The organism is Pseudomonas sp. B6002, from assembly GCF_013385985.1.
GTDB lineage: Bacteria > Pseudomonadota > Gammaproteobacteria > Pseudomonadales > Pseudomonadaceae > Aquipseudomonas.
The window spans coordinates 166,188-222,572 of sequence record NZ_JACAOY010000027.1 but is presented as its reverse complement, the minus strand read 5'-3'; the positions used below and the strand labels follow the sequence as shown (position 1 = coordinate 222,572).

Below are 56,385 nucleotides of genomic sequence, written 5' to 3'. Positions count from 1 at the left end.
CGCAACGACCACGGGCCGAGCCCGCCCATCATGTTGGCAAAGCCGGTGATCAGCCAGTACGACGGCAGGGGTTTGTCGTAGTAGGGTGCGCCCTTGAGAAACGGGTCGAAGTAATCGCCGCTTTGCAGCATCTGCAGGGCGATGTTGGCCCAGCGGGTTTCCGGCCCCCACACGTCGCGGCTGCCCAAGCCCGCCAACAGCAGCAGCGCCGAGACGCCCAGCAGCAACAGCAGGGCGCCGCGTTCGGTTTTCCAGAAACTCATGGGGCTGTACTCGTGGCAGGCGTCGCGTTAAGGAAGTTTTGGGTAAATGATCAGTAGCAGGGCGCCCTTGCGATAACGCTTGCCGCCCGCCGGCAACTGGCCTTCCTCGCGGTGTTCGCTGGTGCTCTTGACCCGCATCAGCACGCCGACCGAACCCTGTTGGCGAGCCTCGGCCAACCACGGCTGGACACTGTCGAGACTGACTTTGCGGTGCACTGAACCCGCGTACTTGAGGCCATAGCGCAGTTCACCTTCGGTGTCGTAGAACGCCACTTCCGGCCGGCGCAGGCGCCAGGACAAGGCAGACGCCGAACCCAGTTCGTTGCTCAGCAAAGCATGGGTTTGTTGCAATTCATCCAGATGCTCCAGCACGAACTGGTCGGGCATTTCGTTATCGGTGATCTCTTCGGGCATGCCGGCCGGCAGCAACGCCACCAGCAGGCCGATGCCCAACGCCGGCATGGCCCACAGGGTCAGCGGGCGGAACGCCTGCAGCAGGTTGGCGAGGATCCAGCCCAGCAGCACGATAAAGGCCAGGGACAGGCTGAACATCTCGGCGTGGCTGTTGCTGTAGAGCGGGTCATCGATCTGCAGGTAGATCAGCGCGCCCATCGCCACGAGGCCAATGGCGAAGTTGAGCAGGCCGTTGAAGCGCAAGGCGCGGGTCTTGCCCTGGTTGAGCTGGTCGATCAGGGCGTGGCCCATCAGCAAGGCCAGGGGCAGCAGGCACGGCATGATGTAGGTCGGCAGCTTACCGTTGCTCAGGCTGAAAAAGCCCAGGGGCAGCAGCAGCCAGAGGGCCAGGAACACCATCTTCGGCTGGGCTTTTTCTTTCCAGGTTTTGAGTGCAGTGGTGGGCAACAGCGCTGACCACGGTAGGCACGACACCACCATGATCGGCAGGAAGAACCACCACGGGCGGGCGTGCTGGGCATTGTCGGCAGAGAAACGGCGGATGTGCTCGTGCCAGAAGAAGAAGCGCCAGTAGTCCGGCTCCTGCAGATGAATTGCCCACACCCACGGCAGGCACACCACCACCGCCACCAGAATGGCCAGCGAGCCATAGCGCACCAATTCGCCCAGGCGGCGTTGCCAAAGCATGTAAGGCACAGCGATCAGCACGGGTAACAGCCAGGCCAGGAAGCCCTTGGTCATGAATCCCATGGCACAGGCTACGCCCAGCAGCACCCAGGCACCGAGCCGACCGCGCGTGGTTTGGCTGTCGAGGGCAAACCACAGCGCGACGAAGCTTAGGTTGACCCAGAGGGTGAACTGCGGATCGAGGTTCGAATACCCGGCTTGCCCGGCCACCAGGCCAAAGCTCATATACAGCAGGGCGCAGGCGAAGCTCTTGCGCGGGTCGTTCCACAGGCGACGTGCGATGAGATACGCCAACAACACGCTCAGGCCGGTGGTGATGGCCGAGGCAATGCGCACGCCGAACAGGTTTTCACCAAACACCGCCTGGCCGAGGGCGATCAACCAGTAGCCGGCAGAGGGCTTTTCGAAGTAGCGCACGCCCATGAAGTGGGGTGAGACCCAGTTGCCGCTCAGGAGCATTTCCTGGCTGATCTGGGCGTAGCGTGTTTCATCCGGGATCCACAGGCCGTGCAGGCCCATGGGCAACAGGTAGAACACGGCGAAGGCCAGCAGCAACACGGGCAGGGGTTTCAAACGGGTCATAAAAACGTCGCTCCTTGACGTTCAGTGGCAGAAAAAGGGTGCAGGAAAGTAGTAGTGCAAAACATCAAAATGTTCACTAAGTCACTGAAAATAATCATGGCGTCCCTAACTAACAGGCACAACTAAACATGCCAGAAACGGGCTGTCGTTTTGCTGAACACGACAGCCGCTGGATATGTAAAAAAGTGTGTTTAAAGTTGTTTGAGCGCGGCGGGCCAATCCTGGCTGTTCATGATGCCCAGGGTCTTGAACTTGCCATTGGGCAGTACCTTGACGAACAGGGCGCTGCCGTATTCGGCGGTGATGGCGTGGGGGAAACCCAAGGCCTGTTCGAAGTCGTTGATGCAGGCACTGTGTGTGATCAGCACCAGGTTGTGATCGGGACGTTTGTTGCTGAGGATCTCTTCACCCATGGCGTCTCCACAGATGGCCAGCGGGCCAGCGGATAGCTCGGTCTTGCCGAACACGAACAGCGACGTCTGGGCGGTGCGGGTGGTGGGGCTGCTGAGCACGTCAGTGGCCTGCATGCCCAAGGCGTGGAAGGCTTTGCCCAATTCGGTGGCATGCTGCGTGCCGTTGATCGTGAGGCCATCGGCGGGGCCGAAGCAGGGGTTGGTCGAGCGGTCGCAGCGTTCTTCATGGCGTACCAGCACCACCACGTCACCGTTGCGCCAACTGGCCAGGAGCCCGGAGTTGATCAGGTGGTTGCGCACGCCCAGGTTCGTCGGCGACCTGGGCCAGAACACGAAACCGGACACCAGCAGACTGACGATGGCAATGCCCAGCCAGAGTCTTTTCAGGCGTCTGAAAAGGCTTCGGCGCACACGCGGTTTGGTCAGGGTAAGGTCAACCACACTATTCACCATGGGCACTGTTGGCAGTGTTGTTATCAAACAGGCGCAGCGCATTGACGGATGCCCGTAGTGGAGTAGGAGACTGTCACAGGGCTGCTGTCTTTTCGCTGAACATCCAGCTGTTAAAAGTTGTCGTCGCTGGCAACTAACAAGTTGCCGCTCTACGACGCTTGGTGGGCAATTTAGAGAGGCGTGGGTGGGCGGGCGGTGAAATCCATGTGAAAAATTCGCACGGGGCGCAAAGTCAGCCGTTATCCTCGTTTGCAGACCCCCGAACGAGCGTATTTATGTTGCAGGTGCAAGGTGTTCTCAAGAGCTATGCCACCGCGCAAGGGCCCCTGGCGGTGCTGGCGGGTGTCGACTTGCAGTTGGCGGCGCGCAGCAGTCTGGCGCTGATGGGCGAGTCGGGCAGTGGCAAGAGCACGCTGCTGCACCTGGTGGCCGGCCTGGACCGGGTGGACGGTGGCAGCATCCAGGTGGGCGAGCAGCGTCTTGACCAATTGAGTGAGGCGCAACTGGCCCACTGGCGGCGCACCGAGATCGGCCTGGTGTTCCAGCAGTTCAACCTGATCGGCAGTTTGCGCGTGGAGGACAACCTGGCGTTCCAGGCGCGCCTGGCCGGGCGATTTGACCCGCAGTGGCAGGCGCACCTGGTGGAACGCCTGGGTCTGGGCGACTTGCTCAAGCGCTACCCGGAGCAGCTCTCCGGTGGTCAGCAGCAACGGGTGGCGGTGGGGCGCGCATTGGCCTCGCGGCCGGGCTTGTTGCTGGCCGATGAACCCACCGGCAACCTCGACGAAGCCACCAGCGATGACGTGCTGCAATTGTTGCTGGACCTGCTGCGCGACAGCCCCACCAGCCTGCTGATGGTCACGCACAGCCCGCGCATTGCTGCACGGCTCGACCGCCAGGTGGTGTTGCAGCGTGGCCGTGTCGTACCTGCGGACGCCCGTTGAGGTGGCCGTTTTTTATTGGGCGTTGCGTGCGCTGCTGAGCCACTGGCGGCGCCATCCCGTGCAGTTCTTCAGCGTGTTGACCGGCCTGTGGCTGGCCACGGCGTTGTTGACCGGTGTGCAGGCGCTCAACAGCCAGGCGCGGGACAGCTACGCACGCGCCAGCCAATTGATCGGCGGTGAGCCTCAAGCCAGCCTCAGTGCGACCGGTGCATCGAGCTTCCCCCAGGCCCTGTTTGCCCAGTTGCGCCGTGCGGGGTGGCCGGTGTCACCGGTGGTGCAGGGGCGGGTGGTACTCAAGGGGCATGAGGAGGTGCGCCTGCAACTGATGGGCATCGATCCGGTGTCATTGCCGGGGAATGCCGCAGTGGCCGGGCAACGCCTGAGCCAGGCGCAGATGGCTGCATTCTTCGCGCCGCCTGGACGCACCTGGATTGCTCCGCAAACCTTGCAAGCCCTGGGCCTGCACGATGGCGAACAGCCGCAGACGGCAAACGGGCAAACCTTGCCGCCGTTGCAGGCCCAGGCAGACATGGCCCCCGGGTTGTTGCTCACCGACATCGGCTTTGCCCAACCCTTGCTGGAGATGCCCGGGCGTCTGTCGCGGCTGCTGCTGGACAACGCCTTTGCCGCCACCCATCCCACCCCGCCCGCCGAATTGCAACTGCACCTGGCCGAGGACAACAACCTCTCACGGCTGACCGAAAGCTTTCACCTGAACCTCGACGCCCTCGGCTTGCTGTCGTTTGTGGTGGGACTGTTTATCGTGCATGCCGCTATCGGCCTGGCGCTGGAACAACGGCGCGGGCTGCTGCGCACCTTGCGCGCTTGCGGGGTCAGTGCGCGGATGCTGATCCTCAGCCTGGGGGTGGAGCTGGGTGTGTTGTCGCTGCTCGGTGGCGTGCTCGGCGTGGCCAGCGGTTACCTGGTGGCCAGCCTGTTGCTGCCGGATGTGGCGGCCAGCTTGCGTGGCTTGTACGGCGCCGAGGTGCCCGGCCAGTTAAGCTTGAGCCCTGGCTGGTGGTTGACGGGGTTGGGCTTGAGCCTGCTCGGCGCACTGTTGGCGGGCGCGAGCAGCCTGTGGCGGGCGGCGCGCCTGCCGTTGCTGGCACTGGCCAATGCCCAGGCCTGGCACGAGGCCCATGGGCGCTGGTTGCGACGCCAGGGTTGGGTCGCGGCTGCGGCGTTGCTGGTCGCACTGCTGGCGTTGGGATTGGGTAACAGCCTGGCTGCCGGTTTTGTGCTGATGGCCGCCTTGCTACTGGGGGCTGCCCTGGGTTTGCCGGTGATCCTCAATGCGGTATTGAAGGCGGTGCTCGGGCGCAGCCACTCGGTGCTGGGGCAATGGTTTCTCGCCGACTGCCGCCAGCAACTGCCGGCGTTGAGCCTGGCGTTGATGGCGCTGCTGTTGGCGATGGCGGCGAACATCGGCGCGGGCTCCATGACCTCGGGCTTTCGCCAGACCTTCAATAATTGGCTGGAGCAACGCCTCACCGCCGAGCTGTATCTCAATCCGCAGAACCCGGCGCAGGCCGAACAGTTGAGCCACTGGTTGGCGCAGCAACCCACGGTGAACACCGTACTGCCGACCTGGCAAGTGTCGACGCAGTTGCAAGGTTGGCCGGCTGACCTGTTCGGGGTGATCGACGACCCCACTTATCGCCAGCACTGGCCGCTGCTGGAGGCCGCCAATCAACCGTGGGACCGATTGCAGCAGGGCGACACGCTGATGCTCAGCGAGCAACTGGCGCGGCGCTTGAACGTGCGGCTGGGCGATGAGGTGAGTATCCCAACGCCTCAGGGGCCCTGGTCACCCACGGTGGTGGGCATCTACGCCGACTATGGCAACCCCAAGGGCCACGTGCTGGTCAATTCCACCCACTTGTTGGCGCATTGGCCGACGCTGTCACCGGCCCGCTTTAACCTGCGCATGGCCCCCGAGGACGTCGCGCCGCTGGTGCAGGACGTGCAGCGCGCATTTGCGCTGGAGGACAGCCGCATTGTCGATCAGCAGCAACTCAAGGGCTATTCGAGCCAGGTGTTCGAACGCACCTTTGCCGCCACCGCCGCGCTGAACAGCCTCACCCTCGGGGTGGCCGGCGTGGCGCTGTTCATCAGCCTGCTGACCCAGAGCCAGAGTCGCCTCGGCCAGCTCGCGCCGCTGTGGGCGCTGGGGGTGACGCGCCGCCAACTGATGCTGCTCAATTTGGCGCAGACCTGGTTGCTCGCGCTGTTGACCCTGGTGTTGGCGTTGCCCCTGGGCCTGTTGCTGGCCTGGTGCCTGGACGCGGTGATCAATGTGCAGGCGTTTGGTTGGCGCCTGCCGTTGCAGGTGTTCCCGTGGCAACTGGCGCAACTGCTGGGGCTGGCGATGTTGGCCACCTCTCTGGCGTCGGCCTGGCCGCTATGGCAGTTGTACCGCAGTCGCCCGGCGGACTTGCTGAGGACCTTTGCCCATGAAGATTAAGGCGTTGCTGGGAGCGGTCTTGTTGCTGCTGAGCGGCTGCGATAAGGCGCCTGCACCCCAGGAAAGTTTCGCCGGCTTGGGCAGTGAGGCTGCGGACTTTGACCAGGTGGTGCCGGGCAAGGTGTTCAGCTTTCCCGAGGACCACGGGCCCCACGCCGGTTTCCGCATCGAATGGTGGTACGTTACCGCCAACCTCAAGGATGCCGAGGGCAATGTGTTCGGCGTGCAGTGGACCTTGTTTCGCAACGCCCTCAAGGCCGGGCCGGCGCAGGCGGGGTGGCAGGACCCGACGATCTGGCTGGGGCACGCGGCCGTCACTTCGGCCACCCGGCATTACGCCGCCGAGCGTTATGCGCGCGGCGGTGTTGGCCAGGCCGGCGCCCAGGCGGCGCCGTTCAATGCGTGGATCGACGACTGGAATTTCGCCACTCGCCCCGGCGCCACCAGCTCCCTGGCCGACATGCAACTCAAGGCCCATGGCCCGCAGTTCGCCTATGACTTGCACCTGACCTCCAGCCGCCCGTTGGTGCTGCAAGGCGATAACGGCTACAGCCGCAAATCCGATCAGGGCCAGGCGTCGTATTACTACAGCCAGCCTTTTTTCACCGCCAGCGGCAACGTGACGATCGACGGCAAGGCGTATCAGGTCAGTGGCAGCGCCTGGCTCGACCGCGAGTGGAGCAGCCAACCCCTGGCCGCCAGCCAGACCGGCTGGGACTGGTTCTCCCTGCACCTGGACCGTGGCGAGCAGTTGATGCTGTTTCGCGTGCGGCAAACCGACGGCGAGGGTTACCTGACGGGCACCTGGATCGATGCGCAGGGCCGCACCCAGACCCTGCACAACGCCGACATCCAGCTCACGCCACTCGCCCCCACCGACATCGACGGGCGCCGAATTCCCACGCGCTGGTCGCTGAAAATCCCCGGCAAACAGCTGGATATCACCGCACAGGCGGTCAACCCGAAGGCCTGGATGAACCTGAGCATTCCTTACTGGGAAGGGCCGGTGCAATTCGACGGTGGGGTGGGCTATCTGGAAATGACTGGCTATTAGGTGAAGAAAATTTCATAAAAATACTGGACATGCATACAGTATCTGGCTAGATTCCATCCCAGGTGACCGGATGTCACCTGAGCTTCAATTTTTAACTATGGATGGATAAAAAATGAAATCGAAAAAAGCCTTTATGTTGGGCGCGGCCATGGCGGCCTCCTGCTTTGTCTCGGCCTTTGCCCTGGCCGAACAGTACCCTTCGCAACCGCTGCCCAAGGTGAGCGCCCAGGCCGTCAAGGAGGCGGTGCACAAAGCCCTCAAGTCCGGTGGCAAGCTCGAGTCCAAGGCGGTTGCCTCCCAGCTTCAGCAGAAGCTCAAGGCGGCCATGACCGCGAAAGCGCCGGCCAAGGCCGTGGCGAGCAAGGCGGCGAAACTCTCCGCCGTCGCCACCGTCGACAGCGAACTGAAGAAGCCCGACCAGGACAAACTCAAGGTCGCTGCCGCCGAATTCGTTCCGCTGTTTCAGACACTGGACATCAACACCCTCTACACCTTGACCGAGGTGCAGACCGGCCAGGACTTCCCCTACCACTTCCACCTGCCACAGAACGGTCGTGCGCTGGTGCAACTGGTTGACCAGAGTGCGGGTGCCAACATGTCGCTGAGCCTGTTCCGCGACGATGGCCAGGGCAACCTGGAGCTTCTCGGTACGTCCGACAACCCGGGCAACGCCGATGAATACATCAGCGCCGTGCTGCCGGCAGGTGACTACTACTGGTACATGGTGGCCAATGAGGCCAACAACGCCCAGTTCAGTTTTGGTGTAGGTGTGGACTTCAACATCGATGCCTATGAACCCAACGACACCCCGCAGACCTCGTTCGTACTGCCCGACGCCCTGAACCGCGTGACGGGCAATATCGACAACCCCAACGATATCGACTACTTCGCCTTCCAGGCCACCCGTGGCCAGAACGTGGCGATGGCCCTGAGCGATGACCAGAAGGGCGTGCGTAACCAGTGGATCTTCGAGCGTCTGGAGGGCAACAACTGGGTGGTGGTGCCGGCCGGTAACAGCATGACCCTCTCAGGTGTCACGCCAGGCTATGTGGCCCAGGTTCGCGTGCGGGCCAACCCGGCCGTGGTCCAGGACCCTACCGCCCAATACAAGCTCACCCTGGGATCGGCGCCGCGCCTGAACAGCTTCGACGTGAAGGGCGACAACGTGGTGCGCGTGCCGAGCACGATCTTCTGGATGGCCACCCAGGCGGCACGGAACCTGACCTGGACCACCAACTGGTCCGACTCCACGGGCGCGCCGTTGTTGGGCGTTACACCGGTGCTGCGGGTTGACAAGCACTTCACCGGCACCGAGTTCAACTGGACCGACTTCAAGGCCACCACCGACAGCACGGGTGCGTCCCTCTCGGGTGCGGCACTGGGCAGTTGCTTCGGCGAGTACCGCGTGGAGTACCCGGACAGCAGCACCGGCGTGAAGTACAACTGGGCCACCACCTTCAACTTCGGCGGCTGGCGGATCGAGCTGGACGAGTTCCCGGGTGTGGGCGTGGGCGGCGACAACGTGCCTTACGTGACCTTCGGGCACATCTGCACCCAGGACATCATCCATTGATGCACTGAGTGAACGAGGAGGGGCAGCCTGCGAGGGCTGCCCCTTTTTTTCATTCCCGGGCCAGGGCCAGCTTCAGCGGCAGGCGCGCCATGCTCGTGCTTTTCAGTGAGCCAAGGTACAGCCAGTCGCCATATTCCCGGGCGGTGGTGATGGGCGAGTAATTGCCTGCGCTGCCGTCCTGCAGGTTGGCGATGACCTTGCCTTCGGTATCCAGCCCCAGTACGAAGGCTTTGCGCTCGATCGGCTTGGGCACCACCATCAGTGCCCGCACCATCACTTTGCGCAGCAATGGGTAGCCGGCGAAACCATCCAGCAGCGGATTACGGGGTGAGTACAGCGCCACCCAGAAGCGGTCGTGGCCGTTGAAACTGAGGTTGTCCGGCAAGCCAGGCAGGTTGTCGATAAACAGGTCGTGGCTGCCCGCTCGCTCGCCCTTGAGCCAGTAGCGGCTGATGCGATAGGCGCCGGTTTCATTGACCAGCACGTAGCTTTCATCCGGGCCCAGGGCGACGCCGTTGGCAAATTGCAGGTGATCGAGCAGTACCTCGGTGGTGCCGTTGCTGAAGTCATAGCGCAACAGTCGGCCGTCACCGCCGTGTTCGATCACGGCTTCACCGTCCTGCCCGTAACCCCAGCGGCTCGACGCATCGCTGAAGTAGGCATAGCGCCCGCTGGCGTCCACGGCCACGTCATCGGTAAAGCCGAAGGGCACGCCATTGGCACTGCTGCTCAGGGGCGCGAGCTGACGGTTCGCATCCAGTGCGAGCAAGCCCTTGATCCCGTCGGCAATGATCAGGCGCCCATCCGGGTGCAGTGCCATGCCGAGGGGCCGCCCACCGGTGTTCGCCAGCACTTCCAGGGTGTGGCTGTCGGGTGAGGTGCGGATGATGCGTCCGTCATGCAGCCCGCTGATCAGAAAACCCTGGGCATCCAGCAGCAGGGCCTCGGGCCCGGCGATGTCCTGGGCGCCGATCCGTTGCACATCCTTGAGGCGTAAGTTCTCGGCAAAGGGCCCCTCTTTCATCGAGGGCGCCTTGGGCGGGGACCAGTTCACCGGCTGCACCTTGGTAGGCATCAACAGCAAAAAGGCGAGCACGGCCAGCAGCAATACGAACAGCAGATGACGCAGTTTCTTGGGGCGGGTACTCATGACGGTTCCTGGTTGTCGTGGGCGTTCGGCTCCCAGTGCAGGGTGCCGAACAGGTAGTCCATTAGGGGAAACACAATATTGAAATTACGCCCCTGCATCAGCTCGCGGCGGTGGTGCAGGGCGTGCAAACGGTGCATCTGGCGGATCCACGGCAGGCGCGCCACCGGGTGTTCGACGGGCAGGTGTTCACAGGCGTGAAACACTTCGTAGAGCAGGTAGCCCAGCAGCATGCATCCGGCGAAAAGCCCGGCGACGTTGGGGCTCAGTTGCTTGAGCAACCACCAGGCGGGCAGGGTGATCGCCAGGCTGTGCAGCACGATCAACCAGGCGGGGAAGAGGATGACACGCCAGTCTCGGGGGCTGTCGTAGGTCATGTGGCCAGGGGTGAAAAAACTGTGGTGGTCGCCGGTATGACGGGCGTAGAACAGCCGGGCGAAGCTGTGCTTGTGGTGGCCGAGGTGGCGGTGCACGAGGTAGATGCACAGGTTGAAGAACACCAGGGTCAGGGGGACGGTCAGCCACTGGAGTGGAGTGATGGACTGGGTGGAGGACCAGGCCAGGGTGATGCAGATTGCGCCGTAGAGAAGCACGAAGACGGCGTGAAGCCAGGGGTTGTAGTGCCGGGACACGGCGGCGCGGTAGCGGGCGCGAAAAGCCTCGGTAGCGTCAGGCATAGTGGCGGGCTCATAGTGTTTTTTGTGGTGACTGAGCTTAGTCTCCCTTCGTGATTGTGCTAGTCGGGCGCCGTTCTCAAATCAACGGATCCCAACGCTGCGACCAGTCGGATTCCGCCTTGACCACTCCCCGCAGCAATTCCAGCGCCTGTTGCAGTACCGCCGAATCCCGCGCCCGCGAATACACCAGGTACGTGGGGAAACTGAACTCCGGCGCCTTGGGCACCCGCTGCATCACGCCGCTGTCGAGGTAGCTTTGCACGACACGGGTGCGGAAGTAGCCGGCGCCGCCGTTCTCCAGGATGTACTGCAACGCCAGCGGCCCCAGGTTGAAGCTCAGGGCGGCGCGGGCTTTGTCGGGCAGAGCGGTGTCGTGTTGCTGGCGAAACCCCGGGCCCCAGTCGATATACACGTAGGGATCGGGTTTGCTGACCAACTGCACCAGGATCAGTTTTTCTTCCAGCACCTGCTCCACCTGCAAACCGGGCCAGTATTGCGGCTGGAACACCAGCGCCGCGTCGAGTACCCCCAGTTCCAGTTGGCGCAACAGGTATTCGCCTTCACGCACCTCGGTGCGCAGGGCATGGCCGGGGATGTGTTCGCGCAGGGCCTGGGCCCAGCCCAGCATCAACGGGTTGCACAGGCTGACTTCGCCACCGATATGGAGCACGTTGCGATAGCCATCCGGCAACGGCAGGTCGCGTTTGGCCGCTTCCCAGGTTTGCAACAACTGGTTGGCGTACACCACAAAGGCCTCGCCATCCGGCGTCAGGCGCGCCCCGGCGCGGTTGCGCACGAACAAGGTGCTGCCCAACTGGCTTTCGAGGTTCTTGACCCTGGCGGTGATCGCAGTCTGGGTGACGTGCAGCTTCTCGGCCGCCGCGGCCAGGCTGCCGCAGCGAGTGATTTCGAGGAAAGTGCGTGCCAGTTCGATGTCCATAAGCGTCTCGCAGGATGGCTCAAGCCAGGCAGTGTAAGCCTTCAGGCAGGCGAAAAGATCAGTTCGACGTCGATGGTGTGTCCCTGGCGCACCACGTATTCCTGCAGGCCTTGACGATTGCGAATCAGATAACCCGGATCATAGACGAAGCAGATCAATTGCCGGCAACGTGGGTGCTCCGCGTAGCGGGCGATATCCACGATCAGCTGCTCGCCCAGGTGCTTGTCCTTCAACCCCGCACGGGTCATTTTCACTTCGATGCCGACCTGCGACTCGTGCAGCAGGAAATCCATACGCGACGAGGCGCCCGCACAACTGGGTACGGGTTCCTCGGGCCGCAGGTCGGGGATATGCACTGTCAGGAGCGCACGCAGCAGATCCTGCACATCATATTCGTTCTTCACCGACAGCCCCGCCTGGCCATCATGTCGATGGTTCAGGGCAATGCAGAAACGATGGAAGTGCCGCATCAAGTGCCTGACCGTGTCGAGTGGGGCCGGCGAGGCCACAGGTTGATCCGGCTCGTCGCCAAAAAAACGCGCCAGCTCACGGTCTTCAAAATCGCGCATGGCCACCGGGTCTTTCAAACTCAGGTAGACCAGCATCAGCAACCAGATGGTTTCGGCCAGAATAAACAGGAGCAGCCCCGGCAATGCCGGGCGCACCGTTATTTCTGGCTCGTAACGATAGTGCGGCAGTGTGCCGTCGGTTTTTTCAGCTTTCGGGAGCAATTGGAACTTCAGGCTGACGTACACCCACAAGTGTCCGCGGTCGGGCACGAAAAAGCTCGGCAGCGCATTCAGTCGCTCGTCGCTCGGCTCGCGGTTGTAGGCTTTTAGCCGCTCGAACAGCGGGTCGGTGTATTGGTGGAACTCATCGGAGGTCATGAGAGTGTAGACCGCAGGGTTGCTTTGGTCGGCAGGCTGGAACACCTCATTGATCGTCAGCAGGTAGGTGACGGCGGTGCTCACCAAGAGCAGCACCAGTGACAGGCGATTCCAACGCTTGTAACGCCGGGTGTTCAGGATCACCTGCGCCAGGGTCGGCGAGGGTTCACTGCGCCAAAGGGATTTGAACCAGCGGGTCATAAACGTCGTTCTCACTGAATACCAATCGACCAATGTTGGGTGGTCTGGTCTTCATGGAGCTGGTCGATATCCGTCTCGTATTGGCATTGCGGGCCCTTGCAGCTGTAGTCGACGGTCAGCGGTGCCAGGGTTTTCACGGGGAACAGGGTTTTGTTCTGGGCGGGGCGCTCGGCCGGCGCAGCCTCCACCGGCGGTGCTTCGTAGCTGAGGTCCAGGCTGGCAGCGTGGGCCAGGGGCGGCAGGAGGGCGAGCATTGCGCTCACCAGGACGGTCCTTGTGAATAGCATGTGAAACAATCCGGGCAACAGAAAAGAAGCGCGGATTATAGGCCATTAGCACCCCGGGATGCACAGGTCGATCCCGGGGCGTAAGGCTTGAGTTAGAGCGCTCGCGGTGCTTCCAGGTGCTCAGTCGGGAATGCCTGTGCATACACCTGGCACACCCTTAACACTTGCTCATCGGCAAACCGTGCGCCAACCACATGCAAGCCCACCGGCAGGCCATTCGCTGCCAAACCGCACGGCACCGAGGCGGCCGGTTGTTGGGTCAGGTTGAAGGGATAGGTAAACGGCGTCCACTCCATCCAGGCCTGCATGCCCGAACCGGGCGGTACATTGTGACCGGCCTCGAACGCGGTGATCGGCATCATCGGCGAGACCAGCACGTCGTAGTGCTCATGGAACGCGGCCATGCGCGCCACCAACGCGGCGCGGGCTTCAAGGGCTGCGTTGAAGTGATCCAGGCTCAAGCGTTCGCCCTGTTGCGCGATGCTCAGCAACCCGGGGTCGAGCAGCTGTTTCTGCGCCTCGTTCATGGGCCCGGTGAGGCGTGCGGCACCGGCCGCCCACAGGGTGCTGAACACCTCCAGCGGGTCGCTGAAACCCGGGTCGATTTCTTCCACGTGGGCGCCCAGTTGCACCAGGCCCTGCACGGCCCGGGCGACGACGCTGGCCACCTGCGGGTCGACGTCTACATAACCGAACGTGGGGCTGTAGGCCACGCGCAAGCCTTTGAGGTCCGTGCCCGGGGTGAGCCAGGGCGTGGTTCTGGGCGCGCCGATCAGGCCATCCCGCGCGTCGGGTTGCGCGACGGTCTGCAGCATCAGTACCGTGTCCTCCACGGTACGGGTCATCGGCCCCAGGTGCGACAGGATCGTCATGGAGCTGGCGGGCCATTGCGGCACGTAGCCGAAGGTTGGCTTGATGCCGAACGTGCCGGTAAACGCGCAGGGAATCCGGATCGAACCGCCCGCATCGCTGCCCTGGTGCAGCACGCCGAGGTTCAAGGCCGCCGCCGCGCCTGCGCCGCCCGAGGAGCCGCCGGCGGTGGTGCGGGTGTCCCACGGGTTGCGGGTGATGCCATACAGCGGGTTGTCGGTGACGCCCTTCCAGCCAAACTCCGGGGTGGTGGTCTTGCCCAGCAGCACCGCGCCGGCCTTGCGCATGAAGGCCGAGAAGGGTGCGTCCACGTCCCACGGCCCTTCGGCGGACGAGGTGCGTGAGCCTTTGCGGGTGGGCATGCCGACCGTCAGGGTCAGGTCCTTGATCGACGCGGGCACACCGTCAAGCGCGCCGCACGGCTGGCCCTTGAGCCAGCGTTGTTCCGAGGCGCGTGCGGCGTTCAGTGCGCCCTCCGGGTCGACATGGCAGTAGGCATTCACCACCGGGTTGTAGCGTTCGATACGCAGCAACGCGTCCTCGGTGACGTCCACCGGCGACAGGCTCTTGTCACGAAAATGCGCCAGCAGTTGCACCGCCGTCAGTTGGCCGATCTCACTCATGCCACATCCCCCTGGGCTGCGTTGACCATGGCGCGCAGCAGCACCGCGCAGCCCGCCGCCAGATCATCCGGCGCGGCGTTTTCGATTTCGTTATGGCTGATGCCGCCTTCGCACGGCACAAAGATCATCCCGGCCGGGCCCAGTTCGGCAACGAAAATCGCGTCGTGCCCGGCGCCACTGACGATGTCCATGTGGCTCAAGCCCAGGGCCTGGGCGCCTTCGCGCACGGCGTTGACGCACGCCGGGGCAAAGTCCAGCGGTGGAAAGTCGGCCGTCGGCGTCAGCTCAAAGCTCAAGCCGTGGTGTTTGGCGGTGGCTTCGATCACGCCGCGCACCTCATCGACCATGGCTTGCAGCTTGTCGGCGTGCAGGTGGCGCAGGTCGATCGTCATGTGCACCTGGCCGGGAATCACGTTACGCGAACCCGGGTGCAGGCTCAGGCAACCGACCGTGCCACAGGCATGGGGTTGCTGTTGATGGGCGATGCGGTTGACCGCGCTGACCACCTCGGCGGCGCCCACCAGAGCGTCCTTGCGCAGGTGCATCGGTGTCGGCCCGGCGTGGGCTTCGACGCCGGTGAAGGTCAGGTCGAACCACTTCTGGCCCAGGCAGCCCATGACCACGCCGATGGTAGTGGCCTGGTCTTCCAGCACCGGGCCTTGTTCGATGTGTGCTTCGAAATACGCACCCACCGGATGGCCAGGCACGGCGCGGGTGCCAGCGTAGCCGATGCGCTGCAATTCGGCACCCACTGACAGGCCCTGGTCGTCGAGTTTGTCGAGGGTTTCCTGCAAGTCGAATTTACCGGCAAATACCCCGGAGCCCATCATGCACGGCGGAAAGCGCGAGCCTTCTTCGTTGGTCCACACCACCACTTCAATCGGCGCTTCGGTCTCGATGTTCAAATCGTTGAGAGTACGGATCACCTCCAGCCCGGCCATCACCCCGTAGCAGCCGTCGAACTTGCCGCCGGTGGGCTGGGTGTCGATATGGCTGCCGGTCATCACCGGGGGCAGGGCGGGATTGCGCCCGGCACGACGCGCAAAGATATTGCCGATGGCGTCGACCGTGACGCTGCACCCGGCCGCCTCGCACCACTGCACGAACAGGTCACGGGCCTGGCGGTCCAGGTCGGTCAGGGCCAGGCGACACACGCCGCCCTTGACGGTGGCACCGAGCTGGGCCAGGTCCATCAGCGATTGCCACAAACGGTCGCGGTTGATCAGCGGGGCATTGCTCTGGAGCGGTTGCGCAAAACTATTCATCTGCAATCTCCGGTCAGGCACTCAGGGCCAAATAGCGATTCTTGATACTCGGGTCGGCGCGGAAGTCAGCGGCGCTGCCCTCGTACACCACGCGGCCCTGTTCGAGCACGTAATGGCGGTCGGCGAGCTTGTCGCAGACCATCAGGTTCTGTTCCACCAGCAGCACGGGCAGGCCATCGTCCTTGACCTTGCGCAGGATCTTCACCAGCTCGTCGACGATCACCGGGGCCAGGCCTTCGGTGGGCTCGTCAAGGATCAGCAGCTTGGGATCATTGAGCAGGGCGCGGGCGATGGCGAGCATCTGCTGCTCACCACCCGACAGCGCGTGGCCGGCGTTTTTGCGGCGCTCCTTGAGGCGCGGGAACATGGCGTACACGTCTTCGAGCTGCCAGCGGCTGGTCTTGCGCGCGGCGATGCGCAGGTTCTCTTCGACGCTAAGCAGGCGGAAGATCCCGCGATTTTCCGGCACCAGCGCCAGGCCCTGACGGGCGATTTCAAAGATCTTCTGCCCCACCAACGCCTGGCCGTTGAAGTGGATCTGGCCCTGGCGCGGGCAGATGATCCCGAGGATGCTGCGCAGGGTGGTGGTCTTGCCGGCGCCGTTACGCCCCAGCAGGGTCACCAGTTCGCCAGGGTTGACGGTCAGCGAGACGCCTTCGAGCACGTGGCTCTTGTCGTAGTAGGAATGAATGTTCTCGACGATCAGCATCAGGCAGCCTCCCCAAGGTATGCAGTGCGCACACGCTCATCGGCGCGTACGAATTCCGGCGTGCCTTCCACCAGGATCTGGCCGTGGCTCATCACCGTGATGCGTTGGCTGATGGACATGACGATGCTCATGTTGTGTTCGATCAGCAGCACCGTGTGGTCGCGGCCGAGGTCGCTGATCAGCTGGGTCATGATCGGGATGTCGTCGATGCCCATGCCCGAGGTGGGCTCATCCAGCATCAACAGTTTGGGCTTGGAACAGATCGACATGCCCACCTCCAGCACCCGCTGCTGGCCGTGGGACAACTCGCCGGCCAGGGTGTCGGCGCGGGTGGTGAGTTGCAGGCGCTCCAGCACCTGGTCGGCCATGTCCAGGTGTTCGCGTTTGCTGTCGACGCGGCGCCAGAAGTTCAGCGCACGGGCACCGTCACGGCCCTGGGCCGCCAGGCGCAGGTTTTCGCGCACGCTGAGGTTCTGGAACAGGCTCGTGAGCTGGAACGAGCGCGCCATGCCCAGGCCGACGCGGCCATGGGCGGGTTTGCGCATCAGGTTCCTGCCGTCGAAATGAATCGCCCCGGCCGTGGCCTGGCGCTCGCCGGTGAGGCAGTGGAACAGGCTGGTTTTGCCCGCGCCGTTGGGCCCGATGATGGTGTGGATGGTGCCAGCCTCGACCTTGAGGTTCACACCGTTGACCGCATGGAAGGCGCCATAGGCCAGTTCCAGGTCTTTGGTTTCCAGCAGGATGCTCATAGCCCTTCCTCCTTGGCGACAACGGCGGCCTTGCGGCTGCCGCGTACCTTTTCGAACAGCGACGCCAGGCCGCCCCACAAACCGCCCCGCATGAAGATCACCACCAGGATCAGGATCACCCCCAGCAGCATCAGCCAGCGCGGCCACAGGTCGGAGAGGAAATCCCCGAGCAGCACGATGGAGCCGGCGCCCAGCAGCGAGCCAAACAACGAGCCGGTGCCGCCGACGATGGTCATGATCAGGATGTTCTCGGACATCGCCAGGTCGATGTTCGACAGCGGCACGAAGTGCAGCAGCATCGCGTACAGCGCGCCGGCAATCCCGGTGACGGCGCCGGACAGCACAAACACCAGGATCTTGAAGTGGCGGGTGTCGTAGCCGATGGCCGAGGCGCGGGTTTCGTTTTCGCGGATCGCCATCAGCGTGCTGCCGAACGGTGAGGCGATCACCCGGCGCGCGCCGATGAAAATCAGCAGGAACAGCACCGCGACAAAGGCATAGAAGGCGCGGGCATCGCTGAGCGACAGCAGCACCGTTTCACCGATACGGATCTCCGGACGCGGCACGCTGAGCAGGCCGTTGTCGCCACCGGTCCAGTCGCTGAGGGTGTAGGCGACGAAGTAGGCCATCTGGCTGAACGCGAGGGTCAGCATCACGAAGTAGATGCCGGTGCGGCGGATCGCCAGGGCGCCCACCAGCAAGGCCAGGAAGCCACCGGCCACGGCGGCGCCGAGCAGGGCGGCGAACAACCCCAGTTGCAGGTGCAGCATCAGCAACGCGGCGCAGTAGGCGCCGGCGCCGAAGAAGATGCCTTGGCCAAACGACAGCAGCCCGGTGTAACCCAGCAGCAGGTTGCAGGCCAGGGCCGCCATGGCAAAGATCAGGATCTCGGTTGCCAGGGTCGCCGACGGCAGGATCAACGGCAGGCCAATCAGCACCGCCAACACCCACAGCAACATCGCGCGCGATTGCGTCTTGGCAAACGGCAGGGGATTTTTCTCGCTCATGTCAGGCTCTCCCGAACAGGCCGTAAGGACGCACCAGGATCACCACGGCCATCGCGCCGTAGATCATCAGGCTCGCGCCCTGGGGCCAGAGTGTGGTCATCAGGCTTTGCACCACGCCCACCAGCAACCCGCCGACCAGCGCACCGCTGAACGAGCCCATGCCGCCGATCACCACCACCACGAAGGCGACGCCGAGGATCTCCGGGCCGACAAAGGGCTGGGCGCCGCGCAACGGGGCGAACAGTACGCCCGCAACGCCGGCCAGGGCCACGCCGAGGGCGAAGGTCATGGAGAACAGGCGGAAGATATTGGTGCCCAGCAACGACACGGTTTCAGTGCTTTCACTGCCGGCGCGCACCAGGGCACCGAAGCGCGTGCGTTCCAGCAGCAGCCACAAGCCCAGGCCGACCAGGCCGGAGAAACCGATCAGGAACAGGCGGTAGTGTGGGTACACGAAGTCGCCCACCACCAGCACGCCGCGCAGCAATTGCGGCACCGCAACGCTTTTTCCCACCGGGCCCCAGATCATCACGCTGGCTTCCTGGATGATCAGTGCGATCCCCAGGGTCACCAGGATCTGGAACATGTGCGGCAAGTGATAGATGCGCTGGATCAACAATCGCTCGATCACCCAGGCCAATGCTGCCACCACCAATGGCGCGATCAGCAGCGCCAGCCAGAAATTGCCGGTTAGGCTGACGGCGGTGTAGCAGATGTAGGCACCCAGCAGAAAGAACGCGCCGTGGGCGAAGTTGACGAAGTTGAGCAGGCCGAAAATGATGGTCAGCCCGACGGCGATCAGGAAATAGATCATTCCCAACCCCAGGCCGTTGAGTATCTGGAACAGGTAAAGATTAAGCATGCAGGCACCCTCGGCAGGAAGCTGCTCGCGCAGCCCTGCTGTGCAATGTTCAGGGGATCAGGCGAGCGTGCAGCCGGTGGCTTCCACGGGCGGGAACGACTGGCCGGCGCTGAGTACCTTGGCCAGGTCGTCCTTGTCGACCATGTCGCCAGCGGCCTTGCCGACGAGCAGGTAGTAGTCCTTGATCACCTGGTGGTCGCCGGCGCGGATCGATTCCTTGCCGGTCGGGCCTTCGAAGCTCAAGCCTTGCATGGCCTTGGCCACGGTGGGGCCGTCGAAGCTGCCCGTCGAGATGATGGTGTCGAGCATAACCTTGGTGCTGATGTAGTCGGCGGCCAGCGGGTAGGTGGGGTTGATGCCGTATTTAGCCTGGGTGAACTTGACCAGCTCGCGATTGAGCGGGGTGTCGACCTGGTGCCAATACTGCGCGCCGAGGTACACGCCTTCGAGCACATCGCTGCCCAGCTCCTGGAATTGATCGAGGCCGGCGGACCATACCAGCAGCACTTTCATGCGTTCCTTGATGCCGAAGTTCACCGCCTGGCGCAGGGTGTTGGAGGACTGGCTGCCGAAGTTGAGCAGCACCAGCACATCGGGCTTGGCCGCGATGGCGTTGGTCAGGTAGCCGGAGAATTCCTGCTCCTGCAACGAGTGGTAGCTGTTGCCGATGTGCTCCAGGCCGTGTTCCTTGAGCACATTCTTGGCGCCTTCGAGCAGCGCTTCGCCGAACACGTATTGCGGGGTGATGGTGTACCAGCGCTTGGCGTCCGGCAGCAGCTTGATCAGCGGCACCATGGTTTCGCGGATCGCGCCGTAGGTGGGCACCGACCAGCGGAAGGTCGCGTGGTTGCAGTCTTTGCCGGTGACTTCATCGGCGCCCACCGGGGTCATGAACACGCCGCCGACCTTGTCCACTTCCTTGGCCACCGCCAGCGCCGACGACGACAGGGTGCAGCCCTGGAAGAACCGTGCGCCGTCCTGCTGGATGGCTTCCTGCACCTTGCGCACCGCCTTGCCGGCGTTGCCTTCGGTGTCGATGACCTTGTAGTTCAACGGGCGGCCGAGTACTTCGGGGTGTTGGCCCACCGCCAGGCGTGAACCCATGTCGGCAAACTTGCCATAGCTGGCAAAGGCGCCAGACATGGACTTGAGGCCGTAAAAGGTAAAGGGCTCGGCGGCGAATGCCGACCGCACGCTCAGCGGGAGGCTGAGGGCGGCGGCTGCGGTAAGACTGGCTTTCAATAACGTACGACGCTGCATGGGGTGACTCCCTGGTTTAGTTATTGGCAGGAGCGGCAAGGGCGATACGGTGGAGCAAGGGCCTGTGGGCAGGCCTGTTATTGGATGGCGCGGAAGTTGGTTGGAATGCGGTCAAAATGTGGGAGCTGGCTTGCCTGCGATGCAGGCACCTCGGTGTGTCAAATGCACCCAGGTGATGCCATCGCCGGCAAGCCGGCTCCTACAGGGTCAGTGGTGGTGATCAAACTCCAACAGAAAATGCGGGCTGACCTCGCCTTCAAGGGCGGTCATGTGGTGTTCGGCATCGCACATGTGTTCATGCATCAGGCTGCGCACGGCGCTTTCGTCCCCGGCACGAAAGGCGATCAGCAACTGCTTGTGATAGTCGAGGTTGGCCGCATCGAACTGTTTGCGCTTGGGTTTGTAGGCTTTTTTCAGCACCACCAGATCGCGCAGCAGGTCGTTGAGAAACTGCGCCATGAAGCTCAGCAGCGGGTTGGGGCAGGCCTTGGCCAGCAGGTTGTGGAACTCCAGTTCCGCCAGGCGTTGTTCGCGCTGGCCGGCTTCGCTGTCTTCCGGTGCGCTGCAGAACGCCACGTTGTCCTGCAGGGCCTGGTAGTCGTCCTCGCTGAGGCGCCCGAGTACCGACACCGCCAGTTCCACCTCGATGACTTTGCGCAGTTGGTACACCTGCTCGCCGTCCAGGTGCTGGAAGTGCAGGTAATTGCGCAACGCCCGGCTGGCCGGCTCGGTGCCGGCCTGGTTCAGGTACGCGCCGCCGCTGGGGCCGGTGCGGGTGTTCACCAGGCCTTCGACCTCCAGGGCCTTGAGCGCTTCGCGTGCCGAGCCTTTGGAGCACTGGAAGCTTTCCATCAGCTCACGTTCGGTGGGCAAACGGTCACCGGGCTTCAAGGCGTCGGTGACGATGGAGCGCTTGACCGACTCGACAATCACATCGGACAGCTTCTGACGTTTGCGTTTCAGCGGGCGGCTTAGCATGGCTTCGATTTATCGTATTAATGCGGATAAATAGTACTTAATAACGCTTGAGCCCTCAGGTCAACGCAGGGTGTCGTTTTCGGTGGCAAGGGGTCGCAAATGCGTGAGTGCGGGTGTTAGTCCCATTGGCCATTGTCGAGACAACGTGCTGAAGGCGGCGGTTGTTTTCCATAAATCAGGAAGTCGCCCAACCATCGCTCGACGCAGCCGTTGGCGAGGTTGCTCGGGGCGGGTGGCGCCTTGAGCAACAGGTGCTCGATACCCGATGTGATGGGTTCGCCGTGGCTGGCATTGACCAGCACCATGCGCGCGACACGCTGCGGAAACAGCGCGCCATAGCGGCTGCCGAGCCGCGTGGCGTCAGCGTTGCCGACAAAGTTGAGGCGTGCCTCGCCCAGTTGGGCGCGTACGAACTCCATGTCCAACGCGGCTTGCTCGACGCCTTGGGCCTGGCGCAAATCTCGTGGGGTGAGTTCGATCACGTCGTAATGGTTGGTCAGTGCGCGGTAGGCCGGTGTGGCGTAGGACTCCCAGCGGCTGGCGAGGTGGAGAGCGAAAGGGGTGTGTTTGCCGTGGTGCGGTTCGCCGGATTGAGCGAACACCACGCCCTCGCGGTTCAACGGCTGGCGGGCGCCGACACGGGTCAGCACCAGGCGCACGCGGCCACGGGAAGGAGCCGCATGGTCGCGGGGCACGCTCACCACGCCGCATTGCGTGCGGCCCAACACTTCCGGGTCCAGCCGGGCGACGGTGGGCAGTGGACAGTCCAGCAGCCAGTCAATGGCGGTGGGTGGGATCAGCGGTTCGGCCAGGGAGGGGGCAGCGATGAGCCCGATCAAAGACCAGGCCAGGCGAGTCAGGCGAACGCTGGGTTTCATCAAAAGGTCCTGGGCAGCCGTGTGAGAGCGGCTTTTTTACCAAGGACCCCGGGTTGAAAAATGTAGGGTGATAAAAAGACTTCAGTAGGAAACCAGACTTTCGTTTATCAGATTTCGGTTTTCCAACCGCCGCCCAACGCCTTGTACAAGGCAATGCTCGCCTGCAGCCGTGACAGCCGCAGTTGCACGTTCAAATCTTGCGCGGCATACAGGGTGCGCTGGGTTTCCAGTACCGTCAGCAGGTCCTCGGCACCCGCCTGGTAGCGGCTTTCGGCGATCTGGAAGGCGGTCTGGGCCTGCTCCAGTTCTTCTGCCTGCCACTGACGTTGCTGGTCCAGGCGCGTGATGCTGCTCAGGGCTTTCTCCACGTCGGCAAAACCATTGATGATTGCGCCGCGATAGGTTTGCAGCAGCTCATCCTGGCGGGCACTGGCCTTGTCGCGTTCCGCACTTAAACGGCCATGGTTGAAGATCGGTGCCACCAGCCCCGAAGTCAGGTTGTAGAACGGGCTGCGCAGGATGTCCTCGGCCTTGTACGACCCCGAACCCACGGTGGCGCCCAGGGTGACCGTGGGCAACATGGCCGCACGGGCCACAGTGACGTCAGCACGGGCGGCCGCCAATTGCGCTTCGGCCTGGGCCAGGTCGGGGCGACGGCTCAGCAGTTGGCTGGGCACACCCGGGCCGATAGCGGGCCAACTGAGGGCCTGGAACCCTTCGCTGCCCAGGTCCAGGGCCTGCACGGGCTGGCCGAGGAGGGCGGCGAGGGTGATCCGGGATTCTTCCGCCACTTGCTGGATCAACGGCAATTGCCGTTGTTGGCTGGCGACCAGGCTTTTTTGCTGGGCCAGTTCCAGGGCGGTGGCGGAGCCGGCGGTGTAGCGAGTTTGCACCAGGTCCAGCACGTTGCGCGCATTCGTCAGGTTCAGCTCGGCGATCTGTTGGCGCTGGCGTGCGGCCAGGGTTTGCGCGTAGCGGTCGGCGACGTTGCTGAGCAGGGTCAGCTCCACGGTGGCCTGGTCGAACTCGCTGGCGCGTAGCGTCTGCAAGGCGCTATGCCGTGCTGCGGCGCGGCCCCCCCAGAAGTCCACCTCATAACTGGCGGTGAGGTTGGCGCCGAAGCTGTCGACGGTGTTATTGCTTTCGGTGGCGTCCAGCGCCGAACTGCCGCTGCCGCGCAGCAGCTTTTCACGGCTGGCGGTGAGGTTGAACTTTACCTCGGGCAACAACGGCGCACCGGCGATCACGGCGCTGGCCTGGGCCTGGCGCACGCGGGCCATGGCGGCAGCCACGTCGTAACTGTCGCGGCGGGCCTGGTCGATCAGGCGGTTGAGTGGCGCGCTGCCAAACTGCGTCCACCAGCGGCTGTTGATCGCCTGGGCGGCATTCCGTTCGGCGTACTGCCAGGCGGCGGGTGGTGCGATACCGCTGTCGACGGTCGGCGGGTTGCCAGTGCAGGCATTGAGCAACAGGCACAGGCTGAGCACGGACAGGGGCGGTGCGATGGATCGTTTATTCACTGGTCAACGCCTTAACCGGATCGAGCCGGGCAGCTTTACGGGCCGGCATAAAGCCGAATACGACACCGGTGACCAGCGCACAGCCGAACGCGCCCAGCACCGCCACCAGGGAAAACTGCACCGCCACTTCGGCCAGTACCAGCACACCCCCCACCAGCAACGCCAGGGCGATGCCGAACAGGCCGCCGACCACCGAGAGCATCACCGCCTCGGTGAGGAACTGGCGCAGGATGTCGCGCTGGCGCGCACCGGTGGCCATGCGGATACCGATTTCGCGGGTACGTTCGCGCACGGTCATCAGCATGATGTTCATCACGCCGATCCCGCCCACCAGCAGGGAGATGGCGGCAATCGAGCCGAGCATCAACGACAGGGTGTTCTGGGTGCGCGCCTCGGCCTGGATCATTGCGGCGTTGTTGGTCAACTGGTAGTCGCGCTTGCCGTTGTGCAGCTTGAGCATGAGCTGGTCGATGGCCACTTCGGCCTCGTGCACCTTGCGTGCGTCGGTGGTGGCAATGGCCACGTACTCGGGGTTGTAGGTGCCGAACAGGCGCACGCTGGCAGCGGTGTAGGGGATGGCGACGCGGTCGTCGCTGTCTTTGTTGCCGGAGCTGGAGCCTTTTTCCGCCAGCACGCCGATCACTTGGAAAGGCACGTTCTCGATCAGGATGTACTGGCCGATCGGGCTGGCCACGCCCTTGAACAGCTTTTCGCGGATGCGGTGGCCGATTACCGCCACGGTCGCCCCGGCGCGCTCATCGGCCTCGGTGAAGTAGCTGCCCTCGACCACCGGCCAGTTGAAGATTTCCGGGAAGTTGACATCGTTGCCGCCCACGTACGCCAGGTAATCCACATTGCCGAAGCGCACGCCGGCGTCACTGCCGTTGACCGGCATGATGCGCTTGACCTGGGGCAGTGCCGACAGCGCCGCGACATCATTGAGGGTGACGATCCCCAGCGGCGTGCGCGGGTTGGGCGAGGAGCCGCTGAGGTAAATAATGTTGGAGCCGAACGCGCCCATCTGTGCCATGACCTGGCGCTTGCTGCCTTCGCCGACGGCCAGCATGACCACCACCGACGCCACGCCAATGATGATCCCCAGCAACGTCAACGCGGTGCGGAACCGGTTGATCCACATCACCCGCCAGGCCGCCTGCACCGCGTCGACCAGTTCGGCCTTCCACGCACCGTTGTGCTCGGCGCCGTCGGCCAGGCGCTGGCGCAGGTCCACGGCTTGCAGCGCATCGCTGTTGGCCGTGGCCGGCACATAGGTCTCGCTGTCGGCAGAATCGCTGATGATCAGGCCATCGCGGATCTCGATGATGCGGTTGGCCCGCGCCGCCACTTCGCGGTCATGGGTGATCAGGATGACCACGTGGCCCTGGCTGGCAAGCTCGTCGAGCAAGGTCATCACTTCGGCGCCGCTGTGGCTGTCGAGGGCTCCGGTGGGTTCGTCGGCGAGGATGATATGCCCGCCGTTCATCAATGCCCGGGCAATCGATACCCGCTGCTGCTGGCCACCGGAAAGCTGGTGCGGGCGGTTGGCGGTGCGGTCGGCCAGGCCCAGGCGAGTGAGCAGGGCCTTGGCGCGAGCATGGCGTTCGGTGGCGCTGATGCCGGCATAGATCGCCGGCATCTCGACGTTTTCCTGGGCCGAACCCGACGGGATCAGGTGATAGCCCTGGAACACAAAACCGAAGGCTTCGCGGCGCAGCCAGGCCAGTTCGTCGCTGCCCAGGTGCGCGACGTTTTCCCCGGCGAACAGGTAGTCGCCCTCGGTGGGGCGGTCGAGGCAACCGAGGATATTCATCAGCGTGGATTTGCCCGAGCCGGAAGCGCCGACGATGGCGACGAACTCGCCGGCGTGGATCGATAGGTCGATCCCGCGCAATACGTCGACCTGCGGGCTGTCGCCGCCGCCGTAGGACTTGCGGATGTGCTTGAGTTCGATCAGAGGCGTGCTCAACTCAACCCCCGCTGCCGTCGGCCGGGCCGATCAGCAGGTGATCGCCTTCGCTGAGGCCGCCCAGCACTTCGACCCGCAGGCGATCACTGATGCCCAGGCGCACTTCGCGTTCCTCGATGGACCCGTTTTTTGCCACTACGCGGGCGATCTGCTTGTCGGTGCCGTGGCTGCCCAGCAGGGCGGCGACCGGCACCGTGAGGGCGTCCTTGACCTGGCTGGCGACAAAAAATACCTGGGTGGTCATTTCGGCCATCAGTGCATTGTCGGCGTTGTCCACGTCCAATAGCACGGTGTACAGCACCACGCGGCCGCTGCCGCTCTTGCTTGAACTGCTGGGGCTACCGCTGCCCTGGCTGGTTTCATTGAGCGGCTTGGGCGGGATCGGCAGGATCTGGCGCACCGTGCTGGTCCAGCGCCGGTTGCCACCGGCCAGGGTGGTGAAATAGGCGGTCATGCCGGGTTTGACGTGACCGATGTCGGCTTCGGAGACCTCGGCCCACACGGTCATCGGCGACAGCTTGGCAATACGCAGGATCAACGGTGTCTGCTGCTGGGCATTGAGGGTCTGGCCGACCCGCGCGTCCACCGCGACCACGGTACCCGCCATGGGCGCGAAAATCCGCGTGTAGCCCAGTTCGGCTTCGTCACTGCGCAGGCTGGCCTGGGCCTGGCGGATCTGCGCCTGGAACATGTCGACCCGCGCCTGGGTGGCGCTCAGCTCGGCCTTGGCGGTTTGCACATCTTCTTCGCGGGTGGCGTTGCCGGCGGCCAGACGTTGCTGGCGCTGGTACTTCTGACGCGCCAGTTCGTGCTGGGCTTTTTGCTCTTGCAGTTGAGCTTTGAGGTTCTCGATGGCATAGCGGCTGGCGTCGAGCTTGGCCTTTTGCGTGGACGGGTCGATCTCCACCAGCAACTGGCCTTCCTTGACCTGGTCGCCGGCCTCCACGTGGATCTTCTGGATCTGCCCCGAAGCCTGGGCGCCCACGTCGACATAGCGACGCGGTTGCAGGGTGCCCAGGGCGGTCACGCTGTTTTCAATATTGCCGCGGGTGACGGTGACCGTGGCCAGGTTGTCGCGGCCCGACGGCAGCACCTGCCAGGCGGCAACCGCGATGATGGGGATCAGGCACGCCACAACAAGCAGGGCGCGTCGGGCAGGTCGAGGGCGTTTCATGCTTAGGTTCCAGCCGGGAAAGTTCGGAGCGCAGTTGCGCTGAGCTGACAGTTAAACGTTGGAAATGCGTGGGGATTTAGGCTGTTACACAAGCGGTTACAGGTCTGGTCGGTAAAAAAATTTGCGTGTGGGTGTGAGACTTCTTTAAAAGTAGATGAGAATTACTATAAATTGCACGCACTCAAACTGCCATCATCGATGGGCTGTCTTCTTTAGCACTCAAGGATCTGATGCCGCCCCTCCGGACGGCCGGGAGTCATGTTGGAAAACTACTATCGCGAGCTGGTGTGTTTCCTCAACGCCAAGCTGGGCAACCGTCAGGTGGCCGAGGATGTGGTGCATGACGCTTATGTCCGGGTGCTGGAGCGCTCCAGCGACACGCCGATCGAGCAGCCCCGGGCGTTTCTGTACCGCACCGCGCTCAATCTGGTGATCGACGGCCATCGGCGCAACGCCCTGCGCCAGGCCGAACCCCTGGACGTGCTCGACAGCGAAGAACGCTTTGCCGCCAGTTCCCCCCACGCCACCCACGACCAGGGCCAGCGCCTGGAGATGCTCGAGCGCGCCCTGGCCGAGCTGCCCGCGGTCTGCCGCGACAGCTTCCTGTTGCGCAAGCTCGACGGCTTGTCCCACCCGCAGATCGCTGAACGCCTGTGCATTTCCCGCAGCCTCGTGGAAAAGCACATCGTCAATGCCATGAAGCACTGCCGGGTGCGCATGCGCGAGTGGGAAGCACACTGATCAGCGATCAGTTAAATTTTATTTCACTGTCCTCGTTTCCTATCAACACACGGCCTGTTGTTCAGGCCTTGAAGGTATTCCCGCCCCAATCGCCAAGGGGCTTATCCAGAGGACACTGGAATGACACAGGCAATTGCTTCGCCCGCGGTTCACGACCTGATCGGTATCGGTTTCGGCCCTTCGAACCTGGCGCTGGCCATCGCCCTGCAGGAGCGTGAAAAGGCCCAGGGCAAACTGGACGTGCTGTTTCTCGACAAGCAGGCCGACTACCGCTGGCACGGCAATACCCTGGTGACCCAGAGCGAATTGCAGATCTCGTTCCTCAAGGACCTGGTCACCCTGCGCAACCCCACTAGCCCTTACTCCTTCGTCAACTACCTCAAGGCCCACGACCGCCTGGTGGACTTCATCAACCTGGGCACCTTCTACCCGTGCCGCATGGAGTACAACGACTACCTGCGCTGGGTTGCCGGGCAGTTCCAGGCCCAGGCCCGCTACGGCGAGGAAGTGCTGGCCATCGAGCCGATCCTGCACCAGCAACAGGTTGAAGCCTTGCGTGTGATTTCCCGCGATGCCGTGGGTGAGCAGCATGTGCGCACCACCCGCTCGGTGGTGGTCAGCGCCGGGGGCACGCCGCGCATTCCTGAAGCCTTCAAGGCCCTCAAGGACGACGGCCGCGTGTTCCATCACTCCCAATACCTGGCACGCATGGCCACGCAGCCGTGTGTCGAGGGCAAGGCGATGCGCATCGCGATCATCGGGGGTGGCCAGAGCGCGGCCGAGGCCTTTATCGATCTGAATGACAGCTTCCCGTCGGTGCAGGTCGACATGATCCTGCGCGGTTCGGCGCTCAAGCCCGCCGATGACAGCCCGTTCGTCAACGAAGTGTTCTCGCCGGCCTTTACCGACCTGGTGTTCCAGCAGGTGGGTGCCGAGCGTGAGCGCCTGGTCGCCGAATACCAGAACACCAACTATTCGGTGGTGGACCTGGACCTGATCGAACGCATCTACGGGATTTTCTATCGTCAGAAAGTCTCCGGCATTGCACGCCAGGCCTTCCGCACCATGACTGTGGTCGAAAAAGCCAGCGCCAGCCCGCTGGGTATCGAACTGGCCTTGCGCAACAACGCCACCGGCGAAACCAGCGTGAGCCATTACGACGCCGTGGTGCTGGCCACCGGTTACGAGCGCCAGATGCACCGTGAGCTGCTGGCGCCGCTGGAAGCCTACATGGGCGACTTCGAAGTGGCGCGCGACTACCGCATCGTTACCGACGAGCGCTGCAAGGCGGGCATCTACATCCAGGGCTTCAGCCAGGCCAGCCACGGCCTGAGCGACACCTTGCTGTCGGTGCTGCCGATCCGCGCGGATGAGATTGCCGCCTCGTTGTTCGAGCACGACCGCAGCCGTGGCAAGGCGCGCTCGGTGCAGGACCTGTTGCTCGCCACGGCCAGCTGATCCCTTGCGCTGATCGCGCGCCCCCCTGTAGGAGCCCGGCTTGCCGGCGATGGCGTCCCTGAGATCCCCATCGCCGGCAAGCCGGGCTCCTACAGTTCGTCATTGCACGCTGGCATTTGCGGGTGCTCGCTGATACTGTACAAAAAACCAGTATCGGTAGCCCTCCATGCAGTTGATCGAAAAACTCAGCATCCTCGCCGACGCCGCCAAGTACGACGCCTCGTGCGCCAGCAGTGGCGCACCCAAGCGCAGTTCCGAGGGCAAGGCGGGGCTGGGTTCCACCGATGGCATGGGCATCTGCCACAGCTACACGCCCGACGGGCGTTGCGTCTCGCTGCTCAAGGTGTTGCTCACCAACTTCTGCCTCTACGACTGCCAATACTGCGTCAACCGACGCTCCAGCGACGTGCCCCGTGCACGCTTCAGCCCGGAGGAGGTGGTCACCCTGACCCTGGATTTCTACCGGCGCAATTGCGTCAGCGGGCTGTTTCTCAGTTCCGGCATCATCCGTTCGTCCGACTACACCATGGAACAGCTGGTGCGCGTCGCGAAACTGCTGCGCGAAGAGCATGACTTTCGCGGCTACATTCACCTCAAGACCATTCCCGACGCCGACCCTGCGTTGATTGCCGAAGCAGGGCGCTATGCCGACCGCCTGAGCGTGAACATCGAACTGCCCACCGAGGCCAGCCTGCAGACCCTGGCGCCGGAAAAAAAGATCGTGTCGATCAAGCAGGCCATGCAGACCATCTACACCGGCGAGCAAACGGTGCGCAACGAACCGCGCGCGCCGCGTTTTGCCCCGGCCGGGCAGAGCACCCAACTGATTGTCGGCGCCGACGACACCGACGACAGCACCATCCTCCACGGTGCCGAGGCGCTGTACGGCAATTTCAAGCTGCGCCGCGTGTATTACTCGGCGTTCAGCCCCATCCCCAACAGCCCGAAAAGCGTGCCCCTGGCCGCGCCGCCTCTGATGCGCGAGCACCGCTTGTACCAGGCCGATTTCCTGCTGCGCAGCTACGGGTTCAGTGCCAATGAACTGTTCGAAGGCCCCGGCCACCTGGCCCTGGACATCGACCCCAAGCTGGCCTGGGCGCTGGAGCACCGTGAGGTGTTCCCGCTGGACCTGAACCGCGCCGAGCCCACCTTGATCGCACGTATTCCCGGCATTGGCCTGCGCACCACCCAGCGTCTGGTCGACCTGCGCCGCGAACGCAAGATCCGCTTCGAAGACCTGGCCCGCATGCGCTGTGTGCTGGCCAAGGCCAAGCCGTTTTTCATCACCAGTGACTACCACCCGCAACAGGCTGACAGCACCAGCGTGTTGCTGCGCGAGCAACTGCGCGACCGCCCGCAGCCGCAACAAATGGGGTTGTGGGGATGATCAGCCTGGAATGCGACAACCTGTTCAGCACCTGGCGCGACCAGGCACGTTGGCTCCTTAGCCATCAGGTGGACCCCAGCCAGGTGAGTTGGGGCGAGGTGCAGGCGGCTGACCTGTTTGCCACTGATGAACCCATTCCCGAAGGTCTTGGGCCGTTCCAGACCAGGGTGCCGAAAGCACTGCTGGAGCTGCTGGAGTCCGCCGCCTGCTACCACGGCGACCAGCGCTGGAGCCTGTTGTATGAAGTGCTGTGGCGCGTCAGCCATGGCGACCGCACCGCGATGCTGGCCGGTGACAAGCTGGGCAGTGAGTTGCAGCGGCGTATCAAGCATGTGAGTCGCGAAGCGCACCACTTGCATGCGTTTGTCCGGTTTGTCGCGCTGCCGGCCGAGGCGGGCCCTGAGTTGCCGGAATATGTGGCATGGCATGAGCCGGCCCATGACATATTGAAATCTGCCAGCCAGCATTTTGTCGGGCGCATGGGGCGCCATCGCTGGATGATCGCCACGCCGCTGGACGGGGTGTATTACGACGGCGAACAGATGATTCACCAACGCAAGTGCCCCGAGGCCTGGCAGCAATTGGCGCAGAACGTCGAGGACCCCCACAGTGACATGTGGCTGACCTACTACAGCCACATCTTCAACCCGGCACGCTTGAATCCCAAGGTCATGGAAGGGCATTTGCCCAGCCGGTTCTGGAAGAATTTGCCGGAGGGCAAGTTGATCCCGGGGTTGATCACCGAGGCGCGGATGGGCAAGCAGAAGGATGGCCAGGCCAAGCGGATAGGCGCCAAACCCGGCAAACAAATCGCAAACCCGGCCACTGTAGGAGCTGGCTTGCCAGCGATAGCGGTGGGCCAGTCAACCCAAGGCTGACTGACCCTCGCGCAACCCATTGTAGGAGCCGGCTTGCCGGCGATGAGGCCCTTCAAACCGCTGCACGATTCAAGGCCGCCATCGCCGGCAAGCCGGCTCCTACAGGGGGATTGGGTTTCAGGTCAGCTCGGTGGCGGTGTTCTTGACCACCGCCAACTCCGGATGCGCCACCAGCTTGTCAATGTGCAGCTCGTCATTGTTCAACCAGGTTTCCGTCAACACCCGGTAGTGCTCCATGTCACGGCAGCGCATGCGCAGGCTGTAGTCGAACGGCCCGCTGATCAACTGGCACTCGAACACCTGCGGGCAGGCTTTGACGCAGGCCTCGAAGGCTTTTTGCGCCGAGCGCCCGCTCTGGTTGGACAGGGCCACCAACACCAACAGTGACAACCCGGGCGAGACCATCTGCACGTCGATGATCGCGCCATACCCGCGAATCACCCCGCGCCGCTCCAGCTTGCGCACCCGTTCCAGGCACGGCCTGGGCGTCAGGTGCACCAGCGACGAAAGCTTTTCGTAGGTGATACGCCCCTGGTGGCGCAGCACGTCGATGATCGCCTCATCGATGCGATCCAGCGCAGGGGAGGAGTGGGGTCCGTTGGCCTTGGTATCCATGAGTTCACTTCAAACGGTTGGAAAGAAATTGCTGCAAGCGCTCGCTGCCGGGGTGGTCGAGGATCTCGGCGCCGCCTTGTTCCTCGACCCGGCCCTGATGCAGGAACAGCACTTGGCTGGACACCTGGCGGGCAAAGCCCATCTCGTGGGTGACCATCAGCATGGTACGACCTTCCTCGGCCAACGTCTGTATGACTTTGAGAACTTCTCCTACAAGTTCTGGGTCCAGCGCTGACGTTGGTTCGTCGAACAGGATGATCTCCGGCTCCATCGCCAGGGCCCGGGCGATCGCCACCCGCTGCTGCTGGCCGCCCGACAGGAACGCCGGGTATTGGTCCGCCACGCGGCTTGGCAGGCCAACCTTGTCGAGGTACAGGCGTGCGCGTTGTTCCGCCTCGGCGGCGCTCACGCCCAACACTCGGCGCGGGGCCATGGTGATGTTTTCGAGCACGGTCATGTGGCTCCAGAGGTTGAAGTGCTGGAACACCATGGCCAGGCGCGTGCGCAGGTTCTGCAGTTGGGCCTGGTGCGGCGCGCGGGTGCCGGCGCGGCCTTGCTGCATTTTGATGCTGATGCCGTCCAGGGTGATCACCCCGGCATCGGGTTGTTCAAGAAAGTTGATGCAGCGCAGCATCGTGCTTTTGCCGGAGCCGCTGGCGCCGATCAGGCTGATCACATCGCCCTGGCGTGCATTCAGCGACACGCCCTTGAGCACTTCGTGCTCGCCGTAGCGTTTGTGGATGCCCTCGACTTGCAGCTTGACGGCGGCGGTGACGGGTTTGGCAAAGGGGAGGTCGACGGGATAAGCGGCCAGGGCCTGCGCGGACTGATTCATGGGTTAGCCTCGGGTAGGAACAAGAAAGCGCATCCAGCGACGTTCGGCCAGTCGAAACAGGCCCACCAGTGCAAAGGACAGCAGCATGTACAACAGGGCGGCGATGCCGAAGGCCTGGAACGTCAGGAACGTCTCGGCATTTGCATCGCGGGCCACCTTGAGGATGTCGGCAACGGTGGCGGTAAACGCCAGTGAAGTGGCGTGCAGCATCAGGATCATTTCGTTGCTGTAGGCCGGCAACGCTCGGCGCAGGGCAGCGGGTACCACCACAAACAGGTTCAGGCGCCAGCCGTGCAGGCCATAGGCGCGGGCGGCTTCGATTTCGCCGTGGGGGATATTGCGGATCGCCCCGGCGAAGATCTCCACGGTGTAGGCGCAGGTGTTGAGGACAAAGGCCAGCAGCGTGCAGTTCAGCGCATTGCGGAAAAGCTGGTTGAGCAGGGCGTTGTCCTGCACCAGTTCCAGGCTGTACAGCCCGGTGTAGCAGATCAGCAATTGGATATACAGCGGCGTGCCGCGAAACAGGTAGGTGTAGACCTCCACCGGCCAGCGCAGCCAGAAGTGCGGCGAGACGCGGGCCAAGGCCAAGGGGATCGACAGGCAGAATCCCAGGACCACCGAGACAATGAACAGCCACAAGGTCATGGCGACGCCGGACAACCCTGCCCCATCGCTGAACAGGTAGGCCAGGCCGTATTGCTGGAACAGTTCGATCATCGCGCCATCCCCTTGATGCCCAGGTTGTAGCGCCGTTCCAGGCGCTTGAAGATGCGGTTGGAGAGGGTGGTGATCACCAGGTACACCAGGCCCGCAAGAATCAGGAAATACAGCGGTTCATTGGTGCTCTTGCCGGCGTTCTGCGCGGCCTTGACCAGGTCCGACAGGCCGATGATCGACACCAGCGCCGTGGACTTGAGCAGCACCAGCCAGTTGTTGCCCAGGCCCGGCAGGGCGAAGCGCATCAACTGCGGGAACAGCACCAGGTGAAAACGCTGCCAGCGGCTCAGGCCGTAGGCGGTGGCGGCTTCCAGCTGGCCGGCGGGCACACTGAGGATCGCCCCACGGAAGTTTTCGGTGAAATACGCGCCGTAGATAAAGCCCAGGGTCACGACGCCCGCGGTGAAAGGGTCGATTTCAAAGTAGTCCCAGCCGAACGTTTCGCTCAGGTCGTTCAGCCACAGTTGCAGGCTGTAGAAAATCAGCAGGATCAGCACCAGGTCGGGCACGCTGCGGATCAGCGTGGTGTACAGGGTGGCGGGCACCCGCAGCCATTTCACGCTGGACAGCTTGGCTCCCGCGGCGATCAGGCCCAGCGCAAGGCTCAAGGCCAGCGCGAGGAACGCCAGCTTGAGCGTCATCCAGGCGCCGTGGGCGAGCATCGGGCCGTAGCCCTGCAAGTTGAGGAATTCGTTCATGGTGGGTATCTCTCAAGGACACAGACGCCCCTTGTAGGAGCCGGCTTGCCGGCGATGAGGCCCTTGAATTCAGCGCAACGCTTCAGGCCGCCATCGCCGGCAAGCCGGCTCCTACAGGGGGGAGGCGTTGGGATCACTCGTTGTAGATGTCTTGATCGCCGAAGTACTTCTTCTGGATCTGCGCGTAGGTGCCATCGGCCTGCACGGCGGCGATGCCCTTGTTGATCAGCGCGCGCAATTCCTGGTCGTTCTTGCGCAGGCCCATGGCGATGTCCAGGGGCAGGGTCGGGTCCTTGAAGGCCGGGCCGGTCTTGTAGTCGGCGCCTTCAGGCTTGGACAGGAAGTTGAGCTGGGCTTCGAGCTTGTCGGTCAGGGTGGCGTCGAGGCGACCATTCTGCAGGTCGGCGTAGTTTTGCTCCTGGGACTGGTACGCCTTGATCTGCGCCCCCAGCTTGGCCAGGTGGGCACGGGCATAGGCTTCCTGCAGCGAGCCTTGCAGCACGCCCACTTGCTTGCCTTTCAACGATTCCGGCGTATCGCCGAAGTCGGCGCTTTTGCGAGTGATCACTGAGGTCGGGCTGAGGAACAGGCGGTCGCTGAAGTCGATGACCTTTTCCCGCGCCGGGGTCACGGCCATGGACGACATGATCGCGTCGAACTTGCGTGCGCGCAGGGCGGGGATCATGCCGTCGAATTCGTTGTGCACCCAGGTGCACTTGACCTCGAGCTTGGCGCAGATCGCGTTGCCCAGCTCGATATCAAACCCTTGCAGGCTGCCGTCGGCGGCCACGGATTCGAAGGGTGGGTATTCGGGGAATACGCCGAAGCGGATTTCTTTCCAGTCCTGGGCGTGAGCGGCGCTGGCGCAGAGTGGCAACAGCAACGCGGCGAAGAGTGATCGCAGTGGAGTCATGGGTTGTCCCTATATGTTGTAATTGATGTCAGGGCATTGAATCGTTGGGCACAGAGAATGCTTCATGATGGTGCGTTTTTTGTGTCGTTTACCCCGTGCATAAAGCGCGAATTGCGCTGTTAAAAAGCGTAATGCAGCGGAATCGGCTGCCGCACGCGCTGAATCGGCTTTTTATCGGTTGAATTCTGGCCGGCCCTGGTCGCAAAGGGGCAGGCCAGAGCGGTCTCAGGCGCGCTTTTTCTGCTGTGCGCAGGGCTGTTGGGCCAGGCGCGCGAACAAATCTTTCGGATCGGCCAGCGCTGGCACCAGCTCCAGGGTGCTGCCCACGTCCAGCGCCTTGGCCACGTCCAGCACATAGCGCAGGGCCGAGTAGTCTTCGATGGCAAACCCCACCGAGTCGAACAGGGTGACCTGGCGCGCGTTCTCGCGGCCGGGTTTCTGGCCGTTGATGACTTGCCACAATTCGGTCACCGGCGAGTCTTCCGGCATGTGCTGGATCTCCCCCTCGATGCGGCTTTGCGGTTCGTACTCGACGATCACCCGGGCGCGTTCGACGATGCGTCGGTCCAGCTCGGTCTTGCCCGGGCAGTCGCCGCCCACGGCGTTGAGGTGCATGCCCGGCTCGATCATCTCGTCGGTAAGGATGGTGGCGTAGGCCTTGTCGGCCGTGACGGTGGTGACGATATCGGCGCCCTTGACCGCTTCGGCCACGCTGCCGGCCAGGATCACCTTGATGGCCGGGAAGGCCTTGAGGTTAGCGGCCAGCTTGGCGGTGGCCTTGGCGTCGATATCGAACAGGCGGATCTCATTGATACCGAGCATGGCGTGGAAGGCCAGCGCCTGGAATTCACTTTGTGAGCCGTTGCCGATCAACGCCATGCTGCGGCTGTTTTCACGCGCCAGGTAACGGGCGACCAGGGCCGAGGTGGCGGCGGTGCGGATCGCGGTGGTCAGGGTCATTTCTGCCAGCAGCACCGGCTCGCCGGTGTCCACATCGCCCAGGGCGCCGAAGGCCATCACGGTGAGCATGCCGGCCAAGGTGTTTTTCGGGTGGCCGTTGACGTACTTGAAGGCATACAGCGAGGCGTCCGACACCGGCATCAACTCAATCACGCCATCCGGCGAATGGTTGGCCAGGCGTGCGCATTTCTCGAAATCCTGCCAGCGCAGGTAGTCGGCGCGGATGTACTCGGCCATTTCGGTGATGCAGGTCTGCAGGCCTTTTTGCGAGACCAGGTAGCTGAGGTCGTTGACGTCGATATAGCGGGTCATGGCAAGACTCCTTGAGTTATTGGTAGGTAGCGCGGGCGGGCAGGTGCACTTCCGCCAGCATGCAGCGGGCACTGCCGCCGCCGATGCGTTCGATGTTGTCGATGTTCACCACCACCGGGCGCGTGTGGCGCTCCACGTGCTGGCGCTGCGCGGGCTGCAGGGCACCCCAGGCACTGGCGGACATCACCAGCAGTGGCTGGCCGTCGCGGTCGTGGACTTCAAGCATGTTGCCGGCGAAGGCTTCCAACTGATCGAAGTCGAGGGCCAGGATGTCTTTGCCGGTGTCGCGCAGAGAGCGTTCCAGGGTGCGGCGCTCGTCGGTGTCGGGCAGGGCTTGCAGGCACACCACCGAGAGGTCGCGGCCAACGCTCATCATCACGTTGCTGTGGTAGATCGGCGCGTGATGGCGGTCGACGGCGTGGAACACGCAGAGCTGGTAATCGAGGCGTTCGGCGAATTGGCGCAGGGCGTCGTGGTGGGTGCGCCCGGAGTGGCAGGCGTAGCTGATGCGGTGCTGGCGGTCGAGCACCATGCTGCCGGTGCCTTCAAGAAAGATGTTTTGTTGTTCCAGGTGGCTCAGATCAATGGTGCTGTTGATCGCAAAGCGTTGCTCCAGCACCTGCAGCACGCCTTTGTTGCGTTCCAGTCGTCGGTTCTGGCCTTCCATCGGGTACAGCACCAGGCTGCCGTCGGCATGGCTGCTCCACCAGTTGTTGGGGAAGATCGAGTCGGGGGTGTGGGGGGCCGGCGTGTCTTGCACCACCAGCACTTCCACGCCGTGGCTGCGCAGGGTGTCGACGTAGCCGTCGAACTCTTCCAGCGCTTTCTGCTGTGCACTGAGCGGGTCCTGGGGCGGGCGCTGGAAACGGTTGTTGATCGCGGTGTCCGGGTTGAAGGCAAAGCGCGCCGGGCGAATCATCAAGACGGTGTTGGTGGTTTGCATGGGTGCACGAATCCATGAGGTTGAGCTGTGCGCTTATTTTGTGGCTTGTGCGGGATGAATCCCGGCTGAAACAGCGGGGCGGTTCAGCCGGGAAAGCTGAAAAGGGCAGTGGCACAGCCGAATCGGCTGTCGATCTGAAATGCTTTCAAATGTGGGAGCTGGCTTGCCTGCGATAGCGGTGTATCAGCAACAGATGCTTCGACTGACAGACCGCTATCGCAGGCAAGCCAGCTCCCACATTAGTATGGGGATGGTTTTGGTATCTGATTCTGCAAGGAGCCCTGCATGTCGACTGCCGTTCGTCTCGCCCAACCCACCGACGCTGAAGGCATCAGCCAGGTCATCCTGGCCGCCCTGCACAGCAGCAATGCACGGGATTACCCGGCCGAGGTGATCGCCCGCGTCGCAAGCAACTTCACGCCTGATGCGGTATTGGCGTTGCTCACGCGGCGGCTGGTGCTGGTGGCGGTGCAGGGCCAGGTGATCGTGGCCACGGCCGCCCTGGACAGCAACGTGGTGCGTTCGGTGTTCGTCAACCCCGACCTGCAAGGGCAGGGCATTGGCCGCCTGTTGATGATCGAGATCGAGCTGCGTGCCCGCGAGGCCGGGGTGACGGTGCTGAGTGTGCCGTCATCGCTGACGGCCGAGCCGTTCTACACCAAGCTGGGGTTCCACACCGTGCGCGACGTGTACCACGGCAATGAGCGCACGCTGGTGATGGAAAAGGCGCTGTCGTCCCGGCATCCCATCGGCCCGTATCGCGACCGACAGCATCGCGCGCAGGTGGTGGCGTTGTGGCAGGAGGCGTTTGGCTATGACACCGCCCACAACCTGCCGAGCCTGGCGATAGACAAGAAGCTGGCGGTCAACGATGGGCTGTTCTTTGTGGCAACGGATAAAAAGGCCGTGATCGGCACGATACTCGCCGGGTACGACGGTCATCGTGGCTGGTTGTATTCGGTGGCGGTGCACGCCGATTATCGGCGCCAGGGGCTGGGCGCCTCACTGGTGCGGCATGCGGAGCAGGCACTGATTGCGCTGGGCTGCATGAAGATCAACCTGCAGATCACCAGTGGCAATGAGGCGGTGGTGGGGTTCTACGGGGCGTTGGGGTATGGGGTGGAGCCGAGGATCAGCATGGGCAAGAAGATTGCCCAGAACATTCCGGCCCAACCTTGAGAACACTGAAAACAAATGTGGGAGCTGGCTTGCCTGCGATGGCGGTGTGTCAGTCACTGTAAATGTTGACTGATACACCGCCATCGCAGGCAAGCCAGCTCCCACAGGGTTTTGTGGTGTTGCCACTTGGAACGCTGGGCTTAGACCTTGACGATCCAACCCGCTGGCGCTTCAACGTCGCCGGTCTGCACGCCGGTCAGCTCTTTGTAGAGCTTCTGGGTGATCGGGCCCACTTCGGTCTCGCTGTGGAACACGTGCAGCTTGCCGTTGTACTGGATGCCGCCGATTGGCGAGATCACCGCAGCGGTACCGCAGGCGCCGGCTTCCTTGAACTGGTCCAGCTTGTCGATGAACACTTCGCCCTCGACCACTTCCAGGCCCAGGCGGGTCTGGGCCAGTTCGATCAGCGACAGACGGGTGATGCCCGGCAGCACCGAAGGCGACTTCGGCGTGATGAACTTATTGTCGTGGGTGATCCCGAAGAAGTTGGCCGAACCGACTTCTTCGATTTTCGAGTGGGTCATCGGGTCCAGGTAGATCGCGTCGGCGAAGCCGGATTTCTTCGCTTCGGAACCTGGCATCAGGCTGGCGGCGTAGTTGCCACCGACCTTGGCGGCACCGGTGCCTTGTGGCGCGGCGCGGTCGAAGCTGGAGATCTGGAAGTTGTGCGGCACCAGGCCGCCCTTGAAGTAGGCGCCAACCGGGATCGCGAACACCGAGAAGATGAATTCCGGTGCGGTGCGCACGCCGATGTTGTCACCGGTGCCGATCACGAACGGGCGCAGGTACAGCGCGCCGCCACTGCCGTACGGCGGGATGAAACGCTCGTTGGCCGCGACCACTTTTTTGCAGGCTTCGATGAAGTCTTCGGTCGACACGTGCGGCATCAGCAGGCGGGCGCAGCTGCGTTGCATGCGGGCGGCGTTCTGGTCCGGGCGGAACAGGTTGATCGAACCGTCCTTGCAGCGGTAGGCCTTGAGGCCTTCGAAGCACTGCTGGCCATAGTGCAGGGCGGTGGAGCCCTCGCTGATGTGCAGCACGTTGTCGTCGGTCAGGGTGCCTTCTTGCCATTCGCCGTTTTTCCAGACCTGGAGAAACCGCTTGTCGGTCTTGATGTAGTCAAAACCCAGCTTGTCCCAATTGATGCTTTCGTTACCCATGACACCCTCTATCTCTGGTCAACCGCCTGGTCGAAGGCAGGCTTGTCGGTTTTTTTCTGGATGGGCGCAACAATACTTCATTCTGCAGCGGGTTTGTAGGAGCCGGCTTGCCGGCGATCCAGGCAATTCGGTTTACCCGACGACCGCCATCGCCGGCAAGCCGGCTCCTACAGGGGCTGTGTTTACAGGTGCAACGCGTGGCCCAACGCTCGCAACGCCGCTTCCAGCACCGCCTCACCCAGGGTCGGGTGAGCGTGGATGGTGCCCGCCACGTCTTCCAGGCGCGAGCCCATTTCCAGGCTCAGGCCAAACGCGGTAGACAGTTCCGAGACGCCCACGCCCACGGCTTGCCAGCCGACGATCAGGTGGTTGTCACGGCGCGCCACCACCCGCACGAAGCCGGTTTTCGACTCCAGCGTCATCGCCCGGCCATTGGCCGCAAACGGGAAACTGGCCACGACGCAGTCCAGCCCGGCGGCCTTGGCCTCGTCCGGGGTCTTGCCGACCACCACCACTTCCGGGTCGGTAAAACACACGGCCGGGATCGCGGCCGGGTTGAATTCGCGGGATTGACCGCTGATCAGCTCGGCGACCATTTCACCCTGGGCCATGGCGCGGTGTGCCAGCATCGGCTCGCCGCTCAGGTCGCCGATGGCATACACATTGCGCATGCTGGTCTGGCAACGGCTGTCGATCTTGATCGCCGCACCGTTCATCTCAAGGTTCAGCGCTTCAAGGTTCCAGCCCTGGGTATTGGGTTTGCGGCCCACGGCCACCAGCACTTGGTCGGTTTCCAGCGACAGCGTGTCGCCATTCGGATCGCGCACTTGCAATTGCTTGTCGGCAAAGCCCGTCACGCTGTGCTTGAGGTACAGCTTCACCCCCAGTTGCTTGAGGGATTCGGCCACCGGCGCGGTCAGCTCAGCATCGTAGGCCGGCAAGATACGCTCCTGCGCCTCGACCACACTGACCTCGGCGCCCAGCTTGCGGTAGGCAATGCCCAGTTCCAGGCCGATATAGCCGCCGCCCACCACCACCAGGCGCTTGGGCACGCTCGTCGGCGCCAGGGCTTCGGTGGACGAGATGATCGGCCCGCCAATCGGCAGCATCGGCAGGTTGACGCTTTTCGAGCCGGTGGCCAGCAGCAGGTGTTCGCAGGTGATGCGCTGGTCGCCGACGTCGACGGTCTTGCCGTCCACCACCTTGCCCCAGCCATGGATCACCTGCACCTTGTGCTTCTTGAGCAACGCCGAAACGCCGGTGGTCAGGCGGTCGACGATGCCGTCTTTCCATTCCACGCTCTTGCGGATGTCCAGGGTCGGCACATCCACTTCGATGCCCAGTTTGGAGCCTTGGCTGTGGTGCACGGTTTGCTGGAACTGCTCGGCCACATGGATCAGGGCCTTGGACGGAATGCAGCCGATATTCAGGCAGGTGCCGCCCAGTGCCTGGCCTTCCACCAGGATGGTCGGGATACCCAGTTGGCCGGCGCGGATCGCCGCCACATAACCGCCAGGGCCGCCGCCGATGATCAGCAGCGTGGTGTTCAAAGTCTGCGTCATGCCTTACTCCAGGAACAGGCTGGCGGGTTGTTCGAGCAGGCCGCGAATGGCCTGGATGAATTGCGCCGCGTCCATGCCGTCGACCACGCGGTGATCGAACGAGCTGGAGAGGTTCATCATCTTGCGCACCACGATCTGGCCTTTGATCACCATCGGCCGCTCAACGATACGGTTGACGCCAACAATGGCCACTTCCGGCAGGTTCAGCACCGGCGTGCTGACGATGCCGCCCAAGGCGCCGAGGCTGGTGAGGGTGATGGTCGAGCCCGACAGTTCGTCGCGGCTGGCCTTGCCATTGCGCGCGGCGGTGGCCAAACGTGCGATTTCCTCGGCATTGCCCCACAGGCTGCGGGCTTCGGCGTGGCGCACCACGGGCACCATCAAGCCGACGTCGCTCTGGGTGGCGACGCCCACATGCACCGCGCCAAGGCGGGTGATGACCTGGGCTTCGTCGTCGTAACGCGCGTTGATCTGCGGGAAATCCCGCAACGCCACGACCATGGCGCGCACGATGAACGGCAGCAGGGTCAGCTTGCCGCGTGTGGCGCCGTGTTTCTCGTTGAGGTGCACGCGCAGCTCGTCGAGGGCGGTGACGTCGATCTCTTCCACGTAGCTGAAATGCGCGGCGCGCCGCGTGGCGTCCTGCATGCGCTGGGCGATCTTGCGGCGCATGCCGATCACCGGGATCTGTTCTTCGGTGTTGCGTTCGGCGTAGGGGTTGGCAGCCGTGGATGCCTTCGCCGTGCCTTGTTGCAGGTAGGCGTCGAGGTCTTCGTGCAGGATTCGCCCGGCCGGGCCGGAACCCTGCACCAGGCGCAACTGAATGCCGGCGTCCAATGCGTGTTTGCGCACGGCCGGGGAGGCCAGCGGACGCTCGTCGGCTGCACGCGCCACGGGTGCCTGGGCTGCGATAACCGGCGCAGGTTTGCTTTCAATCGCCGCCGGCGCAGGCTTGGCCTCAACCACCGGTGCAGCTTTCGGCGCTTCTTTCGCGGCGGGCGCTTCCTTGGCGTTGCCCGCGCCTTCCACTTCGATGCTGATCAAAATACTGCCCACGGCCATGACTTCACCCGGCTCGCCGCCGAGGGAAATCACCTTGCCGTGCACCGGCGAGGGAATGTCCACCATCGCCTTGTCGGTCATGACATCCGCCAGTACCTGGTCTTCAACCACCAGGTCGCCGACCTTTACATGCCACACCGACAGTTCAACTTCCGCGATGCCTTCGCCAATGTCCGGCATCTTGATAACGTGCGTGCCCATTCAGACCTCCATGACCCGTTTCAACGCCGCGCCCACGCGGGACGGCCCTGGGAAATACGCCCACTCCTGCGCGTGCGGGTAGGGGGTGTCCCAGCCGGTGACGCGTTCGATCGGCGCTTCCAGGTGGTGGAAGCAATGCTCTTGCACCAGCGACACCAACTCGGCACCAAAACCGCAGGTGCGCGTGGCTTCATGCACCACCACGCAACGGCCGGTCTTTTTCACCGACTTGACGATGGTGTCCAGGTCAAGCGGCCACAGGCTGCGCAGGTCGATGACCTCGGCGTCGATACCGGTTTCTTCGGCCGCCACTTGCGACACATACACGGTGGTGCCGTAGGTCAGCACGGTCACGGCAGAGCCCGGGCGCACGATGGCGGCCACGTCCAGCGGCACGGTGTAGTAGCCGTCCGGCACTTGGGCTTGGGGGTGTTTCGACCACGGGGTTACCGGGCGGTCGTGATGGCCATCGAACGGGCCGTTGTACAGGCGCTTGGGCTCCAAGAAGATCACCGGGTCATCGTTTTCGATGGAGGCGATCAGCAGGCCTTTCGCGTCATAGGGGTTGGACGGCATGACCGTGCGCAGGCCGCAGACTTGGGTGAACACTGCCTCGATGCTCTGGCTGTGGGTCTGGCCGCCGTAGATGCCGCCGCCGCAGGGCATGCGCATGGTCAGCGGCGCGGTGAACTGGCCGGCCGAGCGATAACGCAGGCGCGCCGCTTCGGAGATGATCTGGTCGGTGGCGGGGTAGACGTAGTCGGCAAACTGGATCTCGGCCACCGGGCGCAGGCCGTAGGCGCCCATGCCCACGGCGACGCCAACGATGCCGCTTTCGGAGATCGGGGCGTCGAATACCCGCGAGCTGCCGTACTTGTTCTGCAAGCCTTCGGTGCAACGGAACACGCCGCCGAAGTAACCCACGTCCTGGCCGAACACCACCACGTTGTCGTCACGTTCGAGCATCACATCCATGGCCGAGCGCAGGGCCTGGATCATGGTCATGGTGGTGGTGGTCATGGCGGTTTCCACTTCAATGCTGTTGTTGTGATCGTTCATGTCAGATCCCCAACTCTTGACGCTGGCGCTTCAAGTGCTCCGGCATCTCTTTATAGACGTCTTCGAACATGGTCGCGGCGCTTGGAATCTGGCCACCGGCCAGGGTGCCGTACTGTTCGGCTTCTTTCTGCGCGGCGATCACCTCGGCTTCCAGCTCGGCACTGACCGCCGCGTGTTCCTCTTCGGACCACTGGCCAATCTTGATCAGGTGCTGCTTGAGGCGCGCAATCGGGTCGCCCAAGGGGAAGTGGCTCCAGTCGTCGGCGGGGCGGTACTTGGACGGATCATCGGAAGTGGAATGCGGGCCGGCGCGGTAGGTGACCCACTCGATCAGCGTCGGCCCCAGGTTGCGGCGCGCACGCTCGGCGGCCCACGCGGAGGCGGCGTATACAGCGATAAAGTCGTTGCCGTCCACGCGCAGAGAGGCGATGCCGCAACCGACGCCGCGTCCGGCGAAGGTGGTGGCTTCACCGCCAGCAATGGCCTGGAAGGTGGAGATGGCCCACTGGTTGTTGACCACGTTGAGGATCACCGGCGCACGGTACACGTGGGCGAAGGTCAGGGCGGTGTGGAAGTCGGATTCAGCGGTGGCACCGTCGCCGATCCAGGCCGAGGCGATCTTGGTATCGCCCTTGATCGCCGAGGCCATGCCCCAGCCCACGCCTTGTACGAATTGGGTCGCGAGGTTACCGGAAATAGTGAAGAAACCTGCGTCCTTGACCGAATACATGATCGGCAGCTGGCGGCCCTTGAGCGGGTCGCGCTCGTTGGACAGCAACTGGCAGATCAGGTCCACCAGCGGCACTTCGCGGGCCATCAGGATGCTTTGCTGGCGGTAGGTGGGGAAGCACATGTCGTCGATGTTCAAGGCCAGGGCCTGGGCGCTGCCGATGGCTTCTTCGCCAAGGCTTTGCATGTAGAACGACATTTTTTTCTGACGCTGGGCGACCACCATGCGGTTGTCGAAGATGCGCGTCTTGAGCATGGCGCGCATGCCGCGGCGCATGATCTCGACGCTAACGCCTTCGACCCACGGCCCCAGGGCCTGGCCCTGGTCGTCGAGCACGCGGATCAGGCCCTTGGCCAGGTCGGCGGTGTCGGCGGGTTCTACGTCGATGGCGGGTTTGCGCACCGTGCCGGCGTCGGTCAGGCGCAGGTACGTGAAGTCGGTCTTGCAGCCTGGGCGGCCCGAGGGTTCGGGAACGTGCAGGCGCAGTGGTTCGTACTGCTGGGTCATGGCTTTCTACGCTCTATCTTGTGAATTTCTTGTAGTGGGCGCGCTAGCTGACAGTCAGTCCCCGGGTAAGGGAAATCTTGTCCTACAACAATCATAGGCGGGGCGTAGAAGAATATTTATCTGTGTTTCATTGCGCTCAAGATCATTTGCGGATAAAAAAACTGCATAAACATAAAAAACAGGTGATTTCGTCTCATGCGCAAACTGGACCGTACCGATATCGGCATTCTCAACGCCTTGCAGGAGAACGCCCGCATCACCAACGCCGACCTGGCGCGTTCGGTGAACCTGTCGCCCACGCCGTGCTTCAACCGGGTCAAGGCGATGGAGGAATTGGGGCTGATCCGTGACCAGGTCACCTTGCTCGACGCCGACCTGCTCGGGCTGCACGTCAACGTATTCATCCACGTCAGCCTGGAGAAACAGAACGAGCTGGCGCTGCAGCAGTTCGAGGGCGCAATTGCCGACCGGCCGGAAGTGATGGAGTGCTACCTCATGGCGGGCGACCCGGACTATCTGATCCGGGTGCTGGTGCCGACGATCCAGTCGCTGGAGCGGTTCATGATGGACTTTCTGACCAAGGTGCCGGGGGTGGCGAATATTCGGTCGAGTTTTGCGCTCAAGCAGGTGCGCTATAAAACGGCGCTGCCGTTGCCGGCCAATGGCATCAACCTGGGCACCTGACCCAACTCCTCTCCAGCGGTGAAATACTGGCGCCTGTGGGAGCTGGCTTGCCTGCGATAGCGGTCTATCAGTAGCAAATGTGCCAGCTGACCCACCGCTATCGCAGGCAAGCCAGCTCCCACATTTAGAGTGTATTTCAGAGTTGGTTGAGGGGAATCTTCAGGTAGACAACGCCATTGTCTTCCGCCGGCGGCACATTCCCCGCCCGCACATTCACCTGGATCGCCGGCAGCAACAGCGTCGGCATGCCCAGCCCGGCGTCCCGTTTGGTACGCATTTCGACAAATGCCGCTTCATCCACCCCGTCATGTACGTGGATATTCCCCGCGCGCTGTTCGGCCACGGTGGTCAGGCATTTCGCTGCGCGCCCCTCGGGTGGGTAGTCATGGCAGACGTACAGCTCCGTTTCCAGCGGAAACGCCAGCAACTTGCGCATCGACGCATACAGCTGCCGCGCATCGCCGCCCGGGAAATCGCAGCGCGCCGTGCCCACATCGGGCATGAACAGCGTGTCACCCACCAGGATCAACCGGCCGTCGATCAGGTAGGCCATGTCCGCCGGCGTATGCCCGGGTACATGCAGCGCCTGGGCCTTCAGGTTGCCGATATGAAACACCTCATCCGGCGCAAACAGGTGATCGAACTGCGAGCCATCCACGCGAAATTCCGGCTCCAGGTTGAACAGGTTCTTGAACACGCCCTGCACGGTGCTGATGGACTGCCCGATGGCAATTTTGCCGCCCAGGGTGCGCCGCAAATACGGCGCGGCAGACAGGTGGTCGGCGTGGGCGTGGGTTTCCAGCAGCCATTGCACCTGCAGGTGGTGTTCGCGGACAAAGTCGATGACCTTGTCGGCCTGGGCCGTGTCGGTGCGCCCGGAAGCCGGGTCGTAGTTGAGCACGGAGTCGACGACGGCACAGGGGCCGCCGTCGGCTTCATAGATGATGTAGGTGTAGGTCGACGATGCCTCGTCCAAAAAAGGTTGAATCAACGCGGGCATGGCGGCTGTCCCCAATTGAAGAAAAAAGTCGTTACAATCAGTTTACGTTTACACATAATGTTTTGAGCTTAAGTGACAAAAAGGACCCGAGGCAAATGGAATCTACTCTGAGTGAAGGCGAAGTCGCCCAGCTGCGCGCGTCGGCGTCCAAGGCCTGCTCCTTGCTCAAGGCGCTGGCCAATGAGGACCGTTTGTTGATCCTCTGCCAGTTGACCCAGGGCGAGCGCAACGTCGGCGAGCTGGAAACCATGACCGGCGTGCGCCAGCCCACGCTGTCCCAACAGTTGGGCATCCTGCGTGACGAAGGGTTGGTCGCCACCCGTCGGGAAGGCAAATACATCTTCTACGGGCTGGCCAGCCATGAAGTGATTCAAGTAATGAAGACCCTGTCCGGCCTGTACTGCGGCGCGGTGATTAAAAGCTGGGCGTGACGCCATCCGGCAGCGACCCTTGTGTGCATTGAATAAAAAAGGCGATAGACCATGACCGACCAACACTGGGGCCCAACCATCAGTGGCGACATCGTAGTCATCGGCGGCGGCTCGGCAGGCATCGGCCTGCTGGCCAGCCTGCTCAAGCGCGACCCCCACCTGAACATCACCCTCATCGAACCCAGCGACCACCACTGCTACCAGCCGGCCTGGACCCTGGTCGGCGGCGGTGCCTACGACGTGAAAAAGACCCGTCGCCCACTGGCCGATGTGTTGCCCAATGGCGTGACCTGGATACAGGCTGCCGTCACCGAAGTACTGGCCGATGAGCAGATTCTGGTACTCGACAGCGGCCAGCGCGTCAGCTGGAAAAACCTGGTGGTGTGCCCCGGCCTGCGCCTGGCCTGGGAGAAAATCGAGGGCCTGCAGGACACCCTCGGGCGCAACGGCGTCACCTCCAACTACAGCTATGAACACGCCGCCTACACCTGGCAACTGGTGCAGCAGCTCAAGGGTGGCAAGGCGATCTTTACCCAGCCGGCCATGCCGATCAAATGCGCGGGCGCGCCGCAAAAGGCGATGTACCTGTCCTGTGATCACTGGCTCAAACAGGGCGTCCTGAACAACATCGATGTCGAATTCAACCTGGCCGGTGCCGCGCTGTTCGGCGTGCCGACCTTTGTGCCGCCGTTGATGAAATACATCGAGAAGTACAACGCCCGCCTGGCGTTCAATGCCAACCTGGTCAAGGTTGACGGCCCGGCGCGCAGGGCCTGGTTCGAGGTGAAGGACGCCGGGGGCAACGTCACTGTTCAAGAGAAAAGCTTTGACCTGCTGCACGTGGTCCCGCCGCAGGTTTCCCCGGACTTCATCCGCCACAGTGCGCTGGCCGACGCGGCCGGCTGGTGCGAGGTCAACCCCCACAGCCTGCAGCACCTGCGTTACCCGCACATCTTCGGCTTGGGCGATGTGTGCGGCACCACCAATGCCAAGACGGCCGCCGCCGTGCGCAAACAGATCGTAGTGGTCGCGGAAAACCTGCTGGCCCTGCGCAAACAGGCGCCGCTGCCCCTCAAGTACGACGGCTATGGTTCCTGCCCGCTGACGGTGGAGAAGGGCAAGGTGGTGCTGGCCGAGTTCGGTTATGGCGGCAAGCTACTGCCGACCTTTCCCCTGGACCCGACCCAGGCGCGCCGTTCAATGTGGTTCCTCAAGGCGACGCTGCTGCCGTGGTTCTACTGGAACGGCATGCTCAAGGGCCGCGAGTGGCTGACCCGCCTGAGCAAGGTGGACTGAATGCTGCTGGCCAGTGTGTTGGGCATCTTGATGGGCCTGGTCATGGGCCTGACCGGTGCCGGTGGCGGCATCCTCGGCGTGCCGGCGCTGGTGCTGGGGTTGGGCCTGAGCATGACCCAGGCCGCACCGGTGTCGCTGCTCGCCGTGGGGGCGGCGGCAGCGGTGGGGGCCATCGACGGCTTGCGCCATGGCCTGGTGCGCTATCGCGCGGCGTTGCTGATCGCCGTGCTCGGCGGGTTGTTTTCACCGGTGGGGGTGTTCTTCGCCCACCAATTGCCGGAATACCTGCTGATGGGCTTGTTCAGCGCACTGATGGTGCTGGTGGCCTGGCGCATGTTGCAGCGCGAAAAGACCGACGCTGGGCCGAGTGACCATGGTGCCGCGTCCTGGGGCCAGAAGAATTGCATGCTCAACCAGCAGACCGGGCGCCTGGCCTGGACCGCCAAATGCACAGCCACCCTGGCTGCACTCGGCGCCGTGACCGGTGCCGTGTCGGGCCTGCTCGGTGTGGGCGGGGGCTTTCTGATCGTCCCGGCGTTCAAGCAGCTCACCGACGTGCAGATGCGCGGCATTGTCGCCACCTCGTTGATGGTGATCAGCCTGATCTCGTTGATTGGTGTGGCGGGCGCGTTCCATGCCGGTGTGCGCATCGAGCCGGTGGGCTGGATGTTCATTGGCGCCAGCATCGTCGGCATGCTTGCCGGTCGGCGCCTGTGTGCGTTGATCCCCACGCGCACCCTGCAAGTCGGCTTTGCCGGCCTGTGTGTGCTGGTGGCGGCGGGGATGTTGATCAAGGCCGCTCTCTGATTCCACCGGCTTGCCCGCGGCGGAAAACGCTCACCGACCTGTAGGAGCCGGCTTGCCGGCGATGAGGCCCTGAAGAACACGCTCGTTCTCAAAACTGTCATCGCCGGCAAGCCGGCTCCTACCTGTACACTGTTACCCAGCCTTGCACTTCTAGGTCTGTAAATGGACAAATACACCCCCCACGCCTGGGAACCCCACGAGCGCCCGAGCCTGCCCGGTTCGCCGTCGACGCCGTTGCACCCCACGCACAAGCGCTGGCTGTTCGCGATGGTGGGCGTGCTGGTGGCAATCACCGGGGGCTTGGGCAACGCGCTGGTGATTGCCAACCTGCAATACCTGCAAGGTGCCCTGGGTGCGACCACCGCCGAAATGGCCTGGCTGCCCGCCGCCTATGTGATGACCAACGTGTGCATGAACCTGCTGCTGGTGAAGTTTCGCCAGCAGTTTGGCCTGCGCGCGTTCACCGAGGTGTTCCTGGTGCTGTATGCGCTGGTGACCTTCGGCCACTTGTTCGTCAACGACCTCAGTTCGGCCATCGCGGTGCGTGCGGCCCACGGCATGGTGGGCGCGGCGCTCAGTTCCCTGGGCTTGTACTACATGATCCAGGCGTTCCCGGCCAAGTGGCGCTTGAAGGCGCTGGTGCTGGGCCTGGGCACGGCGCAGCTGGCGTTGCCGTTGGCCCGGTTGTTCTCTGAAGACCTGCTGCAAATCGCCGAATGGCGCGGCTTGTACCTGTTCGAACTGGGCATGGCACTGATCTGCCTGGGCTGCGTGTTCCTGCTCAAGTTGCCGCCGGGCGACCGCTTCAAGACCTTCGAAAAACTCGACTTCCTCACCTTCGCCTTGCTCGCTACCGGCGTGGCATTGCTGTGCGCCGTGTTGTCCCTGGGGCGTATCGACTGGTGGCTCGAAGCCCCATGGATCGGCGTGGCGTCGGCCTGTTCCCTGGTGCTGATCATGGCCGGCCTGGCCATCGAGCATAACCGCAGCAACCCGATGCTGATGACCCGCTGGCTTGGCAGCGGGGTGATGATCCGCCTGGCGCTGGCGGTGATCCTGATTCGCATGGTGCTGTCCGAGCAGTCCACCGGCGCGGTGGGTTTCATGCAGATGCTGAACATGAGCTACCAACAGATGCACACGTTGTACGTGGTGATGCTGGCCGGTGCGATTGCCGGGCTGGCGGTGAGCGCGTTGACCATCAACCCGGCGCACCTGTTGATGCCGTTGGTGATCTCCCTGGCGCTGATGGCGGTGGGGTCGGTGATGGACAGCTTTTCCAGCAACCTGACCCGCCCGGAAAACCTGTATGTCAGCCAGTTTCTGCTAGGCTTCGGCGGGACCTTCTTCCTCGGGCCGACCATGGTGTTGGGCACCAAAAACGTGCTGACCAACCCGCGCAATCTGGTGAGTTTTTCGGTGATGTTCGGCATTTGCCAGAACCTCGGCGGGCTGATCGGCGCGGCGCTGCTGGGCACCTTCCAGATCGTGCGGGAGAAATTCCACTCCAGCATGATCGTCGAGCACCTGACCCTGCTCGACCCGCGTGTGGCCGCACGGGTCAACAGTGGCGGCTCGGCCTATGGCGGCATCATCGCCGACCCCGAGCTGCGCAACCTCATGGGCATTCGCAGCCTGGCCACGGCGGCCACCCGTGAAGCGAACGTGATGGCCTACAACGATGTCTTCATGTTGATCGCGATCATCGCGATACTCACCATGATCTGGATCTTTATCCGCAGTCTGTGGCTGATGAGCACCACCCGAGCAGCCACTCCCGTTCAACCCAGCGGCGCATCTTCATGACCGAACCTTCCACCACGACCACCACCGCCATTGCCGCCACGCCGGAAGGCAGCACGCCCCCCGGCGCCGTGCCCACCGAGCTGCGGCCGTTGCGCGTACGCATTCTTTCGTCCCTGGGCTTTGCCGCGATCGCCGTCGTCGGCGTGCTGATCGTGCTGTACGCCTGGCAGCTGCCGCCGTTCAGCAGCGCGGTGGAAACCACGGAGAACGCCCTGGTGCGTGGGCAGGTCACGATCATCGGGCCGCAACTCAGCGGCTATGTGTTCGAAGTGCCGGTGCAGGACTTCCAGTACGTGAAGGCCGGCGACCTGTTGGTGCGCCTGGATGACCGCATCTACAAGCAGCGCCTCGACCAGGCGCTGGCCCAACTGGCGGTGCAAAAGGCCGCGTTGGCCAATGTGGTGCAGCAGCGCAACAGCGCCGAAGCCACGATCAAATTGCGCCAGGCGGCCCTGGCCGACAGCGAGGCGCAGTCGCGCAAAAGCACTGCCGACTTGCGCCGCAATCAAGAGTTGATCAGTGACGGCTCGGTGTCCAAGCGCGAGCTGGACGTGACCCGCGCCGCCAACGCGCAGACCATCGCCGCTGTGGCCCAGGCCCAGGCGAACCTGGAAATCGCACGGCAGGACCTGCAAACAGTGATCGTCAATCGCGGCTCCCTGGAAGCGGCCGTCGCCAGTGCCGATGCGGCGGTGGAGCTGGCGCGGATCGACCTGTCGAACACGCGCATCACAGCGCCGCGTGACGGCCAGTTGGGACAGATCGGCGTGCGCCTGGGCGCCTACGTCAACTCCGGCGCGCAGTTGATGGCGCTGGTGCCGCCGCAGCTGTGGGTGATCGCCAACATGAAGGAAACCCAGATGGACAACGTGCAGGTCGGCCAGCCGGTGACCTTCACGGTGGATGCGCTGAACCACCGTAAATTCCACGGCACGGTGCAGCACATTTCCCCGGCCACGGGTTCTGAGTTCAGCCTGTTGCAGGCGGACAATGCCACCGGCAACTTCGTGAAGATTGCCCAGCGGGTGCCGGTGAGGATCACGGTGGACCCGGACCAGGCCGAGAGCGAGCGCCTGCGGCCGGGGTTGTCGGTGGTGGTGAGTATCGACACGGCGGGGCGTCTGAAGAACAGCCCACCCTGATCCCTGTAGGAGCCGGCTTGCCGGCGATTGGGCCCGAACGCCTTGCGGTGATTTTGATGGCCCCATCGCCGGCAAGCCGGGCTCCTACAAGGGGTGATATTTCAGGGCGAAGTTGAGGTGGGTGGACTGGCCTTGTTCCAGCAGTTTCAAGCCGGGTCTGCCGGGCAGGTGGTGGGCATTGACGGGATGGCTTACCGGTTCGATGCAGAAGAACTCCAGCCCCGGTGGGCAGTACAGTAAAAAGTAGTCGCTACCTTCGGCGTGGCATTCCAGGGTGTAGCCCAACTCAGGCTGTTCAATCACGCAGTGGCCGTCCCACTGGCAAAAACCATTGTCCACTAGCCCTTCGGGCAATCCTTTGAGCGCCTGGAAATCCCACTCTGACGGCACCGGCGCCAGCCCCGTCGGCAGCTTTGACGCATCACTCAACCACACTTGCGACGCCTCTGCCTGCAGCCGTGTCCGCGGTTTGCGCGGCAAGTAAGGATGCAATCCCAAACCATGCCACGCAGGCTGTGCCGCCAGATGGGTCACGCGTAATGCGATGCTCAGCTCGCCACCCTCCAATCGAAACCGTTGTTCGGCGCGATAGGCGAACGGCGTGTCGCACTCCACCGATAGCACCACTTCGTCGGCAGATTGGCTGACCACCTGCCAAGCCTGTTGCCAGGCGGAGCCATGAATCGGCAACGGGTCGAGGGCGCTATTGGGCGTCAACGCCAGCCAACCCCCCGGGTTATCAAAACCGCCTTCGGCAATCCGGTTGGACCAAGGCGCCAACGGGTAGCACCCCAGCTTGCCCGGCAAACCGGTGTCCAGCGCCTGTTGGTCACTGTGGCGCAGCAACGGCTGTCCGGTGGCGCGCACCCGCCAGTTGACGATGCTGCCGCCCACGGCCGGGGCCAGGGTGAGGTGGGTGAGGGCGTCTTCGAGTTCGATCAGCATCGGCATTCACCTAAAGCGCGAAGGTCGGTTCTGGCAGGCCTTGCACGCCCGGGTTGAGGGCGAATACGCCGCCGGACACGGACTGTTCGCTCTGATCATCGCGGATCGAGGTGACGAACAGGGTGTCCAGCCGGCTGCCACCAAAGGCGCACATGGTGGGTTTCTTTACCGGTACTGCCAGGGAGCGGTCCAGGCGACCGTCAGGGGTGAAGCGGTGAATCAGCCCGGCGTCATTGGCACAGATCCAGTAGCAACCCTCGGCGTCGACCGCCGCACCGTCGGGGCGCCCAGGGTAGGCCTGCATGTCCACGAACACGCGGCGGTTGGACGGCGTGCCAGTGTCGGTGTCGTAGTCGAACGCCCAGATCTGTTGCACCAGCGGGTGCGAGTCTGACGCATACAGCGTGCGCCCATCCGGGCTGAACGCCAGGCCGTTAAGGGTGATGAACCCACCCAGTTGTGCATGGGGCACGGTGCCGCTGGCGTAGCGATACAGGGTGCCTTCGGCTGCGTTCAGACCCATTTTCAACACCATGCTGCCGGCCCAGAACCGGCCCTGACGATCACAGCGGCCATCGTTCAGGCGCATGTCGGCGCGCGGGTGCTGCACGTTGGCCAGCAGGGTGGTGTCGAGGCTGCCATCGTTGTGCGGCGTGAGTTGGAAAAAGCCGCTCTCCATCCCGGCCACCCAGTTGCCCGTTTGCGTACGGGCAATGCAGGCGAGCATCTGCGGGGCTTTCCAGGCGGCGACATGCCCGGTGGCGGCGTTCCAGCGTTGCAGGCCGCCGTTGGGGATGTCCACCCAGTACAGCGCGTTTTCTTCAGGCACCCACACCGGGCATTCGCCCACCGCGTTGCGCGCATCGACGATCAGTTCTGCACTCATGGCTCAATCGCCGAACGGGCCGGCCGCGCAGAATGCGCCGCCCTGGTAGACCTTGGCCGGGTCATCGGCGGCCAACGGTGGCTGGGTTTCAACCTGTGCGCGGAACACTTCGGAGTTGTCCTTGGGGGCATAGCCCAGGTGGGCGGCGTAGCGGTTGTCCCACCAGGTGTCGAGGTTATCCGACATGCCATAGACCACGGTGTGGCCGACGTCTGGCGTGTACAGCGCACGTTCGAGCAGTTGGGTAAGGTCATCGAAACTCAGCCAGGTGTGCATCATGCGGCGGTTCTGCGGTTCCGGGAACGAGGAGCCGATGCGGATGCTCACGGTCTGGATGCCGTAGCGGTCGAAATAGAAGCTGGCCATGTCTTCGCCGTAGGACTTGGAGAGGCCGTAGTAGCTGTCTGGGCGGCGTGGCGAGTGGGCGTCGAGGATTTCGCCTTGCTTGTGAAAGCCGATCACATGGTTGGAACTGGCGAAGATCACGCGCTTGACGCCATGGCGACGGGCGGCTTCATAGATGTGGAAAATGCCGCTGATGTTGGCGCCGAGGATCTCCTCGAACGGGCGCTCTACCGATACGCCGCCAAAGTGCAGGATCGCGTCGACGCCTTCCACCAGGTGGTGCACGGCCTGTTTGTCGGAGAGGTCGCAGGTTTGCACTTCTTCTTGGGCGCCGGCTGCGGGGGCCATGGCGGCGATGTCCGACAGGCGCAGCACCTGGGCATAAGGGCGCAGGCGTTCGCGCAGGACTTTACCCAGGCCACCGGCAGCGCCGGTGAGCAGCAGGCGGTTGAATGGAACGGGTGCAGTAGTCGTGGTGGTCATGGGGGTTCCATTGTTGTTGTAGGTTGTCGTATGACTTTGCCAAAGTATCCTTACGGACCCCTCGGCTTGTCAACACACACCTCCCTGTAGGAGCTGGCTTGCCAGCGATGGCGGTCTTAGGTCTTGCGATGGCTTCAAGGACGCCATCGCCGGCAAGCCGGCTCCTACAGGTGTGTGTCAGAGTAGAGAGAGGGGGTAGCTGATAAACAGCCGGTTCTCATCAAATTCATTGTTGCTGAAGTCCCGGCGCAGCGACGAATTCCTCCAGCGTACGTTCAGGTCCTTCAGCGTACCGCTTTGGATGGTATAGGCCAGTTCCGACTCGCGGCCCCATTCCTTGCCATCGGTGATCGCCCCGGTGTGTACGTTACTGCCGCTGATGTAGCGGTTCATCATGGTCAGCCCGGGAATGCCCAGCACCACGAAGTTGAAATCATGGCGCACCTGCCAGGATTTTTCCTTGGCGTTGTCGTAGCTGGCGTTATAGCTGTCGTTGGCCAGCGTGCCGCCGCTGGTGCCGTTGACCTTCATCCACACGCTGTCGCCGGTGAGTTTCTGCAGGCCCACATAAAAGGCGTTGCCCTTGTACTTGGCCGAGAGCAGCGCAGAGAAGGTCTTGTTGTCGAGATCACCCGCCAAAGCGCGTCCGTCTTCCTTGCCGGTGAAATAACCGAGGTTGGCGCCCAGGGTCCAGTCGCCCACTGGCTGGCTGTGGGTCAGGTTGAAATAGCGTTGCTGGTAGATGTCGGCAAGCTCGGCGTACCACACGCCCACCTGGGTGCGCTTGTTATTGAAGCTGTATTCGCCGCCGCCAAAGTTGAAGCGGTCGGACGTGAACGCAGCTTTGCCGTTCATGAACAGGTCTTCCATGCTCGCGTCGTTGCGCGGGCTGTTGCCGCGAAACTGCCCGCCGTAGAGGGTCAGGCCGGCGATTTCGTTGGAAGTGACCTGGCCGCCCCGGAAGGTCTGCGGCAGGGAGCGGCCGTCATCGGAGCGCAGGATTGGCAGCACCGGCATCCATTCGCCGACCTTCAATTCGGTCTTCGACAGCCGGGTCTTCAGCGCCACGCCCAGACGCCCGAAGTTGTCGGCCGGGCGCCCGTCATCGTGAATCGGCAATAACTGGGTGCCACCGGTGCCTTTGCCGCCATCCAATTTTTGCGAGTACAGGCCCAGCACATCCAGCCCGAAGCCGACAGTGCCCTGTGTGAAGCCGGACCGGGCGTCGAGAATGAAGTTTTGCGTCCACTCCTGGGCCTTGGCCTGGGGGTAGGTAGGGTTGGTGAAGTTGCGATTGAAGTAGGCGTTGCGCAGGTTGAGCGTGGCCGTGGCGTCGTCGATAAAGCCGTCGGCGTGGGTGGTCAGGGGTAGGGTGCAAACCAGGCTGCCAAGACCGAGAAGGCCAATACGCGAGGAGGAATTGCGGGCGAATGGACTCACAGTGAAACTCCCTTTTATTTGTTGTTTTTATTATTTGTCGTACGTCGTCGTACAACATTGCGCGGATATTTACGGGGTTTTCAAGGGGTGTCAAGCAGAAGTTATACGATGACTTGGGCCGTACGGATCAAAATGCGGGCACGGTTCATGTGGGAGCTGGCCTGTCGGATCGCCGCACCGCTGCGATGGCCTCAACCGGGTATGCCTGATTCACCGAGTTGCCTGCATCGCCGGCAAGCCAGCTCCTACACGTACCTGCTTTTGACCTAACCACTCAGGTCGGCTACCAGGCCGCCGTGCTCTTGCTTTTGATCTTGATCTTAGGCGCCCCGTTAACCACGCTGGCCGAACGCAGG

Annotated in this window: 52 protein-coding genes (1 of these 52 cut by a window edge); 15 read left to right on the top strand and 37 right to left on the bottom strand. The window is 63.2% G+C overall.

Annotated features, from left to right (window positions below; genetic code table 11):
- The 3 genes from HX792_RS27190 to HX792_RS27180 all read right to left on the bottom strand — a co-directional run.
- Positions 1–263 carry the start of a glycosyltransferase family 39 protein gene (locus HX792_RS27190; RefSeq protein ID WP_176998968.1) on the bottom strand. Its footprint begins 1,255 nt before the window's first position, so 263 of the gene's 1,518 nt are visible here — the first part of the coding sequence; it begins with the start codon at positions 261–263; its stop codon lies beyond the left edge, outside the window.
- Positions 264–290: 27 nt separating this feature from the next.
- Positions 291–1,946 (bottom strand): lipid IV(A) 4-amino-4-deoxy-L-arabinosyltransferase, encoded by a 1,656-nt coding sequence (gene arnT, locus HX792_RS27185; protein ID WP_176998967.1) that lies wholly within the window; start codon positions 1,944–1,946, stop codon positions 291–293.
- Positions 1,947–2,137: 191 nt separating this feature from the next.
- The gene (locus HX792_RS27180; RefSeq protein ID WP_176998966.1) at positions 2,138–2,812 is read right to left on the bottom strand and encodes a histidine phosphatase family protein; all 675 of its coding nucleotides are present in this window, start codon (positions 2,810–2,812) and stop codon (positions 2,138–2,140) included.
- Between the two features lie 275 nt (positions 2,813–3,087).
- On the opposite strand from HX792_RS27180, the gene HX792_RS27175 reads away from it, so the two are divergent.
- The 4 genes from HX792_RS27175 (at position 3,088) to HX792_RS27160 (ending at position 8,847) form a co-directional block, all read left to right on the top strand.
- A complete protein-coding gene (locus HX792_RS27175; protein ID WP_176998965.1) occupies positions 3,088–3,756 on the top strand; it encodes an ABC transporter ATP-binding protein in 669 nt (222 codons plus the stop codon).
- 1 nt (position 3,757) lies between these two features.
- Positions 3,758–6,220, top strand: a complete 2,463-nt coding sequence (locus tag HX792_RS27170; RefSeq protein WP_176998964.1) for an FtsX-like permease family protein — start codon at positions 3,758–3,760, stop codon at positions 6,218–6,220.
- The gene (locus HX792_RS27165; protein WP_176998963.1) at positions 6,210–7,274 is read left to right on the top strand and encodes a lipocalin-like domain-containing protein; all 1,065 of its coding nucleotides are present in this window, start codon (positions 6,210–6,212) and stop codon (positions 7,272–7,274) included. The genes HX792_RS27170 and HX792_RS27165 overlap by 11 nt, the downstream gene beginning before the upstream one ends.
- Positions 7,275–7,386: 112 nt before the next feature.
- Positions 7,387–8,847 (top strand): hypothetical protein, encoded by a 1,461-nt coding sequence (locus tag HX792_RS27160; protein WP_176998962.1) that lies wholly within the window; start codon positions 7,387–7,389, stop codon positions 8,845–8,847.
- Positions 8,848–8,896: 49 nt separating this feature from the next.
- On the opposite strand, the gene HX792_RS27155 is transcribed toward HX792_RS27160, so the two are convergent.
- From HX792_RS27155 to HX792_RS27075, 17 genes are all read right to left on the bottom strand, one after another.
- Entirely contained in the window at positions 8,897–9,997 is a 1,101-nt protein-coding gene (locus tag HX792_RS27155) for an SMP-30/gluconolactonase/LRE family protein (RefSeq protein WP_176998961.1), read from the bottom strand.
- Entirely contained in the window at positions 9,994–10,671 is a 678-nt protein-coding gene (locus tag HX792_RS27150; RefSeq protein WP_176998960.1) for a sterol desaturase family protein, read from the bottom strand. The genes HX792_RS27155 and HX792_RS27150 overlap by 4 nt, the downstream gene beginning before the upstream one ends.
- A 76-nt stretch (positions 10,672–10,747) precedes the next feature.
- Positions 10,748–11,611 (bottom strand): LysR family transcriptional regulator, encoded by an 864-nt coding sequence (locus HX792_RS27145; protein WP_176998959.1) that lies wholly within the window; start codon positions 11,609–11,611, stop codon positions 10,748–10,750.
- 41 nt (positions 11,612–11,652) lie between these two features.
- Complete coding sequence (locus HX792_RS30450) at positions 11,653–12,699, bottom strand: hypothetical protein (RefSeq protein WP_176998958.1); 1,047 nt, start codon at positions 12,697–12,699, stop codon at positions 11,653–11,655.
- A gap of 11 nt (positions 12,700–12,710) precedes the next feature.
- Positions 12,711–12,953 carry a hypothetical protein gene (locus HX792_RS27135; RefSeq protein WP_176998957.1) on the bottom strand — a complete coding sequence of 81 codons (243 nt, stop codon included), beginning with the start codon at positions 12,951–12,953 and terminating at the stop codon, positions 12,711–12,713.
- Between the two features lie 125 nt (positions 12,954–13,078).
- Positions 13,079–14,479: an amidase gene (locus tag HX792_RS27130; RefSeq protein ID WP_176998956.1), complete on the bottom strand. Its 1,401-nt coding sequence runs from the start codon at positions 14,477–14,479 to the stop codon at positions 13,079–13,081.
- The gene (locus HX792_RS27125) at positions 14,476–15,744 is read right to left on the bottom strand and encodes a Zn-dependent hydrolase (protein WP_176998955.1); all 1,269 of its coding nucleotides are present in this window, start codon (positions 15,742–15,744) and stop codon (positions 14,476–14,478) included. The genes HX792_RS27130 and HX792_RS27125 overlap by 4 nt, the downstream gene beginning before the upstream one ends.
- A gap of 13 nt (positions 15,745–15,757) precedes the next feature.
- Positions 15,758–16,453 carry an ABC transporter ATP-binding protein gene (locus tag HX792_RS27120; RefSeq protein WP_176998954.1) on the bottom strand — a complete coding sequence of 232 codons (696 nt, stop codon included), beginning with the start codon at positions 16,451–16,453 and terminating at the stop codon, positions 15,758–15,760.
- The gene (locus tag HX792_RS27115; RefSeq protein WP_176998953.1) at positions 16,453–17,202 is read right to left on the bottom strand and encodes an ABC transporter ATP-binding protein; all 750 of its coding nucleotides are present in this window, start codon (positions 17,200–17,202) and stop codon (positions 16,453–16,455) included. The genes HX792_RS27120 and HX792_RS27115 overlap by 1 nt, the downstream gene beginning before the upstream one ends.
- A complete protein-coding gene (locus HX792_RS27110; RefSeq protein WP_176998952.1) occupies positions 17,199–18,209 on the bottom strand; it encodes a branched-chain amino acid ABC transporter permease in 1,011 nt (336 codons plus the stop codon). Before HX792_RS27110 ends, HX792_RS27115 begins: the two co-directional genes overlap by 4 nt.
- A gap of 1 nt (position 18,210) precedes the next feature.
- On the bottom strand, positions 18,211–19,071 hold the full coding sequence (locus tag HX792_RS27105) for a branched-chain amino acid ABC transporter permease (RefSeq protein ID WP_176998951.1): 861 nt from the start codon (positions 19,069–19,071) through the stop codon (positions 18,211–18,213).
- Positions 19,072–19,128: 57 nt separating this feature from the next.
- On the bottom strand, positions 19,129–20,331 hold the full coding sequence (locus HX792_RS27100) for an ABC transporter substrate-binding protein (RefSeq protein WP_176998950.1): 1,203 nt from the start codon (positions 20,329–20,331) through the stop codon (positions 19,129–19,131).
- A gap of 207 nt (positions 20,332–20,538) precedes the next feature.
- The gene (locus HX792_RS27095) at positions 20,539–21,309 is read right to left on the bottom strand and encodes a FadR/GntR family transcriptional regulator (RefSeq protein ID WP_176998949.1); all 771 of its coding nucleotides are present in this window, start codon (positions 21,307–21,309) and stop codon (positions 20,539–20,541) included.
- Positions 21,310–21,425: 116 nt separating this feature from the next.
- Positions 21,426–22,187, bottom strand: a complete 762-nt coding sequence (locus tag HX792_RS27090; RefSeq protein WP_176998948.1) for an alpha/beta fold hydrolase — start codon at positions 22,185–22,187, stop codon at positions 21,426–21,428.
- A 107-nt stretch (positions 22,188–22,294) separates the two neighbouring features.
- Complete coding sequence (locus HX792_RS27085; protein WP_176998947.1) at positions 22,295–23,707, bottom strand: efflux transporter outer membrane subunit; 1,413 nt, start codon at positions 23,705–23,707, stop codon at positions 22,295–22,297.
- The gene (locus HX792_RS27080) at positions 23,700–25,673 is read right to left on the bottom strand and encodes a MacB family efflux pump subunit (protein ID WP_176998946.1); all 1,974 of its coding nucleotides are present in this window, start codon (positions 25,671–25,673) and stop codon (positions 23,700–23,702) included. Before HX792_RS27080 ends, HX792_RS27085 begins: the two co-directional genes overlap by 8 nt.
- Before the next feature lies 1 nt (position 25,674).
- Positions 25,675–26,847, bottom strand: coding sequence for an efflux RND transporter periplasmic adaptor subunit (locus HX792_RS27075; RefSeq protein WP_176998945.1), 1,173 nt, complete (start codon positions 26,845–26,847; stop codon positions 25,675–25,677).
- Positions 26,848–27,105: 258 nt separating this feature from the next.
- Between HX792_RS27075 and HX792_RS27070 the strand changes: the two genes are divergently transcribed.
- From HX792_RS27070 to HX792_RS27055, 4 genes are all read left to right on the top strand, one after another.
- On the top strand, positions 27,106–27,588 hold the full coding sequence (locus tag HX792_RS27070) for a sigma-70 family RNA polymerase sigma factor (protein ID WP_176998944.1): 483 nt from the start codon (positions 27,106–27,108) through the stop codon (positions 27,586–27,588).
- A gap of 120 nt (positions 27,589–27,708) precedes the next feature.
- Positions 27,709–29,046 carry a lysine N(6)-hydroxylase/L-ornithine N(5)-oxygenase family protein gene (locus HX792_RS27065; protein WP_176998943.1) on the top strand — a complete coding sequence of 446 codons (1,338 nt, stop codon included), beginning with the start codon at positions 27,709–27,711 and terminating at the stop codon, positions 29,044–29,046.
- 166 nt (positions 29,047–29,212) lie between these two features.
- A complete protein-coding gene (locus HX792_RS27060; RefSeq protein WP_176998942.1) occupies positions 29,213–30,433 on the top strand; it encodes a putative DNA modification/repair radical SAM protein in 1,221 nt (406 codons plus the stop codon).
- Positions 30,430–31,311, top strand: coding sequence for a TIGR03915 family putative DNA repair protein (locus HX792_RS27055; protein ID WP_176998941.1), 882 nt, complete (start codon positions 30,430–30,432; stop codon positions 31,309–31,311). Before HX792_RS27060 ends, HX792_RS27055 begins: the two co-directional genes overlap by 4 nt.
- Positions 31,312–31,428: 117 nt before the next feature.
- On the opposite strand, the gene HX792_RS27050 is transcribed toward HX792_RS27055, so the two are convergent.
- The 7 genes from HX792_RS27050 to ctlX all read right to left on the bottom strand — a co-directional run bounded on the left by HX792_RS27050 (position 31,429) and on the right by ctlX (position 37,304).
- The gene (locus HX792_RS27050) at positions 31,429–31,926 is read right to left on the bottom strand and encodes an Lrp/AsnC family transcriptional regulator (protein WP_071487193.1); all 498 of its coding nucleotides are present in this window, start codon (positions 31,924–31,926) and stop codon (positions 31,429–31,431) included.
- A gap of 4 nt (positions 31,927–31,930) precedes the next feature.
- Positions 31,931–32,761 carry an ABC transporter ATP-binding protein gene (locus HX792_RS27045; RefSeq protein WP_218172816.1) on the bottom strand — a complete coding sequence of 277 codons (831 nt, stop codon included), beginning with the start codon at positions 32,759–32,761 and terminating at the stop codon, positions 31,931–31,933.
- 3 nt (positions 32,762–32,764) lie between these two features.
- Entirely contained in the window at positions 32,765–33,478 is a 714-nt protein-coding gene (locus tag HX792_RS27040; RefSeq protein WP_176998940.1) for an ABC transporter permease, read from the bottom strand.
- Positions 33,475–34,176: an ABC transporter permease gene (locus HX792_RS27035; protein ID WP_176998939.1), complete on the bottom strand. Its 702-nt coding sequence runs from the start codon at positions 34,174–34,176 to the stop codon at positions 33,475–33,477. The genes HX792_RS27040 and HX792_RS27035 overlap by 4 nt, the downstream gene beginning before the upstream one ends.
- A gap of 133 nt (positions 34,177–34,309) precedes the next feature.
- Positions 34,310–35,089 (bottom strand): ABC transporter substrate-binding protein, encoded by a 780-nt coding sequence (locus HX792_RS27030; protein ID WP_176998938.1) that lies wholly within the window; start codon positions 35,087–35,089, stop codon positions 34,310–34,312.
- A gap of 225 nt (positions 35,090–35,314) precedes the next feature.
- Positions 35,315–36,361, bottom strand: coding sequence for an ornithine cyclodeaminase (locus tag HX792_RS27025; protein ID WP_176998937.1), 1,047 nt, complete (start codon positions 36,359–36,361; stop codon positions 35,315–35,317).
- Positions 36,362–36,377: 16 nt separating this feature from the next.
- The gene (gene ctlX / locus HX792_RS27020; RefSeq protein WP_176998936.1) at positions 36,378–37,304 is read right to left on the bottom strand and encodes a citrulline utilization hydrolase CtlX; all 927 of its coding nucleotides are present in this window, start codon (positions 37,302–37,304) and stop codon (positions 36,378–36,380) included.
- A 285-nt stretch (positions 37,305–37,589) separates the two neighbouring features.
- On the opposite strand from ctlX, the gene HX792_RS27015 reads away from it, so the two are divergent.
- Positions 37,590–38,483, top strand: coding sequence for a GNAT family acetyltransferase (locus tag HX792_RS27015; protein ID WP_176998935.1), 894 nt, complete (start codon positions 37,590–37,592; stop codon positions 38,481–38,483).
- Positions 38,484–38,623: 140 nt separating this feature from the next.
- Here the strand turns inward: HX792_RS27015 and HX792_RS27010 are convergent, their stop codons facing one another.
- The 5 genes from HX792_RS27010 to HX792_RS26990 all read right to left on the bottom strand — a co-directional run bounded on the left by HX792_RS27010 (position 38,624) and on the right by HX792_RS26990 (position 44,764).
- Positions 38,624–39,643 carry a branched-chain amino acid aminotransferase gene (locus HX792_RS27010; RefSeq protein WP_176998934.1) on the bottom strand — a complete coding sequence of 340 codons (1,020 nt, stop codon included), beginning with the start codon at positions 39,641–39,643 and terminating at the stop codon, positions 38,624–38,626.
- A 182-nt stretch (positions 39,644–39,825) separates the two neighbouring features.
- On the bottom strand, positions 39,826–41,205 hold the full coding sequence (gene lpdA, locus HX792_RS27005; RefSeq protein WP_176998933.1) for a dihydrolipoyl dehydrogenase: 1,380 nt from the start codon (positions 41,203–41,205) through the stop codon (positions 39,826–39,828).
- A gap of 3 nt (positions 41,206–41,208) precedes the next feature.
- Positions 41,209–42,468, bottom strand: a complete 1,260-nt coding sequence (locus HX792_RS27000) for a dihydrolipoamide acetyltransferase family protein (RefSeq protein WP_176998932.1) — start codon at positions 42,466–42,468, stop codon at positions 41,209–41,211.
- Positions 42,469–43,527: an alpha-ketoacid dehydrogenase subunit beta gene (locus HX792_RS26995; RefSeq protein WP_176998931.1), complete on the bottom strand. Its 1,059-nt coding sequence runs from the start codon at positions 43,525–43,527 to the stop codon at positions 42,469–42,471. It lies immediately after the preceding gene.
- A 1-nt stretch (position 43,528) separates the two neighbouring features.
- Positions 43,529–44,764 (bottom strand): 3-methyl-2-oxobutanoate dehydrogenase (2-methylpropanoyl-transferring) subunit alpha, encoded by a 1,236-nt coding sequence (locus HX792_RS26990; RefSeq protein ID WP_176998930.1) that lies wholly within the window; start codon positions 44,762–44,764, stop codon positions 43,529–43,531.
- A 195-nt stretch (positions 44,765–44,959) separates the two neighbouring features.
- On the opposite strand from HX792_RS26990, the gene bkdR reads away from it, so the two are divergent.
- Positions 44,960–45,448 carry a Bkd operon transcriptional regulator BkdR gene (gene bkdR / locus HX792_RS26985; RefSeq protein WP_176998929.1) on the top strand — a complete coding sequence of 163 codons (489 nt, stop codon included), beginning with the start codon at positions 44,960–44,962 and terminating at the stop codon, positions 45,446–45,448.
- A gap of 136 nt (positions 45,449–45,584) precedes the next feature.
- Here the strand turns inward: bkdR and HX792_RS26980 are convergent, their stop codons facing one another.
- Positions 45,585–46,448, bottom strand: a complete 864-nt coding sequence (locus HX792_RS26980) for an MBL fold metallo-hydrolase (RefSeq protein ID WP_176998928.1) — start codon at positions 46,446–46,448, stop codon at positions 45,585–45,587.
- A 95-nt stretch (positions 46,449–46,543) separates the two neighbouring features.
- On the opposite strand from HX792_RS26980, the gene HX792_RS26975 reads away from it, so the two are divergent.
- The 5 genes from HX792_RS26975 (at position 46,544) to HX792_RS26955 (ending at position 51,930) form a co-directional block, all read left to right on the top strand.
- A complete protein-coding gene (locus tag HX792_RS26975; RefSeq protein WP_017136253.1) occupies positions 46,544–46,879 on the top strand; it encodes a helix-turn-helix transcriptional regulator in 336 nt (111 codons plus the stop codon).
- Between the two features lie 51 nt (positions 46,880–46,930).
- Complete coding sequence (locus tag HX792_RS26970) at positions 46,931–48,175, top strand: FAD/NAD(P)-binding oxidoreductase (RefSeq protein ID WP_176998927.1); 1,245 nt, start codon at positions 46,931–46,933, stop codon at positions 48,173–48,175.
- Entirely contained in the window at positions 48,176–48,982 is an 807-nt protein-coding gene (locus HX792_RS26965; protein WP_176998926.1) for a sulfite exporter TauE/SafE family protein, read from the top strand.
- A 162-nt stretch (positions 48,983–49,144) separates the two neighbouring features.
- On the top strand, positions 49,145–50,788 hold the full coding sequence (locus HX792_RS26960; RefSeq protein WP_176998925.1) for an MFS transporter: 1,644 nt from the start codon (positions 49,145–49,147) through the stop codon (positions 50,786–50,788).
- Positions 50,785–51,930 (top strand): HlyD family secretion protein, encoded by a 1,146-nt coding sequence (locus HX792_RS26955; protein ID WP_176998924.1) that lies wholly within the window; start codon positions 50,785–50,787, stop codon positions 51,928–51,930. The genes HX792_RS26960 and HX792_RS26955 overlap by 4 nt, the downstream gene beginning before the upstream one ends.
- Before the next feature lie 84 nt (positions 51,931–52,014).
- Here HX792_RS26955 and HX792_RS26950 read toward each other — a convergent pair whose 3' ends face one another.
- From HX792_RS26950 to HX792_RS26935, 4 genes are all read right to left on the bottom strand, one after another.
- The gene (locus tag HX792_RS26950) at positions 52,015–52,875 is read right to left on the bottom strand and encodes an aldose 1-epimerase (RefSeq protein WP_176998923.1); all 861 of its coding nucleotides are present in this window, start codon (positions 52,873–52,875) and stop codon (positions 52,015–52,017) included.
- A gap of 10 nt (positions 52,876–52,885) precedes the next feature.
- Positions 52,886–53,761 (bottom strand): SMP-30/gluconolactonase/LRE family protein, encoded by an 876-nt coding sequence (locus tag HX792_RS26945; RefSeq protein ID WP_176998922.1) that lies wholly within the window; start codon positions 53,759–53,761, stop codon positions 52,886–52,888.
- 3 nt (positions 53,762–53,764) lie between these two features.
- Positions 53,765–54,589 (bottom strand): NAD(P)-dependent oxidoreductase, encoded by an 825-nt coding sequence (locus HX792_RS26940; protein WP_176998921.1) that lies wholly within the window; start codon positions 54,587–54,589, stop codon positions 53,765–53,767.
- A gap of 177 nt (positions 54,590–54,766) precedes the next feature.
- The gene (locus tag HX792_RS26935) at positions 54,767–56,029 is read right to left on the bottom strand and encodes an OprD family porin (RefSeq protein ID WP_176998920.1); all 1,263 of its coding nucleotides are present in this window, start codon (positions 56,027–56,029) and stop codon (positions 54,767–54,769) included.
- Positions 56,030–56,385 lie beyond the last annotated feature (356 nt).

What these genes read in the sequence shown, in the direction of transcription:
- HX792_RS27030 (WP_176998938.1), bottom strand. Translation starts at nt 35,089, where the DNA reads ATGACTCCACTGCGATCACTCTTCGCCGCGTTGCTGTTGCCACTCTGC.
- HX792_RS27015 (WP_176998935.1), top strand. Translation starts at nt 37,590, where the DNA reads ATGTCGACTGCCGTTCGTCTCGCCCAACCCACCGACGCTGAAGGCATC.
- bkdR (WP_176998929.1), top strand. Translation starts at nt 44,960, where the DNA reads ATGCGCAAACTGGACCGTACCGATATCGGCATTCTCAACGCCTTGCAG.
- HX792_RS27075 (WP_176998945.1), bottom strand. Translation starts at nt 26,847, where the DNA reads ATGAAACGCCCTCGACCTGCCCGACGCGCCCTGCTTGTTGTGGCGTGC.
- HX792_RS27060 (WP_176998942.1), top strand. Translation starts at nt 29,213, where the DNA reads ATGCAGTTGATCGAAAAACTCAGCATCCTCGCCGACGCCGCCAAGTAC.
- HX792_RS27035 (WP_176998939.1), bottom strand. Translation starts at nt 34,176, where the DNA reads ATGAACGAATTCCTCAACTTGCAGGGCTACGGCCCGATGCTCGCCCAC.
- HX792_RS26950 (WP_176998923.1), bottom strand. Translation starts at nt 52,875, where the DNA reads ATGCTGATCGAACTCGAAGACGCCCTCACCCACCTCACCCTGGCCCCG.
- HX792_RS27105 (WP_176998951.1), bottom strand. Translation starts at nt 19,071, where the DNA reads ATGCTTAATCTTTACCTGTTCCAGATACTCAACGGCCTGGGGTTGGGA.
- HX792_RS26965 (WP_176998926.1), top strand. Translation starts at nt 48,176, where the DNA reads ATGCTGCTGGCCAGTGTGTTGGGCATCTTGATGGGCCTGGTCATGGGC.
- HX792_RS27135 (WP_176998957.1), bottom strand. Translation starts at nt 12,953, where the DNA reads ATGCTCGCCCTCCTGCCGCCCCTGGCCCACGCTGCCAGCCTGGACCTC.
- lpdA (WP_176998933.1), bottom strand. Translation starts at nt 41,205, where the DNA reads ATGACGCAGACTTTGAACACCACGCTGCTGATCATCGGCGGCGGCCCT.
- HX792_RS27155 (WP_176998961.1), bottom strand. Translation starts at nt 9,997, where the DNA reads ATGAGTACCCGCCCCAAGAAACTGCGTCATCTGCTGTTCGTATTGCTG.
- HX792_RS27165 (WP_176998963.1), top strand. Translation starts at nt 6,210, where the DNA reads ATGAAGATTAAGGCGTTGCTGGGAGCGGTCTTGTTGCTGCTGAGCGGC.
- HX792_RS27115 (WP_176998953.1), bottom strand. Translation starts at nt 17,202, where the DNA reads ATGAGCATCCTGCTGGAAACCAAAGACCTGGAACTGGCCTATGGCGCC.
- HX792_RS27130 (WP_176998956.1), bottom strand. Translation starts at nt 14,479, where the DNA reads ATGAGTGAGATCGGCCAACTGACGGCGGTGCAACTGCTGGCGCATTTT.
- HX792_RS26975 (WP_017136253.1), top strand. Translation starts at nt 46,544, where the DNA reads ATGGAATCTACTCTGAGTGAAGGCGAAGTCGCCCAGCTGCGCGCGTCG.
- HX792_RS27055 (WP_176998941.1), top strand. Translation starts at nt 30,430, where the DNA reads ATGATCAGCCTGGAATGCGACAACCTGTTCAGCACCTGGCGCGACCAG.
- HX792_RS27145 (WP_176998959.1), bottom strand. Translation starts at nt 11,611, where the DNA reads ATGGACATCGAACTGGCACGCACTTTCCTCGAAATCACTCGCTGCGGC.
- HX792_RS27120 (WP_176998954.1), bottom strand. Translation starts at nt 16,453, where the DNA reads ATGCTGATCGTCGAGAACATTCATTCCTACTACGACAAGAGCCACGTG.
- HX792_RS30450 (WP_176998958.1), bottom strand. Translation starts at nt 12,699, where the DNA reads ATGACCCGCTGGTTCAAATCCCTTTGGCGCAGTGAACCCTCGCCGACC.
- HX792_RS27065 (WP_176998943.1), top strand. Translation starts at nt 27,709, where the DNA reads ATGACACAGGCAATTGCTTCGCCCGCGGTTCACGACCTGATCGGTATC.
- HX792_RS26955 (WP_176998924.1), top strand. Translation starts at nt 50,785, where the DNA reads ATGACCGAACCTTCCACCACGACCACCACCGCCATTGCCGCCACGCCG.
- HX792_RS27150 (WP_176998960.1), bottom strand. Translation starts at nt 10,671, where the DNA reads ATGCCTGACGCTACCGAGGCTTTTCGCGCCCGCTACCGCGCCGCCGTG.
- HX792_RS27000 (WP_176998932.1), bottom strand. Translation starts at nt 42,468, where the DNA reads ATGGGCACGCACGTTATCAAGATGCCGGACATTGGCGAAGGCATCGCG.
- HX792_RS26995 (WP_176998931.1), bottom strand. Translation starts at nt 43,527, where the DNA reads ATGAACGATCACAACAACAGCATTGAAGTGGAAACCGCCATGACCACC.
- HX792_RS27090 (WP_176998948.1), bottom strand. Translation starts at nt 22,187, where the DNA reads ATGAAACCCAGCGTTCGCCTGACTCGCCTGGCCTGGTCTTTGATCGGG.
- HX792_RS27070 (WP_176998944.1), top strand. Translation starts at nt 27,106, where the DNA reads ATGTTGGAAAACTACTATCGCGAGCTGGTGTGTTTCCTCAACGCCAAG.
- HX792_RS26945 (WP_176998922.1), bottom strand. Translation starts at nt 53,761, where the DNA reads ATGAGTGCAGAACTGATCGTCGATGCGCGCAACGCGGTGGGCGAATGC.
- HX792_RS26990 (WP_176998930.1), bottom strand. Translation starts at nt 44,764, where the DNA reads ATGACCCAGCAGTACGAACCACTGCGCCTGCACGTTCCCGAACCCTCG.
- HX792_RS27040 (WP_176998940.1), bottom strand. Translation starts at nt 33,478, where the DNA reads ATGATCGAACTGTTCCAGCAATACGGCCTGGCCTACCTGTTCAGCGAT.
- HX792_RS27180 (WP_176998966.1), bottom strand. Translation starts at nt 2,812, where the DNA reads ATGGTGAATAGTGTGGTTGACCTTACCCTGACCAAACCGCGTGTGCGC.
- HX792_RS26940 (WP_176998921.1), bottom strand. Translation starts at nt 54,589, where the DNA reads ATGACCACCACGACTACTGCACCCGTTCCATTCAACCGCCTGCTGCTC.
- HX792_RS27160 (WP_176998962.1), top strand. Translation starts at nt 7,387, where the DNA reads ATGAAATCGAAAAAAGCCTTTATGTTGGGCGCGGCCATGGCGGCCTCC.
- HX792_RS27100 (WP_176998950.1), bottom strand. Translation starts at nt 20,331, where the DNA reads ATGCAGCGTCGTACGTTATTGAAAGCCAGTCTTACCGCAGCCGCCGCC.
- HX792_RS27175 (WP_176998965.1), top strand. Translation starts at nt 3,088, where the DNA reads ATGTTGCAGGTGCAAGGTGTTCTCAAGAGCTATGCCACCGCGCAAGGG.
- ctlX (WP_176998936.1), bottom strand. Translation starts at nt 37,304, where the DNA reads ATGCAAACCACCAACACCGTCTTGATGATTCGCCCGGCGCGCTTTGCC.
- HX792_RS26960 (WP_176998925.1), top strand. Translation starts at nt 49,145, where the DNA reads ATGGACAAATACACCCCCCACGCCTGGGAACCCCACGAGCGCCCGAGC.
- HX792_RS27125 (WP_176998955.1), bottom strand. Translation starts at nt 15,744, where the DNA reads ATGAATAGTTTTGCGCAACCGCTCCAGAGCAATGCCCCGCTGATCAAC.
- HX792_RS27010 (WP_176998934.1), bottom strand. Translation starts at nt 39,643, where the DNA reads ATGGGTAACGAAAGCATCAATTGGGACAAGCTGGGTTTTGACTACATC.
- HX792_RS27095 (WP_176998949.1), bottom strand. Translation starts at nt 21,309, where the DNA reads ATGCTAAGCCGCCCGCTGAAACGCAAACGTCAGAAGCTGTCCGATGTG.
- HX792_RS26970 (WP_176998927.1), top strand. Translation starts at nt 46,931, where the DNA reads ATGACCGACCAACACTGGGGCCCAACCATCAGTGGCGACATCGTAGTC.
- arnT (WP_176998967.1), bottom strand. Translation starts at nt 1,946, where the DNA reads ATGACCCGTTTGAAACCCCTGCCCGTGTTGCTGCTGGCCTTCGCCGTG.
- HX792_RS26980 (WP_176998928.1), bottom strand. Translation starts at nt 46,448, where the DNA reads ATGCCCGCGTTGATTCAACCTTTTTTGGACGAGGCATCGTCGACCTAC.
- HX792_RS27050 (WP_071487193.1), bottom strand. Translation starts at nt 31,926, where the DNA reads ATGGATACCAAGGCCAACGGACCCCACTCCTCCCCTGCGCTGGATCGC.
- HX792_RS27025 (WP_176998937.1), bottom strand. Translation starts at nt 36,361, where the DNA reads ATGACCCGCTATATCGACGTCAACGACCTCAGCTACCTGGTCTCGCAA.
- HX792_RS27045 (WP_218172816.1), bottom strand. Translation starts at nt 32,761, where the DNA reads ATGAATCAGTCCGCGCAGGCCCTGGCCGCTTATCCCGTCGACCTCCCC.
- HX792_RS27110 (WP_176998952.1), bottom strand. Translation starts at nt 18,209, where the DNA reads ATGAGCGAGAAAAATCCCCTGCCGTTTGCCAAGACGCAATCGCGCGCG.